Below are 56,924 nucleotides of genomic sequence, written 5' to 3' on the forward strand. Positions count from 1 at the left end.
TGGAAGGCGTCGTACAGCGGATCGATCTCGGGGTGCATAGGGTCGCGGCCACCGACGTTGCGCAGCAGCCAGAGCTCCTCCTGGTTGCCGATGTGCGCGAGGTCCCAGACCAGCGGCGACATCAGCGGGGAGTGCTGGGCGGTGAGATCGCCGTCCTCGACGCAGTCGGTCAGTGCGGCGGTGCGGGCGCGGGCGGCCAGCAGCTCGGTGGCGATGCTCTCGCGCAGCGCCTCGGTGCCGATGCTGCCGATGCTGCCGATGGTGTCGATACCACCGATGGTGCCGGTGGTGGTGGCGTCGGTGGCGGCGGCGCCGGCGGGGGTGGTGGCGTCGGTGCGGTCCGTGCGGCCTGCCCCGGTGCCCCCGTGGGGTCGGATGTCGGTCATGGTGCGGCCTCCTCCGGGGGAGTGCGTAGGGCGCCGGAGCGCAGGGCGTCCAGCTGGTCGTCGGCCGGGCAGCGGCCGCGCGCGGGGTAGCGCTCGGCGAACTCGGCGACGGCGGCGCGCAGCCGTCCGGCACCGGGCAGGCGGCCCAGCGCGGCGTCGGCGGCGGCGAAGCAGGCGAGGGCGGCCCGGCGGAGTTCGGGGTCGGCCATGGCCAGGGTGGCGGCGCGGCGCCAGACCTCGCTGCGCGGCGCGCGCGGACCGTGCGCCCCCGTCGGCGGCTCCAGCGGCTCCACCGCGGCCAGCGCGGCGTCGGCGGCCACCGGGTCGTCCAGCAGCGCGGTGACCAGTGCGGCGACCACCACCCAGCCGTCCCCGGGCTGGGCGTCGACCATCCGCAGCTCGAGGTGGCCGCGCGGGCGTACCGGCGGGAAGAGGGTGGTGCGGTGGTATTCCAAGTCGTCGAGCGTGGGCGGGCGTTCGCCCGCACCGCCGATCCAGTCGCCGAAGGTCAGTCCGGCCGGGGCCGTCCACGGCAGACCCTCGGGCCTTCGCACGCACAGCACCCGGGCGTCCAGCACGTACTGCGCCCAGGCCTCGCGAGGGTCCCCGTGGTCCGGCTCGGGGGCGAGCGTGCGGGTCGGGTCCATCCGCGACCAGACGGTCTGTCGGGTGGACCGGTGGCCCGTCGGACTTCCGTCCAGGACAGGGGAGTTGGCGAAGGCGGCGACCAGCACCGGGCCCAGCCGGTGGGCCAGGCTCCAGCGGCGCTCGATCGCGTGCGGGCCGCCCGCCTCGCCGGCGTCCAGGCACACCTGCACCGACGCGGTACCCGTCATCATGATCCGGCCCCAGGGCCCGGCGGAGTCGAAGAAACGCTCCATCGCGAGGTAGCGGGGGTGGTCCAGCACCATCCGTCGGGGGCGGGCCAGGGGGTCCGTCCCGGTGCCGGTGAGTCGCAGGCCCTGCGCCGCGAAGGCGGCCCGCAGGGCGGTCAGATCGCGTCGGGTGTCCTCGACGCAGGCCAGGAGGCCGGTGGCGGGCGGGGAGCTGAGCTCGACCTGTCCGCCGGGTTCGAGCGTGACGCGCGAACCGGAGGGGAGCGAGGTGCCGTCCGGGCCGCCGAGGGGCAGCGACTCCAGTGCGGCGTGGAGCAGTTCGGGCCGTACGGGCCGGGAGGGACATCGTTCGTCATGGACGAACCACTCGACCTCCACCCCCACCAGCCGGGGCGGTCCGATCTTGAAGCAGACGCCCGACACGTGGCTGCGCGCCCCCGATTCGGTCAACGGGGTCACCCCCGGCGGGGGCGGTGGCGTGCTCTGCCGGTCGGGCGGAGTGGTGCGGGATACCGGTATCACCGGACTCACCATCCTCGGGATCACGATTGCGGCCCGGTCTACCCTGCCCAGTCTGCTACGGAGCATGCGGGGGCGCCCCGCAAAATTCGCATGAACATCCGTTTCCGCAGGTCAGAAGTGTGGCGAACGGGTGATGCCGGGGTTTTTCGGCGGGTCGGCGGGCCGCGTTCCGAGGGCGGACGAGAGAGGCATGTGCCGGGGTCACAAGCGCTCCAACCGCTCCAGGACGGTCGCCAGCACCGGGCCTGGCAGGGCGTAGTTCAGACGCAGTGAACCCCGGCCGCCGGGGCCGAACTCGGCGCCGTCGGAGGCCTCCAGACCGCAGCGCTCCAACAGCGCCCGGCGGGCGTTCGCGGGCGGCAGACCGAGCGCGGCCGCGTCCAGCCAGAGCAGGTAGGAGGCCCGCGGGGCGGAGCGGACGGCGGGCCCGAGGCGGTCGGTCAGCAGGGTGCGGGCGGCGGCCAGATGGGCGAGCAGCGCGTCCAGCCAGGGGCCGCCCTCGCGCAGTGCCGCCTGCTGCACGGTCTGCTCCAGCAGGCCGCCCTCCCAGAGGCCGTAGCCGGCCAGCGCCTCGGCGAACCGGGTGCGCAGGGCGGGGTCGGGAACGAGGGCGAAACTGCTGGGAATCCCGGAGCAGTTGAAGGTCTTGCCCACGGAGTTGAGGGTGACGACGAGGTGCCGGTGCGCCGGGTCGGCGACGGAGACGGCGACGGGGTGGGCGGCGCCGGGACGGGTGGCGTCCGGCTGGGCGGCGTCGGGGTGGGTGAGGTCGCCGTGCACCTCGTCCGAGACCAGCAGCGCGCCGCCTTCGGCTGCCGAGGCGGCGAGACCGCGCACCGCGTCGGCCGGCCAGACCGTGCCGGAGGGATTGTGCGGGTTGGTCAGCAGCACCGCTCCGGCGGGACGGGGGAGCGGGCCGGGTGGCAGCCGGTAGCCGCCCGGGCCCCGGAGTAGCGGCAGCTCGCGGTACGGGAGGCCGGCGGCGCGGCAGAGCTGGGCGAAGCCGCCCCACTCGGGGGTGGGGAAGAGCACGGGGGCCTGCGGCCGTACGGTCTCCAGCAGGACGCGCAGGGCGGTGCGCGGGCCGCAGGGCAACAGCAGCACCCAGTCCGGGTCGACCTCGGCGCCGTGCCGGGCGCGGTACCAGTCGGCCACCAGCGTGCGGCCGGCCAGGTCGCACACCGTGTAGCCGTACGCGCGGTGGCGGGCGCGCCGCTCCAGCGCCGCGGCGACGGCGGGCGGGCCGGGCAGGTCCATGTCCGCGAGGCCCATCGGGATCACCCCGGGGGCGTCGGCGCGGGCCCACTTGCTGCTGCCGGTCCCGGCGCGGTCGAAGGGGGCGTCGAATCCGAATCCGAATCCGAATCCGAATCCGAATCCGAATCCGAAGCCGGGGCCGGGGTCGGAGGCGCCGCGGACAGGTGACAGATTTCGAAATCTGTCACCTGTCCGCTGAAAGCCGTCGTCTGTCATCTGTTCGCCGTCACCCGCTCTCCGTCACCGTCCTCCGGCAACCGCGTCCCGCCGCGACCGCCGTTCGACGCCCGTCATCGGCCACCCGCCCCGCCAGGTGCGCCGCCAGCCCCCGGTGCCCCCGGCGCATCATCACCGCGTGGTTGGCCCGGAACAACGGGTGCAGCGGCAGGGCGAGCCGTCGCAGCAGGGCCTTGCCGGGCCGGGTGTCCTCCTCGAACAGCACCCGGCTGCCCGAGCCGTCGGCCGTCACCGTGAACCGGGACCATCCGGTCAGGTCGCCGCTCATGGCCACCTCCAGCACCCCGGCGACCGGGTCGCGCCGGCTCGCCGCCAGGCCGATCACCAGCCGGTACGGCAGCAGCGCCCGCACCACCACGTCCCCGGAGTCCTCCCCGGTCGGCCGGACCTCGCGGATCTCCGGCCACCACAGCGGGTAGCCGCGCACGTCCTCCAGTGCCGCGTACACGAGGGGTGCCGGGGCCGCGAGCCGCCAGACGCCCCGGAATCGGTAGTGGTTGGGGTCCACGGCCCCACCCTAGAGCCGGCCCGGCCGGCCCGGAGGGCGAATGCCGTCGGAGCGTTGCCGAGCCGGTCCGCGGTACGGGTCGAACCGGAGGCGAACGCGCCGGAAGCGCCCGTTCGTAGGGAAGGGTGCACTCCGCTTGCACCCGTTCGAGGTGCGAGGGAGGATCTTCTGTGCTTGTAGTCTCATCAGTCACGGCAGCATCCCCAGGGCGCTGCATCCCCAGAACCGGAGTGAAGGAGTCACAGGCATGCGGCGACCGAACTGGGTACCGGAGGGCACGGACCTGGACAAACCGAACGCCGCGCGGGTCTACGACTACTACCTGGGGGGCTCGCACAACTTCGAGGTCGACCGGGAGATGGCCCGCAAGGCGATCGCCCTGTGGCCGGAGCTGCCGCAGATCATGCGCTCCAACCGCGCCTTCCTGCGCCGCGCCGTGACCTTCCTCGCCGAGCAGGGCATCAGCCGCTTCCTGGACATCGGCTCCGGCATCCCGACCTTCGGCGCGGTGCACGACATCGCCCGGGCGATCCGCCCCGAGGCCGAGGTCGTCTACGTGGACCGCGACCCGGTCGCCGTCGCACACAGCCGCCTGCTGCTCGAGGACGACCACGGCAGCCACGTCGTCCAGGCCGACCTGCGCGACGTCGCCGACCTGCTGGCCCGCCCCGAGGTCACCGAACTGCTCGCGGCCGGCGAGCCGGTGGCCGTGCTGCTGGTCGCCGTCGCCCACTTCGTCACCGACGAAGAGGACCCGTGGAAGCTGGTCGGCGTGATCCGCGACGCCCTCCCGCCCGGCAGCGCGCTGGTGCTCTCGCACGCCTCCCTCGAAGGCCGCCCCGACCAGGCCGAGGACCACCAGAAGCTCTACCAGCGGACGCCGACCCCGCTGACCATGCGCACCCACGAGCAGATCACCGCGATGTTCTCCGGCTTCGAACTGGTCGAGCCGGGCGTGGTCCACCTGCCGCTGTGGCGCCCGGACCAGCCCGGCACGGTCGGCGAGCACCCCGAGCGGATAGCCGGGGTGGCGGGCGTGGGGTTCCGCCCTTGATCGGACGCGACGGACGACGCACCGACGGCCGCACGCCCCGCGCGGCGGCCGCCGGGAGCGCTGCGCCGGGGACGGGCGGCAGCGGGACACGCACCGCCCGAACCGGCGTGCACCCCAGAGGAACCAGGTTCAGCAGATGAGTACCACCCCGGTGCGCGGCAACGCGGAGCGCTTCCACGAGGACTGGGCCCGGCTGCTCTCCGCCGACCACGGCATCGCCGTCCACCCCGGCCTGCTCGGCCGGCTGGTCGCGCGCACCGCCGCGCTGCTGCACCGCGCCCAGGAGGACGACCCGTTCGAGCCGCGACTGGCCGCGCTGGCCGGCGCCGAACTGGTCGGCGCGCACTTCACCGACCCGGTGCTGCTGGCCAGGGCGGTCGAACTGCTCCAGGCCCAGCCCGTCCCCGACGACCGCGGCCCGGCCCTGACCGGCGCCTTCGCGGCCGGCTGGGCGGGGGCCCTGCGCGAGCGCACGCTGACCGAACAGGAGGCGATCCGCACCGCCGCCGACTCCGCCCGCAAGGAGGCCGAGCGGGCGCTGCGCGCCTCCGAGGCGCGGTTCCGGGCGCTGTTCGAGAGCGCCGCCATCGGTATCGGCATCGGCGACACGGACGGCAACATCCTGGCGGTCAACAAGGCCCTCCAGGAGCTGTTCGGCGCCGGCCCGGAGGACATGATCGGCCGCCGGGTCGGCGACCTCGTCCACCCCGAGGACACCCCGGGCGTGTGGGAGGCGTACGAGGAGCTGATCAGCGGCAAGCGGGACTACTTCCAGTTCGACAAGCCGTACTACCGCCAGGACGGCGAGATCATCTGGACCCACCTGACCGTCTCGCTGATCCGCGACGACGACGGCACGCCGCAGTACCAGGTCGCGATGCTGGAGGACGTCACCGACCGCTACCGGCTCCAGGAACGGCTGCGCCACCAGGCCACCCACGACCCGCTGACCGGCCTGCCCAACCGTGCGGCCTTCTTCGAGCGGCTGGAGAAGCTGTTCGAGGAGCCCGAGCCCGGCGCCCGCTTCGGCCTCTGCTACGTCGACCTCGACGGCTTCAAGGTGGTCAACGACAGCCTCGGCCACGACATGGGCGACCAGCTGCTGGCCGCCGTCGCTGCCCGGCTGAAGGCCGCCCTCAGCCCGCTCGGCCACCTGGTGGCCCGGCTCGGCGGCGACGAGTTCGTCGTCCTGCTGGAGAAGTGCCGGGGCGAGCAGGAGGCGGTGGCCGCAGCGAAGACCGTGCTCAAGGCGCTGGCCGGGCCGGTGCTGATCGGCGACCACAAGCTCGCCGTCGGCGCCAGCGTCGGCGTGCTGGAGCGGCGGGTGTCCACCACCACCCCCGGCGCCGCCGTCCGGGCCGCCGACCTCACGCTGTACCGCGCCAAGGAGGCCGGCCGCGGCCGCTGGACGCTGTTCGACCCCAAGGAGAACGCCCGGGCGGTCAGCCGCTACGCGGTGTCGGTGCGGATGCCCGCGGCCCTCGACCGCGGCGAGTTCTTCATCGACTACCAGCCGCTCTACCGCCTCGCGGACGGCCGGCTGGCCGCCGTGGAGGCACTGGTGCGCTGGCGCCACCCCCAGCTCGGCGTGCTCGGCCCGGACGAGTTCGTCACCACCGCCGAGGAGACCGGGCTGATCATGCCGCTCGGACGCTGGGTGCTGGAGCAGGCCTGCGGCCAGGCCGCGGACTGGATCAAGCGGTACGGCGACGCCGCCCCGCAGCTCAACGTCAACCTGGCGGTCCGGCAGGCCCGCAGCGCCGCCCTGGTCACCGACCTCGGCCGGATCCTCGACAGCACCGGACTGGACCCGGCCCGGCTGCAGCTGGAGATCACCGAGTCGACCGTGGTCGGCCCCGAGGACGAGGCGCTGCGCACCCTGCACGGGCTGGTCGACCTCGGGGTGTCGCTGGCCGTGGACGACTTCGGCACCGGCTGGTCCAACCTCGCCTACCTGCGCGACCTGCCGGTCTCCGGGCTGAAGATCGCCGGCTCCTTCGTCGGCGACCTGCACGAACCGGGGAAGGACGAGTCCACCGGGTGGCGGATCGTCAGCGGACTGGTCTCGATGGCGCACGCGCTCGGACTGAACGTCACCGCCGAGGGCGTGGAGACCCACCGGGACGCCGAGCGGCTGCGGACCCTGGGCTGCGACTGGGCGCAGGGCTGGCACTTCGGGCGCCCGGTGCGGCCGGACGAGATCGCCCGGCGGATCGTGGAGGAGCCGTTGGGGCGCCCGGTCGAGGAGCGCTGAGGCAGGCCTGGCGCTCGGGCCCCGGTCGGGGCCGGCTCGGGTTCCGCGGCGAACGGCGAACGACTGACCGCCGACAGATGACGGCCAACAGATGACGGATGACAGCTGACAGATTTTGAAATCTGTCAGCTGTCATCCGTTGGCCGTCGTTACGCCCCCGCGCCCCCGCTCAGCCGACCAGTCGGGAGAGCTCGATCGAGTGGCCCGTCCGCTCCACCTTCGCCCGCAGGTAGCGGACGTTGCTCGCCGACAGGTGCACCCCGGTCGGCACCCGGCGCCGTACGGCGATCCCCAGCCCGGCCAGCTGCGCCGCCTTGTCCGGGTTGTTGCTCAACAGGTCGATGCCGGTCGCGCCGGTGGTGCCGAGCGCGCCGAGCATCTGGGCGGCCGCGGTGTAGTCCCGGCCGTCCTCGGGCAGACCGAGCGCGGTGTTGGCGTCGTACGTGTCCAGGCCGGAGTCCTGGAGGGCGTAGGCGTCCAGCTTGTTGTAGAGCCCGATGCCCCGGCCCTCCTGCCGCAGGTAGAGCAGGTACCCGCCGGCCTCGCTGATCAGCTCCACCGACTCGCGCAGCTGCGGACCGCAGTCGCAGCGGTCCGAGCCGAAGACGTCGCCGGTCAGGCACTCGGAGTGCAGGCGAACCAGCGGCGTCCCGCCCTCGGGGACCGTGCCGAGCGCGAGCGCCAGGTGCTCGGCGCCGTCGGCGAGGCCGTGGAAGGTGAAGGCCTCCGCCTCGGCGCGGTAGCCGTCGGGGAAGGTCAGCGGGATGCGCACGCGCGAGCGCACCGTGGCGGAGCCGGGCTGCGGCATGGGCGGGTCTCCGTGGATCAGGGGTGGATCGGGGGGTGGAACGAGGGTGGATCGGAGGTCGACCGTACTAGGTAGTTCCAATTTGAACAACTACGGATGATGCCGGGCCCGACCACGGAGGCGCCCGGCGCCCCGTCGGTCCCGACCGTCCCCACCACGGCTTCCAGCATGTGGATGGTGCGGGACCCGCGGTGTGGACACTGCGAGACTGGCCGCGTTTCCTGGGCACGTCCCTCAGGCCCGCCGGGACAACCGCGCCATGCCCATCGACGACACGGAAGGGTCCTGACCAGATGCCGACGACCCCCGCCACCCCCAACTCCTCCTCCTCCTCCTTCGACGCCGAGCAGCGCGCGATCGAGGCGCTCTACGCGGACGTGGTCCGCCGCAACCGGGGCGAGGACGAGTTCCACCAGGCCGTCCACGAGGTGCTGGAGACCCTGGCGCCGGTGCTCGCCCACCGCCCCGAACTCCTCGACGCCCGGATCATCGAGCGGATCTGCGAGCCCGAGCGGCAGCTCATGTTCCGGGTGCCGTGGACGGACGACTCCGGCGACATCCACGTCAACCGCGGCTTCCGGGTGGAGTTCAGCAGCGCCCTCGGCCCGTACAAGGGCGGACTGCGCTTCCACCCCTCGGTGAACCTCGGCATCGTCAAGTTCCTCGGCTTCGAGCAGATCTTCAAGAACGCGCTCACCGGCCTGCCCATCGGCGGCGGCAAGGGCGGCTCCGACTTCGACCCCAAGGGCCGCTCGAACGCCGAGATCATGCGGTTCTGCCAGTCCTTCATGACCGAGCTGTACCGTCACCTCGGCGAGTACACCGACGTGCCGGCCGGGGACATCGGCGTCGGCGGCAGGGAGATCGGCTACCTCTTCGGTCAGTACAAGCGGATCACCAACCGGTACGAGAGCGGCGTGCTCACCGGGAAGGGCCTCGGCTGGGGCGGCGCGCAGGTCCGCACCGAGGCCACCGGCTACGGCTGCGTCATGTTCACCTCCGAGATGCTGCACAGTCGCGGTGAGAGCCTGGACGGGCGCCGGGTGGTCGTCTCCGGATCCGGCAACGTCGCGGTCTACGCGATCGAGAAGGCGCAGCAGCTCGGCGCGACCGTGCTCACCTGCTCCGACTCCTCCGGCTACGTCGTGGACGAGAAGGGCATCGACCTCGACCTGCTCAAGGAGGTCAAGGAGGTCCGGCGGGGCCGGGTGTCCGACTACGCCCGACTGCGCGGCGGCCACGTCCGGTTCGTCGACGGTCCGAGCGTGTGGAGCGTGCCCTGCGACGTCGCGCTGCCCTGCGCCACCCAGAACGAGCTGTCCGAGGCCGACGCGCTGGCCCTGGTGCGCAACGGGGTGCTCGCCGTCGCCGAGGGCGCGAACATGCCCACCACCCCGGCGGCGGTGCGGGTGTTCCAGGAGGCCGGGGTGGCCTTCGGCCCGGGCAAGGCGGCGAACGCGGGCGGCGTCGCGACCAGCGCGCTGGAGATGCAGCAGAACGCCTCGCGGGACTCCTGGACCTTCCAGCACACCGAGGAGCGGCTGGCCGGGATCATGAAGCACATCCACGACTCCTGCTTCACCACCGCTGAGCGCTACGGCCACCCGGGCAACTACGTGGTCGGCGCGAACATCGCCGGCTTCGAGCTGGTCGCGGACGCGATGCTGGCCCAGGGCCTGATCTGACCCGCCGTGTCACGGCCGCCGGCCCCGAGCCGCCGACGGCCGTCGCCCGGCGATCGGTACCCGACCCGAGCGGGCACCGATTGTCGGGTGCGGCAGGGTGGGTCCTTCCTACGGTGGACGCAGTAAGGGAAGGACGGGGGTCGGCGTGCTGGAGCACCTGAACCGGGCGATGGACCGGATCGAACGGGACCTGGACCGCGAGGTCGACGTGGCCGAGCTGGCGCGGATCGCGATGACGTCGGAGTACCACTTCCGGCGGCTGTTCTCGATGCTCGCCGGAATGCCGCTGTCGGAGTACGTCAGGCGTCGGCGGCTCACCGTCGCCGGGGCCGAAGTGCTGGACGGCGAACGGACGTTGCTCGACATCGCGGTCCGGTACGGGTACTCCTCGGGGGAGGCGTTCGCCCGGGCGTTCCGGGCCATGCACGGAGTCGGGCCGGGCGAGGCCCGGCGCGGCGGTGCGGTGCTCGTCTCCCAGCCCCGGATGTCCTTCCGACTCGTCGTGGAAGGAAGCAGCAGCATGGAGTACCGGATCGTCGAGAGGCCGGACTTCCGGATCGTCGGCCGGAAGGCCCGGGTCACCCTGATCTACGTGGGGATCAACCCGGGGATCGCCGAGTTCATCAAGGGGCTCGGCAAGGAGACGGTCGAACGGATCGCCGCCCTGTCCGGGGACGACCCGGCCGGGATCGTCTCGGTGAGCGACGACTTCTCGCCGAACCGCGAGGAGGGGTCCGAACTCGACTACTGGCACGCGGTGGTGGCGCGCGAGGGGGTCGCCGTCCCGGCGGACCTGGACGTGCTGGACGTACCGGCGGGCACCTGGGCGGTGTTCACCAACACCGGGCCGTTCCCGCAGGCCTTGCAGGAGATGTGGGGGGACGTGGCCGCCCAGTGGTTCCCGTCCAACCCGTACGAGGCGCGGCCGGGCCCGGAGATCCTCCGGACCCGCTTCGTCCCGGGGACGGCCGACGCCGAGGCGGAGCTGTGGATCCCGGTGGCGCGGGCCGTGCGCGGCTGACAGGTGACAGCCGACGGATAACCGACAACGGATAACCGAAAACGGATGACAGATGACAGCTGACAGATTTCGAAATCTGTCAGCTGTCATCTGTTCGTCCGCCCCCTGTCCGCGCCCCGGATGCCCCGTCCGCGCCGCCCCGCCCACCCCGTTCGGCCCACCACCGCCCGCCAAGCTCCGCCCCTGCCCCGCATGCTGGGGCAGGAGGTGCGGGGGCCGAGGCGCCGAAGACCCGGGGGTTCCCGAGCAACGACCAAGCTGCGAGGACATGACGTCATGAAGCAGACCTCCGTGACCACCAACACCCCCTGCTGGACGGAGCTGGGCACCTCAGACCCGCCCGCCGCACGGGCCTTCTACACCGAGCTCTTCGGCTGGCAGGAGGACCACAGCGCCCGCCCAGGGGACGGCGACTACACCCAGATGCTGGTCGGGGGCGCCCCGGTCGCCGCCATCACCCCGCGCTACGCCCCGCAGCAGCCGATCGCCTGGACGGTCTGCATCGCGGTCGCCGACGCCGACGCGACCGCCGCGAGGATCAAGGAGTCCGGCGGCCGGATCCTGAAGGACCCCACCGACGCGTTCGACTTCGGCCGCTTCTCGGTGGCCGCCGACCCGTCCGGCGCGGTGTTCATCCTCTGGCAGGGCCGCTCCTTCAAGGGCGCCGGCGTGTTCAACGAGCCCGGTTCGCTCGGCTGGGCGGAACTGCTCACCCGCGACCCGTCCGGCTCGCTCGCCTTCTACCCCGCGGTCTTCGGCTGGGACGTCGCCCCGTCCGAGAGCTACCCCCAGTGGCGGCTGGACGGCCGGGACTTCGGCGGCATGCTGACGATGGACGACCGCTTCCCGCCGCAGGTGGCCCCGCACTGGCTGCCGTACTTCGCGGCCGTCGACGTCGACGACACCGTCAGCCGGGCGGCGGCGCTCGGCGGGGACGTGCTGATGCCCGCCACCGGCACGCCTGGCGGCCGGCGGATCGCCGTGCTGCGCGACCCCCAGGGCGCCGCGTTCGGCGTCTACACCGCCGGCGCCGAGGGCTGACCGGCACGCCGCAGGGCGCGCGAGCGACGCCACCCGGCCGCCGCCACCCCGGCCGCCCCCGTCGTGACGGCCAGCGAGCCCAGCGGCACCACGTCGCCGACCCGGTCGTACCAGGTCAGCGTCCCGGGCGCGGTGAGCGGCAGCCGGACGGTCAGCGCCCCGGTGCCGTCGGTGCCGAGCCGGGCGAGCTCCCGGCCCTGGGCGTCGAAGGCGGCCGAGACCCCGGTCAGCGAGGCCTGCACGGCCGGCCGGCCGGTCTCGGCGGCCCGGATCGCCGCCAGCGAGACGTGCTGCTCGGGCGCCCAGGTGTGCTGGAAGGTCGAGGTCGAGGACTGGTAGACCAGCACCCGGGCGCCGTCCCGGGCGGCGGTGCGGGCCATGTCGGGGAAGGCCGACTCGAAGCAGATCAGCGCCCCGACGGGCAGCGGCGCACCCGCCCGGTCGGTGGCGGCCAGGAGGTGGAAGGACGTGCCGGGTGCCCGGTTCTCGCCCGCGGCCCGGCTGACCCCGGCGATCCAGCCGAGCATCGGCCGCAGCGGGATGTACTCGCCGAACGGCACCAGCCGGATCTTGCGGTAGCGGTCCACCACGCCGGTGGGGGAGACCAGCACCGCGTCCTTGGAGATCGGCCCGTCGGCCTTGCGGGCGTCCTCCCCGGCGACGACCTCGGCGCCGGTGGCCGCGGCGAGTCGGCGCAGCGCGTCCAGCGCGGCCGGGTCGCGGTCCAGGTCGGCGACGGTGCTGCTCTCGCCCCACACGACCAGGTCCACCGGCCGGCCGACCAGTCCGGCGGTGATCCGCGCGCTCGCCTCGAACCGGGCCTGCGGGTCCTCCACGATGCCGGGCTGGACCAGCGCCACGGTCACCGCCCCGTCGCCGGCTGGCGCCGCACGCAGCGCGAACAGCAGCGGGCCGCACGCCAGCACCAGCACCACGGACCCGGCGGCGAGGGCCCGCGGCCGCCGGTGCACCGCGGTCAGCGCGATCAGCACCCCGGTGTTCACCGCCACCACCGCCGCGCTGACCAGCCAGATCCCGCCGGCCGAGGCCAGCCCGAGGATCGCCGGGTGCTGCCACTGGGTGGCGCCGAGCAGCGCCCACGGCCCGCCGAGCGCGGGCCAGGACCGCGCGTACTCGGTGGTCACCCAGACCGCCGGCACGACCAGCAGCGCCAGCGCCGCCCGACGGGCGGTCAGCCGCGGGTGCAGCAGCCGGTGCACGGCGTATCCGACGGCGCTCTGGAGCGCCCCGAACAGCACCGCGAGCACGGGCAGTCCCGGCCCGATGGACGGGACCAGCCAGTACATCGCGGTCAGGATGAACCCCGAGCCGAACCACCAGCCGCGTACCGCCGCCTCCCGGCCCGACGGCGCCCGCTGCATCAGCAGCAGTCCGGGGACGAGCGCGACCCACGCCAGCCAGGCCTGCCCGGGCGCGGGGAAGGCGAGCACCGGTACCGCTCCGGCCGCCAGCGCACCGATCCGCGCGCGGTACCGGTGCGGCGCGTGGGGCTCCCGTTCCTCGGCGGCAGGCGTGCTCAGGGTCGGGCTGGCGGGAGCGGAGCGACGCGGCATGACCCGTATTGTCCGCTGGAAGGGCGTACACCACCAGTACGTTGATCAGCCGAACGGGTGACGGAAACATGACGTCCGGAACCAGTGGCCTCAGTCGTACCAATGGACGCGATCGAACTGATGAGCCGGTCCGCCGGCGCACCGCCGCGTCGGCCGGCGCACCCGGGACAGGCCGGCGACCCCGGGGCGGGGCCGGGAGCCGAGAGCCCCGGCCCCGCCCCGCCCGCGCGTGCATGCGTGCGTGCGGGGCGTGCGTGCGTGCGGGCGGCCTCAGCCCTCGCCGCCCTCCAGGTCCCCCTCGGTCTCCAGGAACGCGGCCTGCAGCTGCTGGATCAGCTCCGGGTCCGGCTGCTCCCACAGCCCGCGGCTCGCCGCCTCCAGCAGCCGCTCGCTGATCCCGTGCAGCGCCCACGGGTTGGCGCCTGCCAGGAACTCCCGGTTGACCGGGTCGAGGACGTACTCCTGGGTCAGCTTCTCGTACATCCAGTCCGCGACCACGCCCGTGGTGGCGTCGTAGCCGAACAGGTAGTCCACCGTCGCGGCCATCTCGAAGGCGCCCTTGTAGCCGTGGCGGCGCATCGCCTCGATCCAGCGCGGGTTGACCACCCGCGCGCGGAACACCCGGGCGGCCTCCTCGGTCAGGGTGCGGGTGCGGACCGTCTCCGGGCGGGTCGAGTCGCCGATGTAGGCGGTCGGCGCCTTGCCGGTGAGGGCGCGCACGGTGGCCACCATGCCGCCGTGGTACTGGAAGTAGTCGTCCGAGTCGGCGATGTCGTGCTCGCGGGTGTCGGTGTTCTTCGCGGCGACGGTGATCCGCTTGTACGCGGTCTCCATCTCCTCGCGCGCCGGGCGCCCGTCCAGCCCGCGGCCGTACGCGTAGCCGCCCCAGACGGTGTACACCTCGGCCAGGTCGGCGTCGGTGCGCCAGTCCCGGCTGTCGATCAGCTGGAGCAGGCCCGCGCCGTACGTGCCCGGGCGGGAGCCGAAGACGCGGACGGTGGCCTTGCGCTCGTCGCCGTGCACCGCGAGGTCGGCCTGGACATGGGCGCGGACGAAGTTCTGCTCGTCGGGTTCCTCCTGGGTGGCTGCCAGGCGCACCGCGTCGTCCAGCAGGGCGACCACGTGCGGGAAGGCGTCCCGGAAGAAGCCGGAGATGCGCAGCGTGACGTCGATGCGCGGGCGGCCCAGCTCGGCCGTCGGGATCGGCTCCAGGCCGGTGACCCGGCGCGAGGCGTCGTCCCAGACCGGGCGGACGCCGAGCAGGGCGAAGGCCTCGGCGATGTCGTCCCCGGCGGTGCGCATCGCGCTGGTGCCCCAGAGCGAGAGCCCGACCGAGGGCGGGTAGGTGCCGTCGTTGTCCGCGCGGTAGCGCTCGACCAGCGAGGCGGCGAGGGCCTGGCCGGTCTCCCAGGCGAGCTTGCTGGGGACGGCCTTCGGGTCGACGGAGTAGAAGTTGCGGCCGGTCGGCAGCACGTTGACCAGGCCGCGCAGCGGCGAGCCGGAGGGCCCGGCCGGGACGAAGCCGCCCTGCAGCGCGTGCAGCACGGCGTCCAGCTCGTCGGTGGTGGCGGCCAGGCGGGGCACCACCTGGGTGGCGGCGAACTCGAGGACCCGGTGCACGGCCTCGGGCCGCCCGGCGGCGACCTTCTCCACCGCCTCGGGCGCCCAGTCCTCCGCCTCCATCGCCTCGACCAGCGCCCGGGCCTCGGCCTCGGCCGCGTCGGTGGCGCCCAGGGTCGGCGCCGCCTCGTCCAGCCCGAGCGCCTCGCGCAGGCCGGGCAGGGCGCTGACGCCGCCCCAGATCTGCCGGGCGCGCAGGATGGCGAGCACGATGTTGACCCGGTCGGTGCCGGCCGGGGCCTGGCCGAGGACGTGCAGACCGTCGCGGATCTGGGCGTCCTTGACCTCGCAGAGCCAGCCGTCGACGTGCAGCAGGAAGTCGTCGAAGCCGTCGTCCTCGGGGCGCTCGTCCAGGCCGAGGTCGTGGTCGAGCCTGGCGGCCTGGATCAGGGTCCAGATCTGGGCGCGGATCGCCGGCAGCTTGGCCGGGTCCATCGCGGCGATGTTGGAGTGCTCGTCCAGCAGCTGCTCCAGGCGGGCGATGTCGCCGTAGGAGTCGGCGCGGGCCATCGGCGGGACGAGGTGGTCGACGAGCGTGGCGTGGGCGCGGCGCTTGGCCTGGGTGCCCTCGCCCGGGTCGTTGACCAGGAAGGGGTAGACCAGCGGCAGGTCGCCGAGGACGGCGTCCGGGCCGCACTCGGCGGACAGCGCGGCGGTCTTGCCGGGCAGCCACTCCAGGTTGCCGTGCTTGCCGAGGTGGATCACCGCGTGGGCGCCGAAGCCGCCGTCCTCCCGGGCGGCCTCGATCCAGCGGTAGGCGGCCAGGTAGTGGTGGCTCGGCGGCAGGTCGGGGTCGTGGTAGATGGCGACCGGGTTCTCGCCGAAGCCGCGCGGCGGCTGGATCAGCACGAGCAGGTTCCCGGAGCGGATCGCGGCCAGCACGATGTCGCCGTCCGGGTTCTGCGAGCGGTCGACGTACAGCTCGCCGGGGGCCGGGCCCCAGTGCTCCTCGACCCGGTCGCGCAGGCCCTGCGGGAGGGTGGCGTACCAGCGGCGGTAGTCGGCGGCGGGGATGCGCACCGGGTTGCGGGCCAACTGGTCCTCGGTGAGCCAGTCCTGGTCGTAGCCGCCGGCCGCGATCAGGGCGTGGATCAGCGCGTCGCCCTCGTGGCCGCCGTCGCCGTCGTCGAACGAGGGGAGGTCGTCCCCGAGGTCCATGCCCTCCGCGCGCAGCCGCTCCAGCAGCCGTACCGCGCTGGCCGGGGTGTCCAGGCCGACGGCGTTGCCGACCCGGGCGTGCTTGGTCGGGTACGCGGACAGCACCAGCGCGAGGCGGCGCTCGGCGGCCGGGACGTGCCGCAGCCGGGCGTGCTTGACGGCGGTGCCGGCCACGCGGGCGGCGCGCTCCGGGTCGGCCGCGTAGACGGTGAGGCCGTCCTCGTCCAGCTCCTTGAAGGAGAACGGGACGGTGATCAGGCGGCCGTCGAACTCCGGCACCGCGATCTGGGTGGCGGTGTCGAGCGGGGACAGCCCGTCGTCGCTGCCCTCCCACTGGGCCCGCGACCAGGTGAGGCAGAGCGCCTGGAGGATCGGGCGGTCGAGCGCGGCCAGCGCGCCCGCGTCCCAGGCCTCCTCGTCCCCGCCGGCCTGGGCGTCGGCCGGGCGGGTGCCGCCGGCGGCGAGCACGGTGGTGACGATCGCGTCCGCCTCGCCGAGTGCGGCCAGCAGCTCGGGCTCGGCGCCGCGCAGCGAGGCACAGTAGTAGGCCCGGGCCTGGGCGCCCTGGTCCTCGACGGCCCGGCAGAGGGTCTCCACGAAGGCGGTGTTGCCGCTCATGTGGTGGGCCCGGTAGTAGAGCACCGCCACCGTCGGGCCCTCGGACGTACGGGCTTCGCGCTCCAGCGGGCCCCAGGCCGGCGCGGAGGCGGGCGGGGCGAAGCCGTGGCCGGTCAGCAGCACGGTGTCGGAGAGGAAGGCGCCCAGCTCGGCCAGGTTGGCCGCGCCGCCGTGGGCCAGGTAGGCGTGTGCCTCGGCGGCGATGCCCGCCGGGACGGTGGACAGCTCCATCAGCTGGGCGTCGGGGGCCTGTTCGCCCGTCAGCACGACCACCGGGCGGGGGCCGGCCAGCAGCGAGTCCAGGCCCTCCTGCCAGGCGCGGCGTCCGCCGAGCAGGCGGACGACGACGAGGTCGGTGCCCTCCAGCAGCGCGGGCAGGTCCTCGGGGGTCAGGCGGGCCGGGTTGCCGAGCCGGTAGCGGACCGGCCCCTCGGAGGCACGGGCACTGAGCAGGTCGGTGTCGGACGTCGACAGCAGCAGGATCATGCGAAGGCCCTCCCGGCCTCGTCGGTGGCCGGGGTGGCCGGGATCTGGGCCGGGTCGGCCGCGCGGTCGACCGGGGTGGTCGTGGCGGCGGCCTGGTCGGCCGCGGAGACGGCCGGAACGACCGTGGTGGCGGCCGAGGACGCGGGCGCGGGCATGCGAAAGCGCTGGAACATTTCTGCCTTCCTCGGGGTCCGCGCCCCGGGCCGGTGGAGGACGGCAGGAGTTCCTGGCTCCCACGGCCACCGGTCTACCGGTGAACCGCGGTCACAGTGGCGGGACCGCACCGGGTTCGCACCGGTTTCCTCCCCTGCGCCGTCGCTGGCGTTCGGACGGCCCGCGGGGGACCGTCCGCCAGCATCGTACGGGGTACGGCTGACCTGGGGGAGAGTGAGCTTTCGGACGTCCGGTTCGCGAGGCCGGTGGCGGGGCGGGCCTCGGGACCGGCGGCGGGGCCGGGGTGAGGGCGGGCACGGGGCCGGGGTGGGGGCGGGCTCGGGGCCGGGTGCGGACCGGGTGTGATGCGACGGACGGAGGCAAGCGATCGGATCATCTGTATGCTCGCCGCCATGCCACCGACACCCGACGCCACCGCGCCGGGCGCCGCAGGACCCGACCGGGAGGTGCCCGACCGGGGGCGTGCGGACGCCTGCCCCGGAGCGCTTCGTCTGCATGCGGCCGACGACGGCGCCCTCGCCCGGATCCGCCTGCCCGGCGGACTCCTGACGGACCGTCAGGCGCTCGCACTGGCCGAGGCGGCCGAGGCCCTCGGCGACGGTGAGCTGGAGACCACCTCGCGCGGCAACGTCCAGTTGCGCGGCCTGGCCCCGCACTGCGCGTCCGAGCTCGCCGACCGGCTGCGCGCCGTCGGGCTGCTGCCCTCGGACACCCACGAGCGGGTCCGCAACATCGTCGCCTCCCCGACCGCCGGGCTGGACGCCGCCGACAGCACCCCCGGCAGCCGCGGCAACGCCGATGTGCAGGCCTGGGTAAGGGAGTTGGACGCGCGCCTGTGCGCGAGCGACTGGGCGGCCGGGCTCTCCGGCAAGTTCCTGTTCGCGCTGGACGACGGGCACGGCGACGTCGCCGCGCTCGACGCCGATGTGACATTGATCGCAGGCCCGGACGGCACCCGGGTGCTGCGCCTCGGGCGCGACGACCACGGGCACCCGGTCGAGGCCGGGCGGGAGGTCGCCGCCGTCCTGGACGCGGCCCGCTCCTTCCTGGCAGCACTGCGGACGAACGGACGCAAGGCCTGGCACCTGCGCGAGGTCCCCGAACTGCTGCCGGCCGGCTCGGTGCCGCTGCCCGCCTTCGCCGGTGCCGCGCCCGCCGTCGGCGCGCTGCCCGGCGGGCTCTCGGTGGGACTGCGCTTCGGCCGGGCGAGCGCCGGACAGTGGCGGACGCTGGTCGCCGCCTCGGCCGGTGAACTGCGGCTGACCCCATGGCGCGGGGCGGTCCTGCCCGGCGCACCGGCCGACCGGCTGCCCGCGCTCGCCGCGGCCGGCTTCCGCACCGAGCCAGGCTCGGCCTGGGAGCGGGCCACCGCCTGCACCGGACTGCCGGGCTGCGCCAAGTCGCTGGCCGACGTCCGTACCGACGCGGCCCGGGTGTTGGACGCCGGTGTCGGTGCCGGTGCCGGTGCCGGTGTCGGTGTCGGGCCGGTCGGTGCGGTGCCCGCCCGGCCGCCCGTCCGACTGCCCGTCCACTGGTCGGGCTGTGAGCGGCGCTGCGGCCATCCCGCCGGGCGGTGGGTGGACGTGCTGGCGACGGGGCGCGGCTACCGGGTGACGGTGAACGGCGCCGCCGTCGACGCGGCGGATCCCCCGGCGACGAGCGTCGGCGTGACGGATCCCCGGGCGGCGAGCGTCGGCGCGACGAGCATCGATGTGACGAGCATCGACGTGACGAACGAGGAGATGGCCGAGGCGGTCGCCGAGGCCAGGAGGACCACGAAGTGATCGAGTACGAGAAGGACGGCGCGTCCATCTACCGCCAGTCCTTTGCCACCATCCGTGCGGAGGCCGACCTGGCCGCCCTCCCGGCGGACGTCTCCCAGGTCGCGGTGCGGATGATCCACGCCTGCGGGATGGTCGACCTGGTCGAGGACCTGGTGTACTCGCCCGGCGTGGTCGCCTCCGCGCGCGCCGCGCTGCGCGCCGGTGCGCCCATCCTCTGCGACGTCAACATGGTCGCGAGCGGTGTCACCCGCAAGCGGCTGCCCGCCGACAACGAGGTGATCTGCACCCTCACCGACCCGTCGGTGCCCGAACTCGCCCGGGCGATGGGCAACACCCGCAGTGCCGCGGCCATGGAGCTTTGGCTGCCCCGACTGGAGGGCGCGGTGGTCGCCGTCGGCAACGCGCCGACCTCACTGTTCCGGCTGCTGGAGATGATCGAGGCGGGCGCCCCCCGGCCTGCCGCGGTGATCGGCGTCCCGGTCGGCTTCATCGGCGCCGCCGAGTCCAAGCAGGCCCTGGCCGAGCACCCGTCCGGCCTGGAACACCTGGTGGTCCGCGGCCGGCGCGGCGGCAGCGCTATCGCCGCCGCCGCCATCAACGCGATTGCGAGCGAAGTAGAGTGACGGAGCCTCAGAACGCCACGGGTCGGCTGTACGGCGTCGGGCTCGGCCCGGGTGACCCGTCGCTGGTGACCGTCCGCGCCGCCGAACTCATCGGCAAGGCCGACGTGGTGGCCTACCACAGCGCCCGGCACGGCCGGTCGATCGCGCGGTCGATCGCCGAACGGTACCTGGCGGGTGGGCAGATCGAGGAGAAGCTCGTCTACCCGCTCACCGTCGAGACCACCGACCACCCGGGCGGCTACCGGGGCGCGCTGGACGAGTTCTACGAGGAGGCCGCCGCCCGGCTGGCCGCCCACCTGGACGCCGGGCGCGACGTGGTGGTCCTCGCCGAGGGCGACCCGCTCTTCTACGGTTCCTACCAGCACATGCACAAGCGGCTCGCGCACCGCTACCCGACCGAGGTGGTGCCGGGCGTGACCTCGATCAGCGCGGCCGCCGCCCGGCTCGGACAGCCGCTGACCGAGGCCGAGGAGACGCTCACCGTCATCCCCGGCACGCTGCCCGAGGAGGAGCTGACGGCGCGGATCGCGGCCGCCGACTCGGCCGTGGTCATGAAGCTGGGACGCACCTTCCCGACCGTCCGCCGCGCCCTGGAGCGGGCGGGACGGCTGGCGGACGCGCAGTACGTCGAGCGGGCCTTCATGGCGGGCGAGCGGATCGCCCCGCTCGCCGAGGTCGACGACGAGACGGTGCCGTACTTCTCGGTCGCGGTGCTGCCGAGCAAGGTGGCGCCGCTGGAGCCGGAGGTCCGGCTGTCGGACGGCGTCGGCAGCGTGACCGTGGTCGGCACCGGGCCGGCCGGACCGCTCTGGCTGACCGCCGAGGCGCGCGGAGCGCTGTCCGAGGCCACCGACCTGGTCGGCTACACCACCTACCTGGACCGGGTGCCGGAGCGTCCGGGGCAGCGGCGGCACGGCTCGGACAACAAGGTGGAGTCGGAGCGCGCCGAGTTCGCCCTGGAGCTCGCCCGGCGCGGGCACCGCGTCGCGGTGGTCTCCTCGGGCGACCCGGGGGTGTTCGCGATGGCCACCGCCGTCCTGGAGGTCGCCTGTGAGGAGGCGTACCGGGACGTCCCGGTACGGGTGCTTCCGGGGATGACCGCAGCCCACGCCGCCGCCTCCCGGGCCGGCGCCCCCCTGGGGCACGACTACGCGACGGTGTCGCTCTCGGACCGGCTCAAGCCCTGGGACGTGGTGGCGAAGCGGCTGCGGGCCGCGGCCGAGGCGGACCTGGTGCTCGCGCTGTACAACCCGGGCTCGAAGTCCCGGACCACCCAGGTCGGCCTCGCCCGGGACCTCCTGCTGGAGTACCGGGCGCCGGAGACCCCGGTGGTGATGGCCCGCGACGTCGGCGGCCCGACCGAGCGGGTGCGGATCGTCCGGCTGGGCGAACTCGACCCGGCGCTCGTCGACATGCGGACCATCCTGCTGATCGGCTCCTCGCAGACCCGGGCGGTCGAGCGGGGCGGCGGCGTGGAGGTCGTCTGGACGCCGCGGCGGTACCCGGAGGAGTAGCGGGCGCCGGTGGTGGGCGACGGATGACAGCTGTCAGCCGACGGACGTCAGCTGACAGCTGACGGACGACAGATGACAGCGAACAGATTTCATCATCTGTTCGCTGTCATCTGTCATTCGTTCGCCGTCCTCCGGCCGCTGCTCTCCGCCCCGCGGTTCCCCGCTACCGGGTCGGCTTGGTGATCAGCAGCTCGGTGTTGTGGTCCGTGCCCGTGCCCAGCAGCGCCGTCGCGCGGCCGTTCGGGTCGTTGTACGACAGCTCGCGGTAGAGCGCGGCGAGGTTGGCGTCCGAGGTGCTGCCGAAGTCCGTCCCGTACGGTGCGGAGGACTCGATCAGCGTGGTGAACAGCGAGAGCGTGCCGTCCCCGTTGTCCGCGATCTCGATGATCCGCCCGTGCTGCGGGTAGTCGATGTGCGAGGCGGTGTTGATCTCCCAGAACGCCCGCTCCGGCACCGCGTGCCCGTGCGGCGTGATCTTGTTCATGTGGGTGTGCCCGTTCACCCACGCGACCACGTTCGGGTAGCGCTGGAGCAGCGCCACCAGCTCGTTGCCGTCGTGCCGCCCCTCGAAGATGTTGCGCGGGTCCGGCAGCAGGTTGCCCATCGTGCCGCTGGTGTGGTGGCTGAAGACGAGGACCAGCTCGTCCGTGCTCCCGCCCGTCACCTTGCGCCCGTCGGCGTCGTACCAGTGACCGCTGTGCGCCTTCAACTGCTGCTCCAGCCAGCGCAGTTGCGCGGTGCCCAGCGAACCGTCGGCGAACCCGGCCTGGTTGGTGGTGTCCAGGCTGATACCGACCACCTTCTCCGAGATGCGGAAGGTGTAGTAGAGCTTGCCGCTGTTCGCCATGTCCGAGGTGAAGCCGTGCCCGTAGGGGCCGGCGCCGGTGACCGCCGGGTTCAGGTGGGCCTTGGCGAACTCCTTGAGCGTGAACGGCCGGCGGCGCTCGTCCGGGGTGACCTTGCGCACCAGGTCGCCGCTGGCGATCAGCTTCGCCAGCAGCAGCACGGCGCCCGCCGGGTCGCGGCGCAGCGAGTCCATCAGCTGGGCGGCCGTGGCGTCGTCGCAGCCCTCCAGCTTGTACTGGCCGGCGTACAGGTCGTTCAGCAGCCCGAGGTCCGGCAGCGAGCCCTCGATGCTGTCGTCGTGGTTGCCGACCGTGGTGTACCAGGGCGTGCGCAGGCCCGGCGCGTCGAAGGGACGCCCGGCGGCCGACAGGAAGCCGGGTATCTGCGGGAAGCCCTTCGCCTTGTAGCCGTCGCTGTAGGCGAGTTCGGGGTTCCAGTAGGCGGCGTTGCCGGAGTTCTGGACACCCTCGTAGCGGCCGAGGTCACCGGTGCTCTGGGCGAGCCGGCCGCCGCCCATGACCTTGAGGTACCAGTCGAGTTCGGCGAGCTCGTGGTTGTCGGTGTTGTCGCCGGTGGCCATCACCATGCTGAACGGCATCCCGGTGTAGGGGCCGCCGGCGAGCGAGTTGACGCGCTCGACGAGGGCCGACACGCCGCGGGCGTTCAGGGCCTCCTGCGGCCGGTACGCGCTGCCGTTGAACTTGGCCAGGTACTCGAAGCGCACCGGGGACTCGGTGTCCACCAGGTGCAGGTCGCTGAACTGGACGAAGCTGGCCAGGCCGGTCCGGCGGTCGTCCCGCCCGGTGGTCGCCGGCGCCAGCTCGCCGCGCACCACCAACGGCCAGCCGGGCCCGGCCGTCAGCCGCTTGTAGCCGCCGGTGCCGACCGGCGTGGCCACCTGCTCCAGCGTGGTCCCGGCGACCCCGACCGCCCGCGCGGCCGTCGTCGCCAGCGCCCGGTCGCGCGCCGCGGCCGAGGCGAACTGCGCGCCGCCCAGCGACAAGGCCGACCAGGCGGCAGCCACCGACGTACCGGTGAGGAACGTACGCCGATTCATCCCTGCCACAAAAACCCCCACATGCTGATGGCCCGGCGGGGAAGTCGACCCCGGCCGGGCCCACGTCTGTCATGAACCCGCTTCTGGCGGACCGCCAGATTACTCACTGGTAGGGGCGGCGGGCGAGGCCCGTGCAGAGAACTCTTCGGGAACGCGGGGCGGCGCCCCTGCGCAGCTCCCGCACGAGACGCCTCCACGCCGCGCACGACGCGGCCCGCCACCACCCCCGGTCGGGCCCCGCCCGGCCCGGTGGGGGAAAATCGGCGACGGCGTCCGAGGTGGCCGCCGAGCGGAGCGGGACGGCGTGGGCGCTGTCGGAAACGGGGCGCAGGTGGCCGCAGCAGGAGCCGAGCCGGGTGTGGGAGCCGCGGCCGGAGCGGGCGGCCGGGCCGGCCAGCTGAAGAGCAGCGGCCTGCGGCCCGGCTGGACGACGGGCGCCTGCGCCACCGCCGCCACCAAGGCCGCGTACACCGCGCTGCTCACCGGGGAGTTCCCGGACTCGGTGGTCGTCACCCTCCCCAAGGGCCAGCAGCCCGCCTTCGCCCTCGCGGCCGAGGAGCTGACGAGGGCCGCGGGGCCGACCGGGGCCGAGGAGCCGGACGGGTCGACCTGTGCCGACGGGCCGGCCGGCGCGGACGGGCCCGCCGGCGCCGACGGGTCGACCGCCGTGCAGTGGCCGGCCGCCGGAGGCGAGCGCCTCGCCGCCATGGCCGGAGTGGTCAAGGACGCGGGCGACGACCCCGACGTCACCCACGGCGCGCTGATCCGCTCGACCGTACGGTCCGGCGAGCCCGGTGCCGGCGTGGTGTTCCGGGCCGGTCCGGGGGTGGGGACGGTCACCAAGGCCGGCCTGCCACTGCCCGTCGGCGAGCCCGCGATCAACCCGGTGCCCCGGCAGATGATCCGGGACGTCGTCGCCGAGGTGGCCGCCGCGCACGGCGGCAGCGGCGACGTGGTGGTCGAGATCTCCGTCGACCACGGCGAGGAGATCGCCAGGTCCACCTGGAACCCCCGGCTCGGCATCCTCGGCGGCCTCTCCATCCTCGGTACGACCGGGGTGGTCGTCCCGTACTCCTGCTCGGCCTGGATCGACTCGATCCGCCGCGGGGTGGACGTGGCCCGGGCGGCGGGGCGCACCCACGTGGCCGGCTGCACCGGCTCGACCTCGGAGAAGGTCGCGGTCGCCGAGCACGGGCTGCCCGAGGACGCGCTGCTGGACATGGGTGACTTCGCCGGTGCCGTGCTCAAGTACCTCAAGCGCCACCCGGTGCCCCGGCTGACCATCGCGGGCGGCTTCGCCAAGCTGTCCAAGCTCGCGGCCGGCCACCTCGACCTGCACTCGGCGCGCTCCCAGGTGGACAAGGGGTACCTGGCCGAACTGGCCCGCCGCGGCGGGGCGGACGAGGTGCTGGCCGAGGCGGTCGCGGGCGCCAACACCGGCCTGGAGGCGGTGCAGTTGTGCCGCGCCGCCGGGGTGCCGCTCGGGGACCTCGTCGCCGAGGCGGCCCGGGCGACGGCGCTCGGCGTGCTGCTGGGCTCGCCGGTCGCGGTGGACGTCATCTGCATCGACCGCGCGGGCACCGTCGTCGGCCGCGCGGAGCCGCTGGGGCCGTGACGCCGCAGGACGGCGACAGCCGCCGGGGCTGTGGCACCGCCGGGACGGCGACCGCCGCCTGGGCCGTGACATTGTCGCGAGTGTCACGACGACGAGACAACATCACCTGGTGATGTGAGGAACTGACACTCATACGGGGTGAGAAACGGATAAATGGAGTTCTGTATCGACCCCCGATTCTGTCGTCATCTCAGTCATGAGATATCGTCTGGCGAGTGACAGGCGACTACCTCACCCGTATCGGCACCCTCATCCGCACCGCGCGCCAGCACCGGGGCTGGTCCCAGGCGCAGCTCGGAGAGGCTCTCGGAACCAGCCAGAGCGCGGTCAACCGCATCGAACAGGGCAAGCAGAACGTCAGCCTTGAGATGATCGCCCGCATCGGGGAAGCCCTCGACAGCGAGATCGTCTCCCTCGGCTACTCCGGCCCGATGCACCTGCGCGTCGCCGGCGGCACCCGGCTCTCCGGCGCGATCGACGTCCGCAGCAGCAAGAACGCCTGCGTGGCGATCCTCTGCGCCTCGCTGCTGACCACCGGCCGCACCACGATCCGCAGCGTCGCCCGGATCGAGGAGGTCTACCGCATCCTCGAGGTACTCACCAGCATCGGCGTCAAGAGCCGCTGGATCAACGAGGGCCGCGACCTCGAACTGACCCCGCCCGCCGAGCTGGACCTCGCGGCGATGGACGTCGAGGCCGCCCGCCGCACCCGCAGCGTGCTGATGTTCCTCGGCCCGCTGATGCACCGCGCCCAGCGCTTCGCCATCCCGTACGCGGGCGGCTGCGACCTCGGCACCCGCACCGTCCAGCCGCACCTGACCGCGCTGCGCCGCTTCGGCCTGGAGGTCGCCACCACCGGCGGCGCCTACCACGCCTCGGTCGAGCCGGGCGCCCCGCAGGACCGCCCGATCGTGCTGACCGAGCGCGGGGACACCGTCACCGAGAACGCCCTGCTGGCCGCCGCCCGGCACGACGGCGTCAGCGTCATCCGCAACGCCTCGCCCAACTACATGGTCCAGGACCTCTGCTTCTTCCTGGAGAAGCTGGGCGTGAGGATCGAGGGCATCGGCACCACCACCCTCACCGTCCACGGCGTCCCGGAGATCACCTGCGACGTCGACTACACCCCGGCCGAGGACCCGGTGGAGGCGATGAGCCTGCTGGCCGCCGCCGTCGTCACCTCCTCCGAGCTGACCATCCGCCGGGTGCCGATCGAGTTCCTGGAGATCGAGCTCGCGGTCCTGGAGGGCATGGGCCTCGACTACGACCGCACCCCCGAGTACCGCGCCCACAACGGCCGCACCCGGCTCGTCGACCTCACCGTGCACCCCTCCAAGCTGACCGCGCCGATCGACACCATCCACCCGATGCCGTTCCCCGGCATCAACATCGACAACGTGCCGTTCTTCGCCGCCATCGCCGCGGCCGCCCACGGCACCACGATGATCCACGACTGGGTGTACGACAACCGCGCGATCTACCTGACCGAGCTGACCCGCCTCGGCGCCGACGTCAAGCTCCTCGACCCGCACCGCGTGCTGGTCCAGGGCCCCACCCGCTGGCGCGCCGCCGAGATGGTGTGCCCGCCGGCCCTGCGCCCCGCCGTGGTCATCCTGCTCGCCATGCTCGCCGCCCAGGGCACCTCCGTGCTGCGCAACGTCTACGTCATCAACCGCGGCTACGAGGACCTCGCCGAGCGCCTCAACTCCATCGGCGCCCGGATCGAGACCTTCCGCGACATCTGACCGGCCGACGGGCCACTGACCGGCCTCACCCGTCGAGGCCGGTCAGCAGTACGGCGACCTCCAACCCGGTGTTCAGGTAGTCCACGAACACCGGGTTGTTCAGTGCCCAGGGCGAGCGTCGCTCCCGGACCAGCCGGACCGCCTCGCCGCACTCGTGCCCGAGGCCGACCAGCGCCTGCGCCACCACCAGGCCCGAGCGGTTGTACCCGGAGTGGCAGCGCACCAGCGTCCGCCGGCCCCGGCGGACGGCGGACGCGGTGAGCTCGGCCGCCTCCTGGACGGCGAGCAGCTGACCGGGGGAGAGCGGGCCGTCGGGCACCTCCCGGACGACGTGCTCCACCTCCGGCGCCGGGCCGTGCCCGGGGAGCGTGAACAGGCTGACCACCAGGTCGAACTCCGCCCTCACGATCGCGAGTTCCAGCTCGCCGCCGGGCGGGGTGTAGTAGTGCCCGCCCATCCAGAGCCCGGGGACGATCTCGTTCCAGGGCTCGGACGGCCCGGGAGTCTCGCGTTCCTTCTGGCGGGTGCGCACTGCCTGCTCGCTCCTTGTTCTCGGGGGGCTGCTCGGTGCTGCTCGACGCTCTTCGGCGCCGTTCGGCGCTCTTCGCTGCTACTCGCCGGTGGTGCCGTCGAGGTGTTCGCGGAGGAGGTCCGCGTGGCCGTTGTGGCGGGCGTACTCCTCGATCATGTGGGTGAGGATCCAGCGGAGCGAGAAGACCTCTTCGCCGTAGCGGCCCAGGACGTCCAACGACTCCGCGGCGGCGACGAGTTCCCTGGCGTGGTCGCACTCGCGGCGCCAGATCGCGAAGGCCTCGTCGGGGTCGGCGGTGTCGGCGTCGAACTCGGCGAAGGAACCGTCCGGGTGCTTCCAGAAACCGGGCGCGCCTTCGTCGTCGAGGACGTTGCGGAACCAGCTGCGCTCCACCTCGGCCAGGTGGCGGACCAGCCCGAGCAGGCAGAGCCCGGACGGCTCCAACACGCGGGTGCGGAGCTGCTCCGGGGTGAGGCCCTCGCACTTCATCGCCAGAGTGGCGCGCTGGTAGTCCAGGAAGCCTGCCAGAGTGGTGCGTTCGTCGGCGGTGCGGGGAGTCTGGGTGCGCTGATCATCGGTCATCGCGCCATCCTGCCCGCCATCCGACGGGCCCGCCCCGCATTATCCGCGGCCCAGTCCGGCCCGGCCCGGTTCAGCGGCCTGGTGGGAGCGTCAACGGCCGGACCCCCTACCGCAGTTGCTCCAGCCAGCGCAGTGCGCCCGGGACGTCGGGTGTGACCGGGACGCCGTCCGGCACCGGAGGACGCTCCACGATGATGACGGGCAGGCCGAGTCCGCGGGCGGCGGTCAGCTTGGGGGCGGTCGCGGCGCCGCCGCTGTCCTTGGTGACCAGGATGTCGATGCCGCGCCCCCGCAGCAGTGCCTCCTCGCCCTCGATCGTGAACGGCCCGCGGTCCAGCAGGACTTCGCACGAGGGCGGCAACGGAGGCTCGGGCGGGTCCACCGACCGGGCGAGGAAGTGGGCCCCGTCCAGGTGGGCGAAGGCGGCGACGCCCTGCCGGCCGATGGTGAGGAAGACCCGTTCCCCGCGCCGGGGCAGCAGTTCGGCCGCCGCGGCGAGGGAGGGGGCGGGGAGCCAGCGGTCGCCGTCGACCCGGGTGAAGCCGGGGCGGCGCAGCACCAGCAGGGGGACGCCGGTGGCGGCGGCCGCGAGGGCGGCGTTCCGCGAGATTCCGGCGGCGAACGGGTGGGTGGCGTCCACCACCGCGTCCACGCGTTCCGCGCGCAGCCAGTCCGCCAGTCCTTCCGGCCCGCCGAAGCCGCCGATCCGCACCTCCCCGGCGGGCAGCCGCGGCCGGGCGACCCGGCCGGCCAGCGAGCTGGTGACCCGGAGTGCGGTCGGGGCGAGTGCGGTCGGGGCGAGTTCGGCGGCCAGCGTCCGCCCTTCGGTGGTTCCGCCGAGGATCAGGACGTGCCGCATCAGGCGCCGCAGGGCTCGTGCGGTCGCTCGCGTTCCGCCGAGTAGAGGTGGCTGTCGCGGAACTGCTCGGCGGCCAGCGTGCGGCCGACGATGATGACGGCGGTGCGGACCACGCCCGCCGCCTTGACCTGCTCGGCGATGTCCCCGACGGTGCCGCGCAGCACCAGCTCGTCGGGGCGGCTGGCCATCGCGACCACGGCGGCCGGGCAGTCGGCGCCGTAGTGCGGGAGTAGTTGCTCGACCACGTCGTCCACGTACGAGGCGGCCAGGTGCAGCACCAGCAGGGCGCCGCTGCGACCGAGGGTGGCGAGGTCCTCGCCCTCGGGCATCGGGGTGGCGCGCTTGGCGATCCGGGTGAGGATGACGGTCTGGCCGACGGTCGGGACGGTCAACTCCCGCTTCAGCGCTGCCGCGGCGGCGGCGAAGGCGGGCACGCCGGGGACCACCTCGTACGGCACGCCGGCCGCGTCCAGGCGGCGCATCTGCTCGGCGACGGCGGAGAAGACGGACGGGTCGCCGGAGTGCAGCCGGGCCACGTCCTGGCCGGCCTCGTGGGCGGCGACCAGCTCGGCGGTGATCTGGTCCAGGTTGAGCTGCGCGGTGTCGATCAGTCGGGCGCCGGGCGGGCACTCGTCCAGCAGCTCGCGCGGGACCAGGCTGCCCGCGTACAGGCAGACCTCGGCGCGGGCCAGGATGCGCTGGCCGCGCAGGGTGATCAGGTCGGCCGCGCCCGGGCCTGCTCCGATGAAGTGGACGGTCACGAGGCGTTCTCCTGAGGGGTGTTGAACACTGCGGCGGGCTCGGCGGTGTCGGGTTCGGCGGTGTCGAGCTTGACATCGCCGGGCTTGACATCGCCGGGCTTGACGGCCGACCACTGGGTGACCGGCATGGCCTGGCGCCACCCGGTGAAACCGCCCACCGGGACGGCGTGGGCGACGGCGAGTTTGACGAGTTCCCCGCCGTGACGCCGGTACCACTCGGCCAGCAGCGCCTCGGACTCCAGCGTCACGGTGTTGGCGACGATCCGACCGCCGGGCCGCAACGCGGACCAGCAGGCGTCCAGCAGGCCGGGTGCGGTGAGGCCGCCGCCGATGAACACGGCGTCGGGGGTGGGGAGTTCGGCGAGCGCGGCCGGAGCGGGGCCGGTCACCACACGGAGCCGGGGAACCCCGAGCGCGGCGGCGTTGCGGGCGATCCGCTCGGCCCGCACCGGGGCGCGCTCGACGCTGACGGCCTGGCAGTCGCGGTGGGCGCGCAGCCACTCGATCGCGATCGAGCCCGAGCCGCCGCCGACGTCCCAGAGCAGTTCGCCGGGGGACGGGGCCAGCGTGGCGAGGGTCGCGGCGCGGACGTGGCGCTTGGTGAGCTGGCCGTCGCTCTCGTACGCGGTGTCGGGCAGGCCGGGGACGACGGAGGTGCGGGGGCCGTCGCCGAGGTCGACGGCGATGACGTTCAGCGGGTCGCCGGGCGGGTGCGGCCAGCCGTCGGCGGGTCCGTCCAGGTGGCGTTCGGCGGGGGCGCCGAGCTGTTCGAGCACCCGCAGGCGGGCGGTGCCGTAACCGCGGGTGGTGACCAGTTCGGCGACGGCGGCCGGGGTGGCGGCGTCGGCGCTGAGCACCAGCAGGCGGCGGCCGGGGTGGAGGGCGAGGGCGAGGGAGTCCAGCGGTCGGCCGACCAGGCTGACGACCTCGGTGGCCTCCAGCGGCCAGCCGAGCCGGGCACAGGCGTAGGAGACGGAGGAGGGGTGCGGCAGGACGCGCAGGCGCTCGGCGCCGACGGTCTCGGCGAGGGTGCGGCCGATGCCGTAGAACATCGGGTCGCCGCTGGCCAGCACGGCGATGCGGCGGCCGGCGTGGGTGGCGACCAGCCCGGGGACGGCGGGGCGCAGCGGGGATGGCCAGGGGACGCGTTCGGCGGTGACCTCGTCGCGGGGGAGCAGGTCCAGTTGGCGGGGCCCGCCGACGACGACCTCGGCCTCCCGGAGCGCGGCCCGGGAGCCGACCGCGAGGCCGGGCCAGCCGTCGGCCCCGATCCCGACGACGGTGATCGGGGGTGGCAGCTCGGGCACCGGGTGGCTCCTCGTCGTTCGATGGGCCGATGAGCAGGAAAACTCACTGGCCGGGGCAGCCTACCTGGCGGTCTGTGGGAGGTTCGGTGGCGGATGACAACCGACAGGCGACGGCCGACGGCCGACAACCGACAAGTGACAGGCGACAGATTTCAGATGACAGATGACAGCGAACAGATTTCAAACTCTGTTCGCTGTCATCTGTCACCCGCCTCCCAGTCCCCCGACTCGATCAGCGCCGGCTGCTCCCGCAGCCGCGCCTCGGCTCTCGGTCCGGCGAGGTAGACCCAGGCCTCGCGCGGCTCGCCCGTCGCCGTCCGTACCGTCAGCCGTCGCCGCACATACAGCCCGGTCCCGTCCGCCCGGCAGTCCTCCAGCCGGTCCAGCGCCGCCAGGGCTCCGGCGTACGCGCCCGGGCGTACGGTGACGAGCTCGCCCAGGATCCGGCGCCCGGGCGCCGGATCCGCAACCGCGTACGGGAAGCCGGGGCCCTCGTGCAGCGCGGCGCCCTCCAGTACCGCCGGCCGGATCTCGGCGTACCGTCCGGCCAGGTGGACGGCATGATTGCGGCCGCCGCTGCGCAGAGTGCCGTACACGAAGAACGGCAGGGCCTCCTCGGATGCGGACACGGGTTCGACCTCCTCGTCGGGGAGCGCCCACGGTACGTCCTGCGGTCCGACTTCTGATACCGACTGGCGCGCCGGGCCGTCCATGCGCTGTCATGTCGGATGTTCGGCCAGTACCGTCCAAGGGGGACACGCATGACATCGCCCGCTTCACCCTCCCAACCGGCCGCTACCCCCGGCTCGGCTCCCGACACCCCCGACACCCCCGGCATCCCTGCTGCCGCCGCCACCGAAGCGAAGAGCAAGGCCATGACCAAGGCAGCCACGACCCCCACCCCGCCCACCGACGCCGGCCCCGCCGCCCGTCTCGGCGGCGCGGTCTGGCTCGCCCTCCTCGTGGTCTACGTCGTCTGGGGCTCGACCTACCTGGCGATCCGGGTCGTCGTGGAGACGATGCCCTCCTTCCTCTCCGCCAGTGCCCGCTTCCTCACCGCCGGCCTGCTGCTGGCCGGCTACCTCCTGGTGCGCCAGGGCCCGGCCGGCCTGAAGGTGACCCGGCGACAGCTGGCCTCCTCCGCCCTGGTCGGCCTGCTGCTGCTGACCGGCGGCAACGGCATGGTGGTCCTGGGCGAGACCTCCGTCCCCTCCGGCCTGGCCGCCCTGCTGGTGGCCGCGGTCCCGCTGTGGATGGTGGTGCTGACGGCGTTCGGCGGAGAGCGCCCGAGGCCCGCCGAGCTGGCCGGGGTGCTGCTCGGACTGGTCGGCCTCGGCGTCCTGTCGGCCCCCGCGATCGGCGGGTCGATCGAGCCGGGCGGCGTGATCCTGATCATCGGCGCCACCCTGCTCTGGGCGACCGGCTCCTTCGTGAGCAAGAAGATCCCGATGCCCGGCAACGTGCTCGCCGCGAGCGCCTTCCAGATGCTGGCCGGCGGCCTCGGCAACCTGCTGGTCGGACTGGGCCGCGGTGAGCAGCACGGGCTGGACCTCGGGGCGATCTCCGGCCGGTCCTGGCTGGCCCTCGCCTACCTGGTGCTGTTCGGCTCGCTGCTCGCCTTCACCGCGTACGCCTGGCTGCTGCGCGCCGCGCCGCTGACCCTGGTGGCCACCTACGCGTACGTGAACCCGGTGGTCGCGGTGCTGCTGGGCTGGCTGATCCTGGCCGAGCCGCTGACCGGCCCGACCCTCGCGGGCGGCGCGATCGTGGTGGCGGGCGTCTGCCTGGTGGTGAGCGTCAGCCGGCGGCGTCCGGGCCGCTCGTCGGGCGCCGGGAGTCCGGCCCGCCGGGAACGTCAGCCCCGCCGGGAACGTCAGGCCGGCTGAACCGGCTGAAGCGGTCGTCCCGGCTGAACCGGCTGAACCGGCTGAACCGCCTGAAGCGGCCGAACCGCCTGAACCGGCCGAACCGCCTGAACCGGCCGAACCGCCTGAACCGGCCGAACCGGCCGTCCCGGCCTTCCGACCGGGACGATCCCCCTGGCCTGCCGCCCGACGTTCGGCTCAGAAGGAGTGCGGCGCCCTGCCCGTCCACCAGTTGCCGGGCGCGTCCGGGTCGCGGCTGGTCCAGAACTCGATGATCGCGTTGGTGAACTCGGCCGCGGAGAGCACGCCGTCGCCGTCGGCGTCGAGGTGGCGGAAGGCCTCGTCGGCGTCGTCGCGGGAGAGGCCGACGAAGTGGCCGCGCTGGAAGACGAAGAACTCGCCGGCGTCCACCGTCCCGCTGCGGTCGGCGTCGGCGACGGCGAGGAAGGCGCGGGCGAGTGCGCCGAGGATGTCCTGCGCGGCCTCCGGGTCGTCGGCGAGCGAGCCGGTCGAGGCGACGAACTGCTGGCGGGTGATCGCCTCGGTGCCGGCGGGCAGCCGGGCGAGGTGCAGGTCGTGCCAGGTCGTCAGGTAGGCGCGCACTATCACGGCCTCCGCCTCGGAACCCTCCTGGTGGCCGAGCGAGCGGGCCACCGAGAGGCCCATCAGGACGTGATCCCGCTCGGTGAGCAGGCCGTCGCCGTCGGCGTCGAGGTGATCGAAGCCGTGGTTGATCTTTGCGATGAGCAGGTCGTCCGACAAATGTGCCCCCTCGGTTGGTGATTCCTTGCCCGGGTCTCCTACGTCACACCGCCTGCACGCTAGCGCCTCGAGCCGGAGCGGCGCAGCCGAACGAAGGGTGCACGACCTTCCGTTCACTCCTCCTGGTGGTCGGCCCAGACGTACGCCCCCGGCAGCAGGGCCGACACCGGCACGGTGCGCAGCTCCGGCCCCCGCCCGACGATGACCCCCACCTCGGGGAAGTAGTCCAGCAGCACCTGCCGGCACCGCCCGCACGGCGGGATCACCCCGCGTTCCCGGTCGCCCACGGCCACCACGGTGGTGAGCTCGTACGCCCCCTGGCCGGCCGCCGCGCCGATGAGCACCAGCTCGGCACACGGCCCGCCGGTGAAGTGGTAGGCGTTCAGCGCGGTGACGATCCGCCCGTCGGCATTGCGGCCCGCGGCCGCCACGGTGTGGTTGTCGCCCCGCGCGTACCGCCGTGCGACCTCCAGGGCCGCCTCCACGAGTTCCTCGTCCACGGTCGTCCGGTCGCTGCTGGTGGACATCGTCGCTGCACCTCTCCGATGGCGTCCGACGGGTCCGATCCCGTCCGACGGGCCTCGATCATCTCAGTGCACCGCTCAGTGCACCGCTCAGTGCACCGCCGCCAGCAGCTCCCGTGTGTACTCGGTGTGCGGCGCCTCGAACAGCCGGTCCCGGTCGGTGGACTCGACCAGCCGGCCCCGGTGCATCACCGCCACCCGGTCGCAGAAGTGCCGTACCACCGCGAGGTCGTGGGAGACGAACAGGAAGGCGACGCCGAGCCGTTCGCGCAGCTCCATCAGCAGGTTGAGCACCTGGGCCTGTACCGACACGTCGAGCGCGGAGACCGGCTCGTCGGCGATGATCAGGCGCGGCTGCGGGGCGAGCGCCCGGGCGATGCCGATCCGCTGGCGCTGTCCGCCGGAGAACTCGTGCGGGTAGCGGTCCAGGTGCCGGGCCTCCAGCCCGACCTGCTCCAGCAACTCGGCCGAGCGCTCCCGCCGTTCGGCCGGGCTCAGCGAGGTGTGCAGGCGCAGCGGGGTGTCCAGGGTCCGGGCGATGGTCCGGCGCGGGTTGAGCGAGGCGTACGGGTCCTGGAAGACCAGCTGGACCTCCCGGCTGAGCCGCTTGCGCAGCTCCCGGTCCGGCCGGGTGACGTCCTGCCCGTCGTACGACACCCGTCCGCCGGTGGGCCGTTGCAGCCCGGCCAGGACCCGTGAGGTGGTGGACTTGCCGGAGCCGGACTCGCCGACCAGCCCGAGCGTCTCGCCGGGGGCGATCCGCAGGCCGACCCCCTCGACCGCCCGGACCGGTTCGGCCCGCAGGCCGGGGAAGCGCCGGCGCCCGGGGAAGTGCACGGACAGGTCCTCCACCTCGACCAGCCAGCGCTCGGGACGCCGGACGGTCCGCGGCCGGAACGTCCGGGACGGCGCCGGCTCGTCGACCGTCGGCAGGGCGGTGCCCGGTACCGAGTCCAGCCGGAGCGCCGCGCCCACCAGTGCCCGGGTGTACGGCTCGCGCGGTGCGGACAGCAGCTCGGCGGTCGGCGCGGACTCGATCCCGACCCCGCCGCGCAGCACCAGCGTGCGGTCCGTCGTTCCGGCGACCACGCCCAGGTCGTGGCTGACCAGCAGTACCGCCGTCCCGTGCTCGCGCTGCAACTCGCCGAGCAGGTCCAGGACCTGCCGCTGGACGCGGGCGTCCAGGGCGGTGGTCGGCTCGTCCGCGATGATCAGCCGGGGGTCGTTCATCAGGGCCATCGCGATCATCACGCGCTGGCGCATGCCACCGGAGAACTGGTGCGGGAAGTCGCGGGCCCTGGCCGCCGGGATGCCCACCCGGTCGAGCATCTCGCCCGCCCGCCGGCCCGCCTCGGCCCGGCCCGCGCCCGGGTGGTGCAGCCGGTACATCTCGGCGAGCTGGGCGCCCACACCGTGGAAGGGGCTGAGCGAGGTGAGCGCGTCCTGGAAGACCAGCGCGGCCGTCCCGCCCCGCACCCCGCGCAGCGCGGACTCCTCGGCGCCGACCACCTCCTGCCCGCCCAGCCTGATCGAGCCGGTGACGGTGGTGGTGCGCGGGTCGTGCAGGCCGAGGACGGCGAGCCCGACGGTCGACTTGCCGGAGCCCGACTCGCCCACCAGGCCCAGGACCTCACCCGGCGCGAGGTCGAACGACAGGCCCCGGACGGCGGTCACCGGCGCGCCGCCGCGCGGGTCGGCGAAGGCGACGCTCAGGTCGCGGACGCTCAGCACGGGCTCGACGCCCGTCGCCCCGGAGGCCTTCGCCCCAGTGGCCCTCGCCACGGCGGCCGGCCCCTCAACGGCGTTCGCGGAGGCGGCTCGTCCCTCGGCGGTCTTCGCCGAGGCGGCCGGCCCTTCAACGGCCTTCGCCGAGGTGGTCTTCACGCCGTCTCCCGGAACAGTGGATCTCATCGACGGACTCCCCATCAGCTCAGCCGGACACGCGGGTCGAGCCAGGCGACCGCGAGGTCGGCCAGCGCGACGAACAGCACCATGAAGCAGGCGGCCAGCAGCACCGCGCCGACCACGGCGGGCAGGTCCTGCCCGCCGACGGCCTCCGCGGCGAACCGCCCGACCCCGTTCAGCCCGAACACCGTCTCGGTGATCACGGCCCCGCCGAGCAGCGCCCCGGCCTCCAGCCCGATCAGCTGCACCAGCGGCCCGGCGGCGCCGCGCGAGGTGTACTTGAGGTGGGCGTGCAGCCGTCCCAGGCCCTTGCCGCGGGCCGTGCGGACGTACTCCTCGTTCATCGTCTCCAGCAGTTGCGAGCGCGAGAGCCGGGCGAACACGGCCGAGTTGACGAAGCCGAGGACGAGCCAGGGGAGCAGCATCCCGCCCGCCCAGGCGGCCGGGTCGTCGGCCGGCGCGGTGTAGGAGGGCAGCGGCAGCAGCCCGGTGGAGTACACCAGCAGCCACTGCGCGACGTACCCGAGGAAGTAGATCTGCACGCTCGCGCCGACCAGGGTGAAGCCCGACAGCAGTCGGTCGGTCCGCCGCCCGTGCCGCAGCGCGGAGACGAACCCGCTGCCGAGGCCGAACACCAGCAGGACGGCGAGCGCCCCGGCGGTCAGCGAGAGGGTGACGGGCAGGTGGTCGGCCAGCGCCTCGGTGACCGGCTGGTGCAGCCGGTAGGAGTAGCCGAGGCACGGGGCGTCGCAGTGGATGGTCGAGCCGTCCACGTCGCCGATGTCCCGCCCGGCGACGACCCCGACCAGGTAGTCGGTGTACTGGGTGAGCAGCGGCTGGTCCAGGCCCATGCTCTGGCGGACCGCCGCGACCTGCCCGCTGTCGCAGCGCGGGCCGCAGGCGGCGCGGGCCGGGTCGGCGGGCGCGGCGTAGAAGAGGGCGAAGGCGGCGGCGGAGACCGCGACCAGGACCGCGAGGGCCTGGGCGGTCCGCCGCAGGACGAAGGAGAGCATGGCCGATCCGGGGTCGACGTGACGGGGGAGGTGTTGGAAGGAGACGGGCGGAAGAAGGTGGAAGAAGCGAAGAAGGGCGATGAAGCGAGGACGAAGGGGCCCGCCCCCGTTCCACCGAGGAACCCGGGGGGCGGGAGCGGGCCCCGGCCGTCAGGACTTCAGGTACAGCCAGGCCAGCGAGACCGTCCCGTAGATCGGGTGGATGAACGCCCCACCGACGTTGCTGCCGCGCAGCTGGTTGACGGTCGGGTAGGCGAACGGCAGCACCGGCACGTCCTTCATCACGGTCTGCTCCAGCGCGTACAGCTCCTTGGCCTTGGCGCGGGGCTCGCCGATCTGGTTGATCCGGTCGATCTCCTTGTCGACCTCCGGGTTGCGGTAGCGCGCGGAGTTGATGTCGCTGCCGGCCCGGCCGTCGAAGGAGAAGGGGACGAGGGTGGACGGGGTCGGCCAGTCGACCGAGCTGGTCTCCTCGAACAGGTCGTACGGGGAGTCGGCGCGGTGCACCTCGTCCAGGAAGGCCTTGGGGTCGACCGGCTTGGGCACGACGGTGATCCCGGCCTTGCCGAAGCCCTCGACCAGCACCTGCGCGACGCGCTGCCCGGTCGGGGTGTTCCGGTACGCGTAGGTCAGGCTGCCGGGCGCCTGCTTGGCCTTGGCGAGCGCGGCCTTCGCGGCCTCCGGGTCACCCTCGGGCCTGGCCGGGTAGAGGTCGTACTTCTGGTAGTCGATCAGCGCGGGCGAGCTGAGCGTGGTGGCCAGCTCGCCGGTGCGGGCGCCGCCCTGGACCTGACGGGCCTGCTGGCGCGGGTAGGCCAGGTGCAGCGCCTTGCGGACCTCGACGTCCGGCACCCGCTCGTTGTTGATCATCAGCTGGGTGACGAAGGCGCCCTGCCGACCGGAGACGACCAGGTCCTTGGCCTTCGGGTCGGTGTCGGTGGTCTGGTACAGCTCGGCGGAGAGGGTGTCGGACGCGGTGGTGGCGTTGGCGCCGCCGTCCCGGCCGGAGAGGATCTCCTGGTTGAGGTTGAGCGCCTCCTTGCCGTACGTGAAGACGAACTTCTCCGGGTACTGGCTGCGGATCGGGTCGGTCTCGGGCTTCCAGGCGGGGTTGCGCTCCAGCACCATGCGGGTGTTCTGGACGTGCTCGACGATCCGGTACGGGCCGGTCGCGAACGGCAGCCGGTCGTAGTCCGTCCCGGTGTCCTTGTCCCGGCGCACCGGAGAGGAGGAGGACTGCGCGGCCATGTACGGGACGTCGGCCTGCGGCTGCGGGAAGTGGAAGACGATGGTGCGCTCGTCCGGCGTCTCGATCGCGTCCAGGTCGCCGGCCTGCGGGCCCGCGTACTTGGCGCGCGCCGCCTCGTAGCTCGCCTCGCCGGTGAGCCACTGCGGCCAGTACGGCGGGCCGACCTCGTAGCCCTTGCCGAAGGTGCGCTCGATGCCGTACTTGACGTCCCCGGCGGTGATCGGCTGACCGTCCTCCCAGGCGACGCCCGCCTTGAGCCGGTACGTCCAGGTGCGCCCGCCGTCGGTCGGGGTGCCGGTGTCGGTGGCCAGGTCGCCGACCAGCTTGGCCTTGCCGTCCACGACCTGGTACTGGGTCAGCTGGCGGCCCCAGAGCAGCGAGGCGTTGTAGGTGGCGCCCGCGTAGACCTTCTGCGGGTCGAGGTGGCGGAACTCGACGCTGTTGTACACGTTCACCGTGCCGCCGGCGCGGGCGCCGGGGACGGCCGGGGCCGGGCCGGCGCTCTCCTGCTCGCTGCCGAGCACGGCGGTCAGCGGGGAGGTCTCCTTGGCGGAGGCCCCGGCGGTACCGCCGGATCCCGCGGTGCTGCCCGCGCCGGCCGAGCAGGAGGTCGCCAGCAGGACGGTGGCGACGACGGCGAGGGACGGTCTGGTCCAGCGCATGGCGAATCTCTCCTTGTCCCGGCGGATCGTGCCGGGACGGGCTCGGGTTGACGAAAAGGGGTGAATGAAAGAGGGGATTGAAAGGGGGGGAACGGAAGGGGAGCAGACGAGGGGCTTCAGCGGGCAGTGCCCGGTGAGAGCCTTCAGCGGGCGCCGCCGACACGCGGGTCCAGCGCGTCCCGGACGGCGTCGCCGAGCAGGTTGAAGGCGATGACGAACAGCAGCAGCGCCACTCCGGGGAACACCATGTAGGTGGGGTCGGCCTGGAAGACCTCGGAGCCGCGCGCGATCATCCGCCCCCAGTCCGGGACCGGCTCGGTGACGCCGACGCCGAGGAAGGACAGCGCGGCCTCGGACGCGACGAACGTCGGGACCGCCATGGTGGCGTGCACCAGCAGCTGCGAGCGGACATTCGGCAGCAGTTCGTGGACGACGACATGGAATCGGCTCGCACCCTGGGCCCGCGCGGACTGCACGAAATCCCTTTCCCGGAGCGAGCGGACGGCGGCTCGCAGGGAAAGCGCGAGCGGAATCCAGCCGAACGCCGAGAAAACCAGGACCAGCACCAGGAACTGCATCCACTCCGGTTCCGCGGTGCCCGGGTCGACCAGCCGGGACTGGATCACCGGGCTGAGCGCGAGCAGCAGGAGCAGCGTGGGAAAGGCCAGCAGCACATTGGCGAGGAATCCGAACAGCCGGTCCGTGACCCCACCGAGGTAGCCCACCGCGACACCGGCGAGCACCCCCAGCGTGGTGGTCACCGTGGCGGCCGCGAAGGCGATCAGCAGCGAGGTGCGGATGCCGTACAGCAGCTGGGTGAACACGTCCCGGCCGAGACCGGGCTCCAGGCCGAACCAGAAGTCCCCGGAGATGCCGCCGTTCGGCAGCATCGGCAGACCACCGTCGCTGAGCAGGCCGGGAACGTTCTGGCCGTAGTGGTCGACCGGGTTCTTCCCGTACAGCGCTGCGACCAGCGGGGCGCCGAGGGCGAGCAGCAGGAACAGCACCACCACGGCCAGGGCGGCGGTGCCGACCCGGTCCCGCAGGATCCGGCGGAGCGGCTCGGGGGCTGCGGGCGCGGGCCCTGCCGCCGTGTCCGGGGCGGTGCCCGGGGCGGTGCCCGGGTCCATGCCCGCGCCGGTGCTTGGGCCGGTGTCGACCACTGCCATGAGGCGTAACCCCCGAATTCTCCGCCGCCCCATGGGTGAGGGTGCGCTGGTGTGCATTTCCGGTGCGGCCGCCGGAGGTTTCCCGGGGGCCGTTCGGGCGACATTTGATCGGATGCTTACGAGGTTCCGCAAATCACCTTCGGGGCTCGTTCGAGCCATTCCTGCGGAACTGTTTCGGGAAATGTGGCGGCTTCATTTCGCCGAAACACCGGCGTTGCAATAGAACGGACAAAGCAGGATGAAGCGGGCCACCCGTTCCGCATTCTGAGACCTCCGCCACAGTCCCTCGGGGGTTGGTACGATCCCGGTGGGCCGCAACTGGCGCGTAGGGATGGAATCAACCATCGGGAAGCGGCCCCGTGAACCCTCACGTGAAGTTGCCGAGCGCCTGGGCCCCCGCAATCCCCACCAGGAGACCGCCATGGCCCAGCAGCCCCACACCGCCGCCTCCGCCGCGGCCGACACCGCCTTCCGCAGCGCCCTCGACGTGGTCGCCGGCGTCGAACCGCGGATCGCCGCCGCCATCGGACAGGAACTCGCGGACCAGCGCGCCTCGCTCAAGCTGATCGCCAGCGAGAACTACGCCTCCCCGGCCGTCCTGCTCACCATGGGCAACTGGCTCAGCGACAAGTACGCCGAGGGAACCGTCGGCCGCCGCTTCTACGCGGGCTGCCGCAACGTCGACACCGTCGAGAGCATCGCCGCCGAGCACGCCCGCGAGCTGTTCGGCGCCGACCACGCCTACGTCCAGCCGCACTCCGGCATCGACGCCAACCTCACCGCCTTCTGGGCCGTCCTCTCCCAGCGGGTCGAGAGCCCGGCCCTGGAGCGCGCCGCGGTGCGCAACGTCAACGACCTCACCGACGAGGACTGGGCGCGACTGCGCCAGGAGCTCGGCAACCAGCGGATGCTCGGCATGTCCCTGGACACCGGCGGCCACCTCACCCACGGCTTCCGGCCCAACATCTCGGGCAAGATGTTCGAGCAGCGCAGCTACGGCACCGACCCGGCCACCGGCCTGATCGACTACGACGCGCTGCGCGAGACCGCCCGCGAGTTCCGCCCGCTGATCATCGTGGCCGGCTACTCCGCCTACCCGCGGCTGGTGGACTTCCGCAGGATACGCGAGATCGCGGACGAGGTCGGCGCGACCCTCATGGTCGACATGGCGCACTTCGCCGGCCTGGTCGCGGGCAAGGTGCTGACCGGTGACCACGACCCGGTCCCGTACGCCCACATCGTCACCACCACCACCCACAAGTCCCTGCGCGGACCGCGCGGCGGCATGGTGCTGTGCCAGTCCGAACTGGCCGAGCACGTCGACCGCGGCTGCCCGCTGGTGCTCGGCGGCCCGCTCTCGCACGTCATGGCCGCCAAGGCGGTCGCCCTCGCGGAGGCCCGCCGCCCCGAGTTCCAGGCGTACGCCCGCGCCGTCGTCGCCAACGCCCGGGCGCTGGCCGAGGGCCTGCTGCGCCGAGGCGGCAAGCTGGTCACCGGCGGCACCGACAACCACCTGGTCCTTGCCGACGTCTCCGGCTACGGTCTGACCGGCCGCCAGGCCGAGGCGGCCCTGCTCGACTCGGGCATCGTCACCAACCGCAACTCCGTCCCGCAGGACCCGAACGGCGCCTGGTACACCTCGGGCGTCCGCCTCGGCACCCCGGCCCTCACCACCCGCGGCCTCGGCACCGCCGAGATGGACGAGATCGCCGACCTGATCCACACCGTCCTGACCGCCACCGCCCCCACCACCACCGCCAAGGGCTCCCCGTCCAAGGCCGCCTACACCCTGGACGCCGCCCTCCGCGACGCCACCGCCAAGCGCGCCGCCGACCTGCTCACCCCGTACCCGCTCTACCCGGGCGTCGACCTGGCCTGACGGCGAACGACAGGCGGCGGACGGCCTGCAGAGGACAGCCGACAGCGAACAGATGACAGATTTCGAAATCTGTCACCCGTCAGCTGCCCGCAGTGAGCGGGCCTCAGGTCACCGCAGCCGGACCAACGAGGCCCAGACGTCATCGCCGACCTGGGTGCCGTCGGGCAGGGCCAGTCGGTCGACCTGGCGGAAGAAGTCGATTCCGGCGTCCCGCGACGAGTGCCCGCCCAGCGCGGGTACGACCCGGTCCCGGACGGCGGTGTACGCCTCGGTGTCGGTCGCCGCCGCCTCGAACCACGCGCAGATGGCCGTGACCGCCCGGGGCTCGAACTGCGGGTCCGCCAGGAGGTCCCGCAGGCCTTCGTCGATCTCGGTGCGAGCCTTCTCGTTGGCCGTACCGAGCATCCAGGGCCACGGGCCGTCGAGCTGGCCCATCAGCGCCAGCATGGCGATCTTCCCGGATCGGGCGGCCTTCTTCTCGCGCCAGCGCAGTACCTCGGAGAGCAGCAGGTTCCGTCCCGCCTCCCGGTGGCCGAGACGACGGAAGATGGCCAGGACACTGCCGAGGAGGGACTGGTCCCGCGAAGTCGAGGCGACCCGACGCAGCCGCGTCATAGCCTTGCGGTGCCCCCTGCCCCCGGGGTCCTCGGCACTCAGGACGTGCTCCGCCACCTCGACCACCACGGACTGCGTCCCGTGGCGGCGGTCGTCGGCCCAGTCGTAGAGCCGGGCCCACGCGGCCCGCTCCATCCCCGCGTCCCCGAGCACGCGTGCCATGACGGCCGCGCACATGTCCGACCGCCCGGACTCGTGGGCGGTGTCGCGGATCTCGGTCAGAACCGTCGGCGCCCGGTGCCGGGCCGCCAGCGTGGTCAGGGCGGAGACGCTCTTGTCCGCCTCGCCCCGCTCGGCCGGGGCGGTCGCGATCAGCCACTCCAGCAGGACGGACCGCATGTCCTCGTAGTTGTCCCAGACGTACGTGAGGACGGCCTGGCCGTAGCCAGGACGACTGAGCGAGACGATGTCCTGGGAACTCACCGTCGCGTGCAGCGCGGTGAGCCGCTGCCGAAGTCCGCGCCCGGCGAAGACCTGACCGAGGTTCGTCGGAGCGTGCGTCCGGTCCTTCTTGGCGATCAACTCCTCCAAGGCGCGGGCGTCCCGCGAGATCCTGGCGGCCGGCGCGACCCGGTGGAGGGCGAGGGAGAGCAACAGGCAGCGGTCGGGCAGGGACAGCGCACCACCGCTGTCGCCGCCGTGTGCGAAGACGCCGTCCAACTCGGTGCGCCAGTCGCCGAGGGCGTTCTCGACGCTCGTGCGGAGTTCGGGATGGCACGCGTCGTCGCCCGCCCCACCGGGCCGACCGAGCCCCTCCTCGATCCAGCCGGCCTCCTCCGGGCGGTCGCGCTTGAACTCCAGCCACTGCTCGGCCACGGCGCCGGCCGCGCGCACCGCCTCCACCGCGTGGCGCAGGGACGACAGATGGACCCGGGCGGTGTCCGACCGGAGGTACGGCACGAGCCAGGACATGCCGGCCGCCGTCAGATGGCGCGCCGCGACGGCGTACGGCTCCGGCGGGGAGCGGAGCTCCACCACCCGGACCCCGGGCGCGACGGGCCAGGTCCGCTGTTCGGTCCACAGATCCGCCGCGATGTTGAGGACCCAGAGCGATCGGGCCTGTCGCAGCATCGAGACGCTTCCGGCGACGTCGTCGAGGAACGTCGTCGACGGGCGGTCGGTCTGCGGGTCCTTGAGGTCCAACTGGTAGGCCCGTCCGGGATCCCGGCGGATCCTCGAGACCCTCGGGCGCGGCCCGTCCGGTTCGAGCTCGACGAGTTTCATCTCGTCCGGCGCGTGGCTCGCCAGCAGGTGGTGGACGAAGGTGGTCGAGCCGTAGCCGCGCGGGGCCACCACGATGATCACCCGCACCCCGGGGTCCGCCAGCGCGTCGACCAGCTGCGTTCGGACGGTGTTCCAGGTGGAGGGGAGGGCGAACGTCCGGGATTCGAGCAGCTTGGTGCGGTCCAGCGTTCTGGCCTCGAGGAAGTCCTGACGGATCTCCTGGTACATCCTGTCGACCTGGCCGACGGCGATCCCGACGTCCGCCATGAACGTCAACGAGGGCGCAGCGCGCTCCGGCGTGACGGGTTTCCTGGTGGTACCGGCCGGGGCGGTGCGGACCGGCGCAGGCAGGAAGGCCTGAATCCGCTCCAAGTCGTCCATGGTCATGCGAAGTTGACGCCCCCCACGTTCAGGGTCTCGACTGATCCGACGGCTGTGCCGACGTTGCCGTTGAAGGTGAGCTGCGGACCGGCCGTGGGGCTCGGTGCGGGCTCCACGGGAGGCTCCTTCCGGCCGAGGGCCGCCTTGACCGTCGCGGGCGCGAGCCGCGGTACGTGGACCCACGCGGCGCGCTGGAACTGCTTCTTCGGCACGGCCGCCGAGACGTCCAGGAAGTCCCGCTCGGACAGGGTGCGGGTGCGACCGGCGGCGACGGCCCGCCGGTGGACCTCGTCCGAGACGATCGCCGCGACGAACGAGTCGTGTTCCGCGGCCACCCCGGCCGCGGCGCGGACCTCGTCGCTGTCCACCAGACGGCACGCGTCGTTGACGGCATCGCCCCGGTGATCGGGGGAGAGCGGGCCGAGGTGGACGCTCAGCCGGGTCCGCAGGACCGGCTCGTGGGCGCGTCGCTCCCGGTCGTGGCGGTGCAGCGCGTCCTCCAGGAGCGCGATGCCCGGGTCGACCAGCCGCACGACCTTCGCGGCGGGCACGATCCTGATCCAGCCGTCACCCGTATCGCTGCCCCGGCGTTCGTCGGCCCAGAGCGCGGCCAGGTCGATGCGGGTGAAGGTCTCGGCGACGGCGGCGTCCAGTGCGGCCCGAAGGCCGGGCATCGCGGTCTCGGGCACCTTGCTGTAGCCGACGATGTCGACCACGAGGATGGCGAGGTCGGGCGGGAGGTCATCCCAGTCGACGGGGGCGGGGAGCATGTCTGTCTGTCCTCCTGGTGCGGGTGCGGGTGCGGGTGCGGGTGCGGGTGCGGGTGCGGGTCCGGGGTCCGCGCGCTCGGCAGCGATCATGCCTCCGAGCGGGCGGTCGGTGCTGCCCAACGGATGGCAGGACGGAAGTGAGCTGCGCCACTGCGCGGCCGACGCCGGCGGTCCTACCGCTGCGCGGCGTGCGCGCGTAGCGCCGGCAAGTCGGTCACCGTCACACCGCCGCCCGGAGCCGTGGTCAGCCAGCCGTGCCGGCTCCACTCCACCAAGACCTTGCCGACGGCGTTGCGCGAGGCGCCGATGAGCCTGGCGAGGTCCTCCTGCGGCAGCCGGATCCGGGACGGGCCGCCGGAGGTCGCCGGGCCGGAGAGCCGCATGAGGAGACCGGACAGCCGGAGCGCCACGGATCCGGTCGCGAGTTCCAGCCTGGTCCGGTCGGCCTCGCGGAGCCGGCTGTAGGAATGCCTGAGCAACGGTCGCAGCAGGCCGTGCGATTCGACGAAGTCCGTGAAGTCCACGGCCGGGACCACGCGAACCCGGCAGGGCTCGAGGGTCCGTACGGTCGCGCTGCGCACGCCCTCCGCCAATACCGACATCTCGCCGAGGAGTTCGCCGTCGCCGCGGACCGCGAGCAACTGCTCACTGCCGAGCGGGCCGTCGGCGGTCACCATCACACTGCCGGCCTCCAGGAGTACGACGCAGGTGGCCGGTTCGTCCTGCCGCAGCAGGGTGGCGCGGGACGCGCGGTGGCGCACCGGCGCCAACTGCTGGAGGAGCGCCCACTTCTCGTCACTCAGGAACTCGCGGTGTGACTCCTGCACGTGGCGCCTCCGGTGGCCGGGTCCGCGGTCGGCGGACTGCCGGTTCGCCGGCCGGACACTGTGATCCACTCAGTGTGCCGCAAGAACCAGAACCGCGGCCAGTGTGCCCAACACCAGCCCGCAGGACAGCAGATCGACCGCACGCCGAAGGAGGCGGTACTTCCGCAGGACCAGCCGGGAAAGCTCCACCAAACGCTGCGCGTGCGCCGTCGCGAGATCCCCGGAACTCCGCTCCTCGAATGACTCGACCAACTGTTCCGGCGTCAAACGGGCGAATTCCAAATAGGACAGAGCGCGGTGGCCGTCGTGGCGGAGCTGGGGCCTGGCGGCCGCCAGCGACAGGGCGAGCGAGCCGACCAGGAGGGTGATGACGCCCAGGAGCGTCGCCTTGGCCAGCGGGGAGAGCGGAGACAGCGTGCTGCTCAGTGCGGTCGCCATGGTGATGCCTCCGACGGCGGCGGCTCCGATGCCGGTGGCCTTGGCGTCACTCCGTTGCAGCTCTGCCAGGACCTCCTGGGTGGACGACGCCAGCCGGCCCGGGGCCTGAGGGCCGGTCGGACCGGTGGCAAGGGGGCGGATCGCTCGCATGACGGGGCCTTCCCTCGGTTGACGGGTCTCGGTGGCCCCAGTGTCCGCGCGATCCGCGTTCCGTACTGCCCAGTGGATGGCCGATCCGCCGAGACGTGGGTCACCTCCCGGCCGGGAAGGGCCCGTCGGTGCGCGGCGGACGGACGGCGACGGGCAGCAGACGGAGAACAGCGAACAGCGAACGGAGAACGACGAACAGCGGACAGCTGACAGATTTTGAAATCTGTCAGCTGTCCGCTGTCATCTGTCCGCCGAAGGCCATCAGCCCCGCTAGTACTGCAGGGACTTGTACTGGAGGAACTCCTCCAGCCCGTGCCGGCCCAGCTCCCGGCCGAGGCCCGAGCTCTTGTAGCCGCCGAAGGGGGCGAGCGGGTTGAAGCGGCCGCCGTTGAGGTCGACCTGGCCGGTGTCGAGGCGGCGGGCGAAGACGGCGGCGGTGTCGGTGTCGCGGGCCCAGACGCCGCCGGACAGGCCGTACGGGGTGCCGTTGGCGAGTTCGGCGGCGTGGTCCTCGTCGCGGTAGCGCAGGATCGCCAGGACGGGACCGAAGACCTCCTCCTGGGCCACCGTCATCTCCGGGGTCACGTCGGCGAGCACCGTCGGGTGGACGTAGTAGCCCGCGGGCAGGTCGGCGACCGGCTCCGAGCCGCCGACGACCAGCCGGGCGCCTTCGGCCAGCGCGCCGTCGATGTGGCCGCGAACCCGGGCCAGCTGCCTGGCGTTGACCAGCGGGCCGATCCGGGTCTGTGGGTCGGTCGGGTCGCCCGGCCGGTACTGGGCGGCGACCTCCGCGGCGCGGGCGACCGCCTCCTCGTACTGGTCCTGGTGGACCAGCAGCCGGGTCAGCGCGCTGCAGGTCTGGCCCGAGTTGGCGAAGACGTTGGCGACGTTCGCCTTGACCGCGCGGGCCAGGTCGGCGTCGGGCAGCACCACGTTGGCCGACTTGCCGCCCAGCTCCAGGGAGACCCGCTTCAGCCCCCGGCCGGCCGTCTCGGCGACCTGCCGGCCGACGGCGGTGGAGCCGGTGAACGAGACCAGGTCCACCTCCCGGTGTCCGACGAGCGCCGAGCCCGCCACCGCGCCGGTGCCGGTCACCAGGTTGAAGGCGCCCGCCGGGAACCCGGCCTCGTGCACCAGCCGGGCGAACAGCCGGGCCACCAGCGGGGTGTCCTCGGCCGGCTTGAGGACCACCGGGCAGCCGGCCGCCAGCGCCGGGACGGCCTTGGCCACGATCTGGTGCAGCGGGTAGTTCCACGGCGTGATCGCCGCGACCACCCCGGCCGGCTCGGCGTGCACCACCGAGTTGCCGATCCGTTCCTCGAAGGGGTGCTCGGCGAGCAGGGACAGGTAGGAGGTCGCCACGGCGAGCGGCAGCCCGGCGTGCACGGCACCGGTGAAGCCGACCGGCGAGCCGAGCTCGGCGACGACCGTCTCGGTGATCTCGCCCTGCGCGGCGGCGATCCCGTCCCGCAGCCGGGTCAGCAGCGCCAGCCGCTCCTCGCGGGTGGTCGCGCCCCAGCCGCGGGCCGCCCGCCGGGCCGCCGTCACCGCCGCGTCGACGTCGATCGCGCCGCCGGCCGGCACCGTGGCCAGCACCTGCTCGGTCGCCGGGTTCAGCACGGTGATCGACCCGGTGTCCCCGGAGGGCCGCCACTCGCCGTCGATGTACTGGTCGCCGTGCTCCGGATACTCCGCGTCCTGCCGCACCGATCGTCCCCTCATCAGCTCATCCACTCGACCCGTCTTAACTAGCAGCGCTAGTCGGAGGTCAGTCAATGCGGCGCGGGCGGCCGCGCGCAAGAGTCAATCCGGATCGGCGGACCGGACGGTTACCTCGGAGCGGACCGGACGGTTACCTCGGGGCGAACCGTGCGGTGTACTCGTCGAACGGCTCGATGCCCACCTCCGCCCGCCGCTCGTCCAGCCGCTCCGGCTCCTCGCACGGCCACGGCACCGGGCGGCCCTCCGCCACCGCGCCGATCTGCGTTCCGTAGCGCTGGTCCCGCCCCTCGTTGACCGCCAGCCGGTCCTGGAGGAAGGCCAGGTCGCGGGCGCTCGCCTCGCCCCGGGCGACGGCCTCGCCCATCAGTGCCGCCGCCCGCCGCTGGACGTCGAGCTGCCGGTCCGCGTGCTGCGCCACCAGCCAGGCCGCCCGGGCGGCCTCGGGGCCGACGGCCTGCTCGGTCGGCCAGTCGTGCGCCGCCATGATCTCCGCGAGCCGGTCCGCGTGCCGGACGGTGAGTCGCCGCCACGCCGCCTGCTCGGCCAGGTCGGGGCTGTTCGCGAACCGGGCGACCGCGCCGTCCTCGGCCATCATCCCGGTGAGCTCCGCGGCCAGCCGCCCGGCCGCTCCCTCGACCGCCCCCGCGCCTGCCCCCTCGACCGCTCCCGCGCCTGCCCCCTCGACAGGCTCCCCGCCCGGGGCCGCCCCCGCCTCGCCGTCCCGCCGCCGTACGTCCGCCATGCCGATCCGCTCCTCCGGCCCGGGCCCTCCCGCCGAGGGCCGCCCGCCACCACGCTAGGCGCGGACGTCGCGACGAAGATCATCCCTGAAGACGGTGACCCGGGGGTGCCGCCCGCGGCAGAATGGATCCACACCGGGAACGGAGCGCACCGCGCACCCTCCCCAGGGACGCCGAAGGGCCGGTCGGACGAATCCGACCGGCCCTTCACCGTGAGCCGGCGCGTTCGTGCGCCCGCCCGTTTCCGCCTCAGACCCGCGAGGCCTCCGCGGCGTCGACCGGAGCGGCGCCCTCGGCCTGCGCCATCTCCTCGCGGACCGCGGCCAGCGAGGGGTTGGCCCAGGCGCTGGCGACGCCCCAGCGGTAGAACGCCAGCCCGATCGCGGCGACGATCAGCAGGTCCCAGCCCTCCGGCAGGTAGCCGTTCCCGCCGAAGTCGGCGCTGCCCGCCCAGGAGACGCCGGCCATCACGAACAGGTACGCGACCATCCAGGCACCCGCCTTCAGGTGCGGCTTCAGCTCGGCGAACGGCTTGCGCAGCTCGTACCAGGCCCAGATCGGCAGACCGGCGGCCATCAGCAGGATGACCTTGCCGGTGAGCGGCCAGCGGGCCCAGTAGAGCACCAGGGAGCCGAACACCATCGCGACCGGGGCGATGATCGGCATGGCGCGCAGCCGCACCGGCCGGGGCAGGTCGGGGGCCAGGCGGCGCAGCGCCATCACGGCGACCGGGCCGGTGATGTACGAGATCACGGTGGCCACCGAGACGATCTCGGCCAGCGAGCCCCAGCCGCGGAAGACGGCGAGGAACATGAAGGCGACCACGAGGTTGAGCACCAGCGCCGGGCGCGGGATGCCGGTCTTGGCGTCGACCCGGCCGAAGATCTTCGGCAGGTGGCCGTTCTCCTGCACGCCGTGGATCATGCGCGAGGTGGTGGCGGCGTAGATCATGCCGGTGCCGGAGGGCGAGATGAAGGCGTCCGCGTACAGCGTGATCGCCAGCCAGTTGAGGCCCCAGGCGATGGCCAGGTCGGCCAGCGGCGAGGTGTAGGCGAGGTTGCTCCAGCCGTTCGCCAGGTCGCCGCCCGGGATGGCGCCGAGGAAGGCGATCTGCAGCGCGACGTAGATCACCAGGGAGATCAGGATCGAGCCGATGACGGCCTTCGGCAGCGACTTGCCGGGGTTGCGGGCCTCGCCGGCCAGGTTGAGCGGGGACTGGAAGCCGTTGAAGGCCCAGACGATGCCGGAGACCGCGACGGCGGTGAACACCGCGCTCCAGCCGTTCGGCGCGAAGCCGCCGTGGTCGGTGAAGTGCGAGGTGTCGAAGTGCGCGAAGAGCAGCGCGCCGGCGGTCAGCGTCGGCACGACGACCTTGAAGACGGTGATCGCGGTGTTGGTCTTGGCGAACAGCGTGATCGCGAACCAGTTGAGGGCGAAGTAGACGAGCAGCAGCACGCTGGCGAGTGCCACGCCGCTGAGGGTCAACTCCTTGCCGTCGTACAACCCCTTCGCCCAGCCGAAGTCCCAGGAGCTCATGTACTGGACGGAGGCGGTGGCCTCACCCGGGATGACCGAGACGATGGCGATCCAGTTGGCCCAGGCGGCCAGGTAGCCGGCCAGCGAGCCGTGCGAGTACTGGCCGTACCGGACCATGCCGCCGGCCTTGGGGAACATCGAGCCCAGCTCGCTGTAGGTGAGCGCGATGGTCAGCGCCACCGCGGCGCCGATCACCCAGGCGAGGATCGAGGCGGGTCCGGCGAGCTTGGCGGCCCGCTCGGCACCGAACAACCAGCCGGATCCGATGATCGACCCCAGCCCGACCGCGGTCAGGCTGATCGTGCCGAGCGATCGGCGGTAGTTCTGGTGTGATGCCGTCGACGATTCGGGCTCACTCAACGTATCGGTCCTCTCGCTCGTGGTTCATCGGGTGGTGTCGGTGTTTTTGCGATTTTGAGCCGGTATTTCGGACAAACGGAGAGCAGCCTATGTTCCGAAAACGGGCGAAAACCTCAGAGGAAGCTCAAACCGTCCGATTGTTGCCATCTCGTGTCCGGCTTCCCGGGCCGGTGTGAACCGGTGAGGAGACGGACGCCACAACGCCCGGAATGGGGGCGGCGGTGGCCGGGAATGGTGATCGGGCCGGCCCGACGAAATGGGGCGGGCCGGAAAAACGAAATTCCCCGTGGAGCCTCTCGGCTTCCACGGGGAATTTCGGCTGTGTCCGAGGGGGGACTTGAACCCCCACGCCCGATAAAGGGCACTAGCACCTCAAGCTAGCGCGTCTGCCATTCCGCCACCCGGACCGGGTGTGTGCTTCGGGGGCTTTTTCCTCGCCCCCTCGGCGACAAAGAGAACATTACCAGGGTTCTGGAGTGCTTCTCACCAGCGGCTTCCTCGGGGCCACCCCGCCGGACGCCCCGGTCGGGAGCAACGGGGGCCGCGACGCCCGCCACCGCCCGCCCTGCCACGGTCCACCCCGCCACGGTCCACCCCGCACCACCCGCCCGGCACGACACCCGCCCCGCACGGCGCCCGCACAGGTTGGTACGCCCGGCCAACACGCTCGAATCCGGATCGAACCGGTGGTGTCCGCGAAGGAACCGGTCGACTCCCGTCCCGTCCGCGGTCGGTTGAGGCCGGAACCGATCCGACACGGGCAACTTGTCGACGGTGCCACGGCCGTGGCGGCGGCTCTCCTAGCCTCTGTGGACCGAGGGCGCCATGAAGCGGATCGCCTGATTCCCGGGTCGCGGACGAAGGGCGGCTGGACGTGGAGCAGATCAGCGGAGCGGCGAAGGCCGAACCGAGACGCGGTGGGCGGGCGGAGGGCTCCGGCGTAGCCCGGGCCTCTGTGGGCCCCGCCGAGGGCGTGTGGCGCTTCCCTGCGCCCGCCACCGAGGCCTCGGTGCCGGTGACCCGGCACGCGGTGCGCGACCGCCTGCTGGCGCAGGGCCTGAACGGGGTGCGCTACCAGGAGCTGGTGGACGACCTGCTGCTGATCGTCTCGGAGCTGGTGAGCAACGCGGTGACGCACGCCGCCGAGCTGTCGCCCGAGGTGGTCACCGAGCTGTCGGTGCACCGGGCCTGGGTGCGCGTGTCGGTCGAGGACGGTGATCCGTACCGGCCGAAGGCGCTGGAGAACGACACCGGAAGTACCGGCGGGCGCGGCCTGCTGCTGGTGAAGAGCGTCACCCTGCAGGCCGGCGGGGTGTGCGACGTCGAACACACGGGGGAGGGCGGCAAGGTCATCTGGGCCTCGCTGCCCGTCCCCCCGGAGCCCGGACGCTGACCGGCCGACCGTCCGGCCGGGCCGCCGACCGCGGCGACCGGACCGTCGGCCCCAGCGGCCAGGCCGCCGACCGCGTCGGCCCCAGCCGCCGGTCGGCTACGGGTCGGCTACCAGTCCCGCCCGGCGATCTCCCGGATGCCCGGCAGCGCGGCCTCGAAGACCGTCTCGAACCAGACCGAGAACGGCCGCTCCTCCCGCAGCTCCCGCAGTTCCTGTGCGGTCACGAAGGCGAAGTCGTCCACCTCCTCCGGGGCCGGCTGGACCGGAGCGGTGACCAGTCCCACGAACAGGTGGTTCCACTCCCGCTCGATCAGCCCGGACGCCTCGTCCGGCAGGTCGTAGCGGACGGTGCCCGCCTCGCACAGCAGCGCCGGTGCGACGCCCAGTTCCTCGGCGGTGCGCCGGGCGGCGGCGACGAACGGCGGTTCGTCCGGGTACGGGTGGCCGCAGCAGGTGTTCGACCAGACGCCGGGGGAGTGGTACTTGCCCAGTGCCCGGCGCTGGAGCAGCAGCCGGCCCTGGCGGTCGAACAGGAAGACCGAGAAGGCCCGGTGCAGCCGGCCCGGCTGCTGGTGGGCCCAGAGCTTCTCGCCGGTGCCGATGGTGACGCCCTCGTCGTCGACCAGTTCCAGCAGGATCTCGGCGCCGGGGTGGGCGGAGCCGGTGGCCCGGGCGTCGACCGTCACATCGGTCTCCACGTCGAGACCGGTGTCGATGTCGGCGGCGAAGTGCGTCGGGTCGGTCGGCAGACTCTGGGGCATGGGGCCTCTTTCGGGAACGGGAGCAACGGGAGCATCGGGCGTCTCCGACGCACCGGGTGGTGTGCGGCGGACACAGCTTGGGCACCGGCGCCGGCGTCGGGGTCCAGTCTGCCGTATGGGTGGCACTCGGCAGGGGTACCACGCACAACCGGACGGATCATGACCTGGAGGCGTCGGAAACCGGCCAGAGAAGGGCCCGGGAAGTCTCTGTAAGGTCAGGAATTCGCAGAACCGTTCTACGTGCGTTCGGAGCCCGTTCGACCGCTCCGAGGCGTCCCCCGGCGCGGCCCGGGCGGGGCGCAGCGGTCCCACGGCCGCCCCGCCACCGCTCCGCCCGCCGCCCCGTCCACCCTCCTGCGGGCCGCCTCGCCTGCGGTCCGGGCCCGCGGGCGCGTTCTGGCCGGTCGCCCTGGTCGCCTACCATCACATACGACACGGTGCCCGGATCTGTGCCGGCACCGGCGCGCCGCCGCCCGGCCCGGTCGAACACCGGCCCGAGGACCGGTGGCGCCGCCCTCCGGCACGGCCTCCGGGCACAGCACGACGGATCAGGAGACCCGCATGATCGGCCTCGTTCTGGCAGCCGGCGCCGGCCGCCGACTGCGCCCGTACACCGACACCCTGCCCAAGGCGCTGGTGCCGGTCGACGGGGAGCGGACCGTCCTGGACCTCACGCTCGGCAACTTCGCCGAGGTCGGACTGCGTGACGCCGCGATCGTCGTCGGCTACCGCAAGGAGGCGGTGTACGACCGCAAGGACGCCCTGGAGAGCAAGTACGGCGTCAAGCTCCACCTGGTCGAGAACGACAAGGCCGAGGAGTGGAACAACGCGTACTCGCTCTGGTGCGCCCGCGAGCTGTTCGCCGAGGGCCTGCTGCTCGCCAACGGCGACACCGTCCACCCGGCCTCGGTCCAGCGCACCATGCTGGAGGGCAACCGGCGACTGACCGAGGCCGGCACCGCCCCCGGCATCCTGCTCGCCCTCGACACGGTGAAGAAGCTCGCCGACGAGGAGATGAAGGTCGTCGTCGACCCGGCCTCCGGGATGCGCCGGATCACCAAGCTGATGGAGCCGGCCGAGGCGACCGGCGAGTACATCGGCGTCACCGTGATCAACCCGTCCGCCGCCGCCGACCTCACCGACGCGCTGCGCGCCACCTACGAGCGCGACCCTCAGCTGTACTACGAGGACGGCTACCAGGAGATGGTGAACCGCGGCCTGCGGATCGACGTGCAGCCGATCGGCGAGGTCTCCTGGGTCGAGGTGGACAACCACGACGACCTGGCGAAGGCGCGGGAGATCGCGTGCCGGTACTGACCCGACTGGTCCCGTCGCCGCTGTTCGTCGAGATCCGCCCGGGCGCGCTGGACGCGCTCGGCGGCATCCTCGCGGACCAGCGGCTGTCGGCCTCGGGCCGGATCGCGGTCGCGATCAGCAACGGCTCCGGCTCGGCCATGCGCCGCCGCCTGGAGCCGGCCCTGCCCGGCGCCGACTGGTACAACGTGGACGACGGCAGCCTGGACAGCGCGGTGCGGCTGGCGGAGGCGATGCGCGGCGGGCACTACGACGCGATCGTCGGCCTCGGCGGCGGCAAGATCATCGACGCCGCCAAGTACGCCGCGGCCCGGGTCGGCCTGCCGCTGGTCGCGGTGGCCACCAACCTGGCCCACGACGGCATCTGCTCGCCGGTCTCCACCCTGGACAACGACGCGGGCCGCGGCTCCTACGGGGTGCCCAGCCCGATCGGCATCGTGGTCGACCTGGACGTGATCCGGCAGGCCCCGCAGCGCTTCGTGGCGGCCGGCGTGGGCGACGTCGTCTCCAACATCTCCGCGTGCGCGGACTGGGAGCTGTCCCACGCGGTGACCGGCGAGCCGATGGACGGGCTGGCCGTGGCGATGGCCCGCTCGGCGGGCGAGAACCTGCTGCGGCACCCGGGGAGCACCCGGGACCAGGACCTCCTGACAGCGCTGGCCGAGGCCCTGGTACTGTCCGGCATCGCGATGAACATCGCGGGCAGCACCCGGCCCTCGTCGGGTGCCTGCCACGAGATCTCGCACGCCCTGGACGTGCTGTACCCCAAGCGGTCCGCCCAGCACGGCGAGCAGGTCGGCCTCGGCGCCGCCTTCGCCAGCTTCCTGCGGGGCGAGCGCGAGCTGACCGGTCTGATCGTGGAGCGCCTGGCGAGCCACGGACTGCCGGTGACCGCCGCCCAGATCGGCTTCAGCGAGGCGGAGTTCACCGAAGCGGTGCACTACGCTCCGAACACCCGACCGGGGCGCTTCACGATCCTCGAACACCTCGACCTCTCCCCTTCCGCAATCAGGGACGCGTACGCCGACTATGTCCAAGCCGTCAACAGCTGACCCCTCCACCGCGGGCGCCGGGCGTCCCCCGGTGGACCTGACCCGCCGGCCCTCGATCGAGGAGCTGCGCGCGGTGATCCACCCGGAGGGCATGCTCCAGCGCCGCAGCGCCGAGCACTGGGCCGGACGCCTGTACATGCGGAAGATCTCGCTGCGGATCACCCGCGTGCTGTCCACCATGACGGCGATCACGCCCAACGGCCTGACGTACCTGATGATGTTCACCGGCATCCTGGCCGGTGCCGCGCTGGTCGTGCCGGGCGTCGCGGGCGCCGTCCTGGGCGCTCTGCTGATCCAGGTCTACCTGCTGCTGGACTGCGTGGACGGCGAGGTGGCCCGCTGGCGCCGGCAGACCTCGCTCACCGGCGTCTACCTGGACCGGGTCGGCCACTACATGTCCGAGGCGGCGCTGCTGACCGGCCTCGGCCTGCGTGCCACCGACCTGCTGCACCGCGAGGGAGCCGGCTCGCACTGGGAGTGGGCCTTCCTCGGCACGCTGGCCGCGCTCGGCGCGATCCTGATCAAGTCCGAGACCGACCTGGTGGACGTGGCCCGGGCCCGCAGCGGCCTGACGGCCGTCGAGGACAGCGCCTCGGTGCCGCGCTCGTCCTCCGTCGCCAAGGCCCGCCGGGCGGCCTCCTTCCTGAAGTTCCACCGCCTGGTCGGCGCGGTCGAGGCCTCGCTGTTCATCCTGGCCGCCGGCGTCGCCGACGCCGTGCACGGCGGACTCCTCTTCACCCGGCTCGCGGTGGTCGTCCTGGCGGCGATCGCGATGCTCCAGACCGTGCTGCACCTGCTGAGCATCGTCCTCTCCAGCAGGCTCCGGTGAACGCGCGGACGGCCGCGGACGACTTCCGCCTCGGCGCCGTGATCATCACCATGGGCAACCGGCCCGCCGAGCTCAACGCCCTGATCGAAGCCGTCCGCGCCCAGGAGGGCCCGGCGGTCGAGCTGGCCGTGGTCGGCCAGGGCGCGAAGCTGCCCCCGCTGCCGGAGGGCGTGCGCAGCGTCGAGCTGCCGGAGAACCTCGGCATCCCGGGCGGGCGCAACGTCGGCATCGAGCTGTTCGGCCGGGACGGCGCGGAGGTCGACGCCGTCCTCTTCCTGGACGACGACGGGAACCTGCCGCGCACCGACTCGGCCCGGCTGCTGCGCGAGGCCTTCACCGCCGATCCGGAGCTGGGCATCGTCTCCTTCCGGATCGCCGACCCGGACACCGGGGTCACCCAGCGCCGCCACGTCCCGCGGCTGCGCGCCAGCGACCCGCTGCGGTCGTCCCGGGTGACGACGTTCCTGGGCGGCGCGAGCGCGGTGCGCTGCAAGGTGTTCGAGCAGGCCGGGCAGCTGCCCGCCGAGTTCTTCTACGCCCACGAGGAGACCGACCTCGCGTGGCGCGCGCTGGACGCCGGTTGGGCCATCGACTACCGGGCGGACGTGGTGCTGCACCACCCCACGACCTCGCCCGCCCGTCACGCGAGCTACTTCCACAACGTGGCCCGCAACCGGGTCTGGCTCGCGAGGCGGAACCTTCCGGCCCTGTTGGTGCCTCTCTATCTGGGAACCTGGTTCCTGCTGACCCTGGCCCGCCGCCCCTCCCCGGAGGCGCTGAAGGCCTGGTGGGGCGGATTCCGGGCGGGCTGGCGCGAACCCTGCGGTCCGCGGCGGCCCATGCGGTGGCGTACCGTCTGGCGACTGACCAGGTTGGGCCGACCACCGATCATCTGATCGCATCTGATGACATATGCATCGAATGATCGATCGCTGCGGCCGGTGTCCCCACACCGGCCGGCTCTCCCGAGACCCCAGTGGATCCCCATCGGCGCAGACCGGCGGACCCCGCCGACCGGCCGCCCCGACCGATCCCGCGTGAAGGACGAATGTGTCGACAGTGAGTGAACCCGTCAGCCTCTCGGCCCCCAGGGGGGCGGACGCGGGCCTGACCCCCAAGCAGCTTGCGGACAAGTACGGTCTGAAGGTGAGCGGCGCCCGTCCCGGCCTGTTCGCCTACTCCAAGCAGCTCTGGGCCCGGCGCCACTTCATCTGGGCCTTCGCCACCGCCCGCCTGGTGGCCCAGTACACCAACGCCAAGCTCGGCCAGCTGTGGCAGGTGGTGACCCCGCTGCTCAACTGCGCGGTGTTCTACCTGGTC

At 73.2% G+C, this 56,924-nt stretch carries 47 protein-coding genes, 1 tRNA gene and 2 riboswitches (2 of these 50 running past the window's edge); of the genes, 18 read left to right on the plus strand and 30 right to left on the minus strand.

Annotated elements, in window-relative coordinates; translation table 11 throughout:
* The 4 genes from egtB to ACGF0D_RS11840 all read right to left on the minus strand — a co-directional run.
* A protein-coding gene (gene egtB / locus ACGF0D_RS11825) for an ergothioneine biosynthesis protein EgtB (RefSeq protein WP_392915059.1) crosses the window boundary here: on the minus strand, window positions 1-386 show its beginning. It extends 1,069 nt beyond the left edge of the window; 386 of the gene's 1,455 nt are visible here — the first part of the coding sequence; it begins with the start codon at window positions 384-386; its stop codon lies beyond the left edge, outside the window.
* The gene (gene egtA / locus ACGF0D_RS11830) at window positions 383-1,681 is read right to left on the minus strand and encodes an ergothioneine biosynthesis glutamate--cysteine ligase EgtA (protein ID WP_392915221.1); all 1,299 of its coding nucleotides are present in this window, start codon (window positions 1,679-1,681) and stop codon (window positions 383-385) included. The genes egtB and egtA overlap by 4 nt, the downstream gene beginning before the upstream one ends.
* Before the next feature lie 264 nt (window positions 1,682-1,945).
* Window positions 1,946-3,016 carry an aminotransferase class I/II-fold pyridoxal phosphate-dependent enzyme gene (locus tag ACGF0D_RS11835; protein ID WP_392915063.1) on the minus strand — a complete coding sequence of 357 codons (1,071 nt, stop codon included), beginning with the start codon at window positions 3,014-3,016 and terminating at the stop codon, window positions 1,946-1,948.
* A 211-nt stretch (window positions 3,017-3,227) separates the two neighbouring features.
* Window positions 3,228-3,746, minus strand: a complete 519-nt coding sequence (locus ACGF0D_RS11840) for an SRPBCC family protein (RefSeq protein WP_392915066.1) — start codon at window positions 3,744-3,746, stop codon at window positions 3,228-3,230.
* Window positions 3,747-3,993: 247 nt separating this feature from the next.
* On the opposite strand from ACGF0D_RS11840, the gene ACGF0D_RS11845 reads away from it, so the two are divergent.
* Both ACGF0D_RS11845 and ACGF0D_RS11850 read left to right on the plus strand, forming a co-directional pair.
* Window positions 3,994-4,800, plus strand: a complete 807-nt coding sequence (locus ACGF0D_RS11845; RefSeq protein WP_392915069.1) for an SAM-dependent methyltransferase — start codon at window positions 3,994-3,996, stop codon at window positions 4,798-4,800.
* Between the two features lie 136 nt (window positions 4,801-4,936).
* Window positions 4,937-7,054: a putative bifunctional diguanylate cyclase/phosphodiesterase gene (locus ACGF0D_RS11850; protein WP_392915072.1), complete on the plus strand. Its 2,118-nt coding sequence runs from the start codon at window positions 4,937-4,939 to the stop codon at window positions 7,052-7,054.
* Between the two features lie 169 nt (window positions 7,055-7,223).
* Here ACGF0D_RS11850 and ribA read toward each other — a convergent pair whose 3' ends face one another.
* Window positions 7,224-7,862 (minus strand): GTP cyclohydrolase II, encoded by a 639-nt coding sequence (gene ribA, locus ACGF0D_RS11855; protein ID WP_392875491.1) that lies wholly within the window; start codon window positions 7,860-7,862, stop codon window positions 7,224-7,226.
* A gap of 293 nt (window positions 7,863-8,155) precedes the next feature.
* Here ribA and gdhA point away from each other — a divergent pair, with 293 nt between their 5' ends.
* The 3 genes from gdhA to ACGF0D_RS11870 all read left to right on the plus strand — a co-directional run bounded on the left by gdhA (window position 8,156) and on the right by ACGF0D_RS11870 (window position 11,609).
* Window positions 8,156-9,547 (plus strand): NADP-specific glutamate dehydrogenase, encoded by a 1,392-nt coding sequence (gdhA, locus tag ACGF0D_RS11860; RefSeq protein ID WP_392915075.1) that lies wholly within the window; start codon window positions 8,156-8,158, stop codon window positions 9,545-9,547.
* Between the two features lie 145 nt (window positions 9,548-9,692).
* Window positions 9,693-10,568: a GyrI-like domain-containing protein gene (locus ACGF0D_RS11865; RefSeq protein WP_392915078.1), complete on the plus strand. Its 876-nt coding sequence runs from the start codon at window positions 9,693-9,695 to the stop codon at window positions 10,566-10,568.
* Window positions 10,569-10,844: 276 nt separating this feature from the next.
* The gene (locus ACGF0D_RS11870; protein WP_392915081.1) at window positions 10,845-11,609 is read left to right on the plus strand and encodes a VOC family protein; all 765 of its coding nucleotides are present in this window, start codon (window positions 10,845-10,847) and stop codon (window positions 11,607-11,609) included.
* Here ACGF0D_RS11870 and lnt read toward each other — a convergent pair.
* The 3 genes from lnt to ACGF0D_RS11885 all read right to left on the minus strand — a co-directional run bounded on the left by lnt (window position 11,585) and on the right by ACGF0D_RS11885 (window position 17,238).
* Window positions 11,585-13,183, minus strand: coding sequence for an apolipoprotein N-acyltransferase (lnt, locus tag ACGF0D_RS11875; RefSeq protein WP_392915084.1), 1,599 nt, complete (start codon window positions 13,181-13,183; stop codon window positions 11,585-11,587). The genes ACGF0D_RS11870 and lnt overlap by 25 nt on opposite strands.
* 270 nt (window positions 13,184-13,453) lie before the next feature.
* A complete protein-coding gene (cobN, locus tag ACGF0D_RS11880; RefSeq protein ID WP_392915086.1) occupies window positions 13,454-17,065 on the minus strand; it encodes a cobaltochelatase subunit CobN in 3,612 nt (1,203 codons plus the stop codon).
* The gene (locus ACGF0D_RS11885) at window positions 17,062-17,238 is read right to left on the minus strand and encodes a hypothetical protein (RefSeq protein ID WP_392875509.1); all 177 of its coding nucleotides are present in this window, start codon (window positions 17,236-17,238) and stop codon (window positions 17,062-17,064) included. Before ACGF0D_RS11885 ends, cobN begins: the two co-directional genes overlap by 4 nt.
* A 47-nt stretch (window positions 17,239-17,285) precedes the next feature.
* Window positions 17,286-17,370, minus strand: a riboswitch (cobalamin riboswitch).
* Between the two features lie 261 nt (window positions 17,371-17,631).
* Here ACGF0D_RS11885 and ACGF0D_RS11890 point away from each other — a divergent pair.
* The 3 genes from ACGF0D_RS11890 to ACGF0D_RS11900 are packed head-to-tail and all read left to right on the plus strand — an operon-like array spanning window position 17,632 to window position 21,160.
* On the plus strand, window positions 17,632-19,023 hold the full coding sequence (locus ACGF0D_RS11890; RefSeq protein WP_392915089.1) for a hypothetical protein: 1,392 nt from the start codon (window positions 17,632-17,634) through the stop codon (window positions 19,021-19,023).
* Entirely contained in the window at window positions 19,020-19,646 is a 627-nt protein-coding gene (locus tag ACGF0D_RS11895; protein WP_380692893.1) for a precorrin-8X methylmutase, read from the plus strand. The genes ACGF0D_RS11890 and ACGF0D_RS11895 overlap by 4 nt, the downstream gene beginning before the upstream one ends.
* Window positions 19,643-21,160 carry a precorrin-2 C(20)-methyltransferase gene (locus ACGF0D_RS11900; protein ID WP_392915091.1) on the plus strand — a complete coding sequence of 506 codons (1,518 nt, stop codon included), beginning with the start codon at window positions 19,643-19,645 and terminating at the stop codon, window positions 21,158-21,160. Before ACGF0D_RS11895 ends, ACGF0D_RS11900 begins: the two co-directional genes overlap by 4 nt.
* A gap of 163 nt (window positions 21,161-21,323) precedes the next feature.
* Here ACGF0D_RS11900 and ACGF0D_RS11905 read toward each other — a convergent pair whose 3' ends face one another.
* The gene (locus ACGF0D_RS11905; protein ID WP_392915094.1) at window positions 21,324-23,063 is read right to left on the minus strand and encodes a TIGR03767 family metallophosphoesterase; all 1,740 of its coding nucleotides are present in this window, start codon (window positions 23,061-23,063) and stop codon (window positions 21,324-21,326) included.
* A gap of 331 nt (window positions 23,064-23,394) precedes the next feature.
* On the opposite strand from ACGF0D_RS11905, the gene ACGF0D_RS11910 reads away from it, so the two are divergent.
* Both ACGF0D_RS11910 and ACGF0D_RS11915 read left to right on the plus strand, forming a co-directional pair.
* The gene (locus ACGF0D_RS11910; RefSeq protein WP_392915224.1) at window positions 23,395-24,678 is read left to right on the plus strand and encodes a cobalt-precorrin-5B (C(1))-methyltransferase; all 1,284 of its coding nucleotides are present in this window, start codon (window positions 23,395-23,397) and stop codon (window positions 24,676-24,678) included.
* Between the two features lie 215 nt (window positions 24,679-24,893).
* Entirely contained in the window at window positions 24,894-26,423 is a 1,530-nt protein-coding gene (locus ACGF0D_RS11915) for a UDP-N-acetylglucosamine 1-carboxyvinyltransferase (protein WP_392915096.1), read from the plus strand.
* A 25-nt stretch (window positions 26,424-26,448) separates the two neighbouring features.
* Here ACGF0D_RS11915 and ACGF0D_RS11920 read toward each other — a convergent pair whose 3' ends face one another.
* From ACGF0D_RS11920 to ACGF0D_RS11945, 6 genes are all read right to left on the minus strand, one after another.
* Window positions 26,449-26,955, minus strand: a complete 507-nt coding sequence (locus tag ACGF0D_RS11920) for a protein phosphatase (RefSeq protein ID WP_392875525.1) — start codon at window positions 26,953-26,955, stop codon at window positions 26,449-26,451.
* 78 nt (window positions 26,956-27,033) lie between these two features.
* A complete protein-coding gene (locus ACGF0D_RS11925) occupies window positions 27,034-27,537 on the minus strand; it encodes a DinB family protein (RefSeq protein WP_392915099.1) in 504 nt (167 codons plus the stop codon).
* 106 nt (window positions 27,538-27,643) lie between these two features.
* Window positions 27,644-28,396 (minus strand): cobalt-precorrin-6A reductase, encoded by a 753-nt coding sequence (locus tag ACGF0D_RS11930; protein WP_392915101.1) that lies wholly within the window; start codon window positions 28,394-28,396, stop codon window positions 27,644-27,646.
* The gene (gene cobM / locus ACGF0D_RS11935; RefSeq protein ID WP_392915104.1) at window positions 28,396-29,157 is read right to left on the minus strand and encodes a precorrin-4 C(11)-methyltransferase; all 762 of its coding nucleotides are present in this window, start codon (window positions 29,155-29,157) and stop codon (window positions 28,396-28,398) included. The genes ACGF0D_RS11930 and cobM overlap by 1 nt, the downstream gene beginning before the upstream one ends.
* Window positions 29,154-30,464 (minus strand): precorrin-6y C5,15-methyltransferase (decarboxylating) subunit CbiE, encoded by a 1,311-nt coding sequence (gene cbiE, locus ACGF0D_RS11940; RefSeq protein WP_392915107.1) that lies wholly within the window; start codon window positions 30,462-30,464, stop codon window positions 29,154-29,156. The genes cobM and cbiE overlap by 4 nt, the downstream gene beginning before the upstream one ends.
* A 197-nt stretch (window positions 30,465-30,661) precedes the next feature.
* The gene (locus ACGF0D_RS11945; protein ID WP_392875539.1) at window positions 30,662-31,093 is read right to left on the minus strand and encodes a gamma-glutamylcyclotransferase family protein; all 432 of its coding nucleotides are present in this window, start codon (window positions 31,091-31,093) and stop codon (window positions 30,662-30,664) included.
* Window positions 31,094-31,339: 246 nt separating this feature from the next.
* Here ACGF0D_RS11945 and ACGF0D_RS11950 point away from each other — a divergent pair, with 246 nt between their 5' ends.
* A complete protein-coding gene (locus ACGF0D_RS11950; protein ID WP_392915110.1) occupies window positions 31,340-32,350 on the plus strand; it encodes an EamA family transporter in 1,011 nt (336 codons plus the stop codon).
* A gap of 177 nt (window positions 32,351-32,527) precedes the next feature.
* On the opposite strand, the gene ACGF0D_RS11955 is transcribed toward ACGF0D_RS11950, so the two are convergent.
* From ACGF0D_RS11955 to ACGF0D_RS11980, 6 genes are all read right to left on the minus strand, one after another.
* Window positions 32,528-33,091 (minus strand): EF-hand domain-containing protein, encoded by a 564-nt coding sequence (locus ACGF0D_RS11955; RefSeq protein WP_392915112.1) that lies wholly within the window; start codon window positions 33,089-33,091, stop codon window positions 32,528-32,530.
* A 113-nt stretch (window positions 33,092-33,204) separates the two neighbouring features.
* Window positions 33,205-33,618 (minus strand): cytidine deaminase family protein, encoded by a 414-nt coding sequence (locus tag ACGF0D_RS11960; protein WP_392915115.1) that lies wholly within the window; start codon window positions 33,616-33,618, stop codon window positions 33,205-33,207.
* A gap of 87 nt (window positions 33,619-33,705) precedes the next feature.
* Window positions 33,706-35,526, minus strand: a complete 1,821-nt coding sequence (locus ACGF0D_RS11965; RefSeq protein ID WP_392915117.1) for a dipeptide ABC transporter ATP-binding protein — start codon at window positions 35,524-35,526, stop codon at window positions 33,706-33,708.
* A gap of 14 nt (window positions 35,527-35,540) precedes the next feature.
* The gene (locus ACGF0D_RS11970; RefSeq protein ID WP_392915119.1) at window positions 35,541-36,533 is read right to left on the minus strand and encodes an ABC transporter permease; all 993 of its coding nucleotides are present in this window, start codon (window positions 36,531-36,533) and stop codon (window positions 35,541-35,543) included.
* Window positions 36,534-36,683: 150 nt separating this feature from the next.
* Window positions 36,684-38,444: an ABC transporter substrate-binding protein gene (locus ACGF0D_RS11975; protein WP_392915121.1), complete on the minus strand. Its 1,761-nt coding sequence runs from the start codon at window positions 38,442-38,444 to the stop codon at window positions 36,684-36,686.
* 143 nt (window positions 38,445-38,587) lie between these two features.
* Complete coding sequence (locus ACGF0D_RS11980) at window positions 38,588-39,613, minus strand: ABC transporter permease (protein ID WP_392915123.1); 1,026 nt, start codon at window positions 39,611-39,613, stop codon at window positions 38,588-38,590.
* 304 nt (window positions 39,614-39,917) lie between these two features.
* Window positions 39,918-40,014: riboswitch (ZMP/ZTP riboswitch) on the plus strand.
* Window positions 40,015-40,034: 20 nt separating this feature from the next.
* On the opposite strand from ACGF0D_RS11980, the gene ACGF0D_RS11985 reads away from it, so the two are divergent.
* The gene (locus tag ACGF0D_RS11985; protein WP_392915126.1) at window positions 40,035-41,492 is read left to right on the plus strand and encodes a glycine hydroxymethyltransferase; all 1,458 of its coding nucleotides are present in this window, start codon (window positions 40,035-40,037) and stop codon (window positions 41,490-41,492) included.
* A gap of 108 nt (window positions 41,493-41,600) precedes the next feature.
* Here the strand turns inward: ACGF0D_RS11985 and ACGF0D_RS11990 are convergent, their stop codons facing one another.
* The 8 genes from ACGF0D_RS11990 to ACGF0D_RS12025 all read right to left on the minus strand — a co-directional run bounded on the left by ACGF0D_RS11990 (window position 41,601) and on the right by ACGF0D_RS12025 (window position 50,662).
* Window positions 41,601-43,718, minus strand: coding sequence for a hypothetical protein (locus ACGF0D_RS11990; RefSeq protein ID WP_392915129.1), 2,118 nt, complete (start codon window positions 43,716-43,718; stop codon window positions 41,601-41,603).
* Entirely contained in the window at window positions 43,715-44,482 is a 768-nt protein-coding gene (locus tag ACGF0D_RS11995) for a hypothetical protein (protein WP_392915131.1), read from the minus strand. Before ACGF0D_RS11995 ends, ACGF0D_RS11990 begins: the two co-directional genes overlap by 4 nt.
* Window positions 44,483-44,655: 173 nt before the next feature.
* A complete protein-coding gene (locus ACGF0D_RS12000; protein ID WP_392915134.1) occupies window positions 44,656-45,309 on the minus strand; it encodes a Crp/Fnr family transcriptional regulator in 654 nt (217 codons plus the stop codon).
* Window positions 45,310-45,378: 69 nt separating this feature from the next.
* The gene (locus ACGF0D_RS12005) at window positions 45,379-45,897 is read right to left on the minus strand and encodes a Pycsar system effector family protein (RefSeq protein ID WP_392915137.1); all 519 of its coding nucleotides are present in this window, start codon (window positions 45,895-45,897) and stop codon (window positions 45,379-45,381) included.
* Between the two features lie 270 nt (window positions 45,898-46,167).
* On the minus strand, window positions 46,168-47,619 hold the full coding sequence (locus ACGF0D_RS12010) for an aldehyde dehydrogenase family protein (RefSeq protein ID WP_392915139.1): 1,452 nt from the start codon (window positions 47,617-47,619) through the stop codon (window positions 46,168-46,170).
* 130 nt (window positions 47,620-47,749) lie between these two features.
* Window positions 47,750-48,214, minus strand: coding sequence for a DUF6624 domain-containing protein (locus ACGF0D_RS12015; protein WP_392915227.1), 465 nt, complete (start codon window positions 48,212-48,214; stop codon window positions 47,750-47,752).
* A gap of 394 nt (window positions 48,215-48,608) precedes the next feature.
* Window positions 48,609-50,255: an APC family permease gene (locus tag ACGF0D_RS12020; protein WP_392875579.1), complete on the minus strand. Its 1,647-nt coding sequence runs from the start codon at window positions 50,253-50,255 to the stop codon at window positions 48,609-48,611.
* A gap of 322 nt (window positions 50,256-50,577) precedes the next feature.
* Window positions 50,578-50,662, minus strand: a tRNA-Leu gene (locus tag ACGF0D_RS12025).
* Between the two features lie 548 nt (window positions 50,663-51,210).
* Here ACGF0D_RS12025 and ACGF0D_RS12030 point away from each other — a divergent pair.
* Complete coding sequence (locus tag ACGF0D_RS12030; protein WP_392875811.1) at window positions 51,211-51,648, plus strand: ATP-binding protein; 438 nt, start codon at window positions 51,211-51,213, stop codon at window positions 51,646-51,648.
* A 107-nt stretch (window positions 51,649-51,755) separates the two neighbouring features.
* Here the strand turns inward: ACGF0D_RS12030 and idi are convergent, their stop codons facing one another.
* Complete coding sequence (idi, locus tag ACGF0D_RS12035; protein WP_392875581.1) at window positions 51,756-52,409, minus strand: isopentenyl-diphosphate Delta-isomerase; 654 nt, start codon at window positions 52,407-52,409, stop codon at window positions 51,756-51,758.
* A 561-nt stretch (window positions 52,410-52,970) separates the two neighbouring features.
* Between idi and ACGF0D_RS12040 the strand changes: the two genes are divergently transcribed.
* The 5 genes from ACGF0D_RS12040 to ACGF0D_RS12060 all read left to right on the plus strand — a co-directional run.
* Window positions 52,971-53,726 (plus strand): sugar phosphate nucleotidyltransferase, encoded by a 756-nt coding sequence (locus ACGF0D_RS12040; protein WP_392875584.1) that lies wholly within the window; start codon window positions 52,971-52,973, stop codon window positions 53,724-53,726.
* Complete coding sequence (locus tag ACGF0D_RS12045) at window positions 53,714-54,775, plus strand: iron-containing alcohol dehydrogenase family protein (RefSeq protein ID WP_392915142.1); 1,062 nt, start codon at window positions 53,714-53,716, stop codon at window positions 54,773-54,775. The genes ACGF0D_RS12040 and ACGF0D_RS12045 overlap by 13 nt, the downstream gene beginning before the upstream one ends.
* A gap of 91 nt (window positions 54,776-54,866) precedes the next feature.
* On the plus strand, window positions 54,867-55,604 hold the full coding sequence (locus tag ACGF0D_RS12050; protein ID WP_392875814.1) for a CDP-alcohol phosphatidyltransferase family protein: 738 nt from the start codon (window positions 54,867-54,869) through the stop codon (window positions 55,602-55,604).
* A 50-nt stretch (window positions 55,605-55,654) separates the two neighbouring features.
* Complete coding sequence (locus tag ACGF0D_RS12055) at window positions 55,655-56,500, plus strand: glycosyltransferase family 2 protein (protein ID WP_392875817.1); 846 nt, start codon at window positions 55,655-55,657, stop codon at window positions 56,498-56,500.
* 154 nt (window positions 56,501-56,654) lie between these two features.
* A protein-coding gene (locus ACGF0D_RS12060; protein WP_392875590.1) for an ABC transporter permease crosses the window boundary here: on the plus strand, window positions 56,655-56,924 show its 5' portion. Its footprint extends 672 nt past the window's final position; only the first 270 of its 942 coding nucleotides appear in the window; it begins with the start codon at window positions 56,655-56,657; its stop codon lies off the right edge, out of view.

Origin of the sequence: Kitasatospora sp. NPDC048298, assembly GCF_043201465.1 — a bacterium.
In the GTDB taxonomy this organism is placed as follows: domain Bacteria; phylum Actinomycetota; class Actinomycetes; order Streptomycetales; family Streptomycetaceae; genus Kitasatospora.

Excerpts from the sequence above, each read along its gene's own strand:
- ACGF0D_RS11835 (WP_392915063.1), bottom strand. The coding sequence starts at position 3,016 with ATGGGCCTCGCGGACATGGACCTGCCCGGCCCGCCCGCCGTCGCCGCG.
- ACGF0D_RS11845 (WP_392915069.1), top strand. The coding sequence starts at position 3,994 with ATGCGGCGACCGAACTGGGTACCGGAGGGCACGGACCTGGACAAACCG.
- ACGF0D_RS11850 (WP_392915072.1), top strand. The coding sequence starts at position 4,937 with ATGAGTACCACCCCGGTGCGCGGCAACGCGGAGCGCTTCCACGAGGAC.
- ribA (WP_392875491.1), bottom strand. The coding sequence starts at position 7,862 with ATGCCGCAGCCCGGCTCCGCCACGGTGCGCTCGCGCGTGCGCATCCCG.
- gdhA (WP_392915075.1), top strand. The coding sequence starts at position 8,156 with ATGCCGACGACCCCCGCCACCCCCAACTCCTCCTCCTCCTCCTTCGAC.
- ACGF0D_RS11870 (WP_392915081.1), top strand. The coding sequence starts at position 10,845 with ATGAAGCAGACCTCCGTGACCACCAACACCCCCTGCTGGACGGAGCTG.
- lnt (WP_392915084.1), bottom strand. The coding sequence starts at position 13,183 with ATGCCGCGTCGCTCCGCTCCCGCCAGCCCGACCCTGAGCACGCCTGCC.
- cobN (WP_392915086.1), bottom strand. The coding sequence starts at position 17,065 with ATGATCCTGCTGCTGTCGACGTCCGACACCGACCTGCTCAGTGCCCGT.
- ACGF0D_RS11885 (WP_392875509.1), bottom strand. The coding sequence starts at position 17,238 with ATGTTCCAGCGCTTTCGCATGCCCGCGCCCGCGTCCTCGGCCGCCACC.
- ACGF0D_RS11890 (WP_392915089.1), top strand. The coding sequence starts at position 17,632 with ATGCCACCGACACCCGACGCCACCGCGCCGGGCGCCGCAGGACCCGAC.
- ACGF0D_RS11905 (WP_392915094.1), bottom strand. The coding sequence starts at position 23,063 with ATGAATCGGCGTACGTTCCTCACCGGTACGTCGGTGGCTGCCGCCTGG.
- ACGF0D_RS11925 (WP_392915099.1), bottom strand. The coding sequence starts at position 27,537 with ATGACCGATGATCAGCGCACCCAGACTCCCCGCACCGCCGACGAACGC.
- ACGF0D_RS11930 (WP_392915101.1), bottom strand. The coding sequence starts at position 28,396 with ATGCGGCACGTCCTGATCCTCGGCGGAACCACCGAAGGGCGGACGCTG.
- ACGF0D_RS11950 (WP_392915110.1), top strand. The coding sequence starts at position 31,340 with ATGACCAAGGCAGCCACGACCCCCACCCCGCCCACCGACGCCGGCCCC.
- ACGF0D_RS11960 (WP_392915115.1), bottom strand. The coding sequence starts at position 33,618 with ATGTCCACCAGCAGCGACCGGACGACCGTGGACGAGGAACTCGTGGAG.
- ACGF0D_RS11965 (WP_392915117.1), bottom strand. The coding sequence starts at position 35,526 with ATGAGATCCACTGTTCCGGGAGACGGCGTGAAGACCACCTCGGCGAAG.
- ACGF0D_RS11970 (WP_392915119.1), bottom strand. The coding sequence starts at position 36,533 with ATGCTCTCCTTCGTCCTGCGGCGGACCGCCCAGGCCCTCGCGGTCCTG.
- ACGF0D_RS11975 (WP_392915121.1), bottom strand. The coding sequence starts at position 38,444 with ATGCGCTGGACCAGACCGTCCCTCGCCGTCGTCGCCACCGTCCTGCTG.
- ACGF0D_RS11980 (WP_392915123.1), bottom strand. The coding sequence starts at position 39,613 with ATGGCAGTGGTCGACACCGGCCCAAGCACCGGCGCGGGCATGGACCCG.
- ACGF0D_RS11985 (WP_392915126.1), top strand. The coding sequence starts at position 40,035 with ATGGCCCAGCAGCCCCACACCGCCGCCTCCGCCGCGGCCGACACCGCC.
- ACGF0D_RS11990 (WP_392915129.1), bottom strand. The coding sequence starts at position 43,718 with ATGACCATGGACGACTTGGAGCGGATTCAGGCCTTCCTGCCTGCGCCG.
- ACGF0D_RS11995 (WP_392915131.1), bottom strand. The coding sequence starts at position 44,482 with ATGCTCCCCGCCCCCGTCGACTGGGATGACCTCCCGCCCGACCTCGCC.
- ACGF0D_RS12005 (WP_392915137.1), bottom strand. The coding sequence starts at position 45,897 with ATGCGAGCGATCCGCCCCCTTGCCACCGGTCCGACCGGCCCTCAGGCC.
- ACGF0D_RS12010 (WP_392915139.1), bottom strand. The coding sequence starts at position 47,619 with ATGAGGGGACGATCGGTGCGGCAGGACGCGGAGTATCCGGAGCACGGC.
- ACGF0D_RS12015 (WP_392915227.1), bottom strand. The coding sequence starts at position 48,214 with ATGATGGCCGAGGACGGCGCGGTCGCCCGGTTCGCGAACAGCCCCGAC.
- idi (WP_392875581.1), bottom strand. The coding sequence starts at position 52,409 with ATGCCCCAGAGTCTGCCGACCGACCCGACGCACTTCGCCGCCGACATC.
- ACGF0D_RS12040 (WP_392875584.1), top strand. The coding sequence starts at position 52,971 with ATGATCGGCCTCGTTCTGGCAGCCGGCGCCGGCCGCCGACTGCGCCCG.
- ACGF0D_RS12050 (WP_392875814.1), top strand. The coding sequence starts at position 54,867 with ATGCTCCAGCGCCGCAGCGCCGAGCACTGGGCCGGACGCCTGTACATG.
- ACGF0D_RS12055 (WP_392875817.1), top strand. The coding sequence starts at position 55,655 with ATGGGCAACCGGCCCGCCGAGCTCAACGCCCTGATCGAAGCCGTCCGC.